The organism is Pseudomonas sp. EU05-FHT14B02 (assembly GCF_058791055.1).
The window spans coordinates 1-56,582 of sequence record NZ_JBYTDD010000018.1; the positions used below are offsets into that span (position 1 = coordinate 1).

General features: G+C 61.4%; 50 protein-coding genes. 25 read left to right on the forward strand and 25 right to left on the reverse strand.

Annotated elements, in window-relative coordinates; all coding sequences use genetic code 11:
* Nucleotides 1-88 precede the first annotated feature (88 nt).
* The 5 genes from AC3WTM_RS17205 to AC3WTM_RS17225 form a co-directional block, all read right to left on the reverse strand.
* Nucleotides 89-841 (reverse strand): bestrophin-like domain, encoded by a 753-nt coding sequence (locus AC3WTM_RS17205; protein WP_256586113.1) that lies wholly within the window; start codon nucleotides 839-841, stop codon nucleotides 89-91.
* Nucleotides 842-891: 50 nt separating this feature from the next.
* On the reverse strand, nucleotides 892-1,320 hold the full coding sequence (locus AC3WTM_RS17210; RefSeq protein ID WP_102672489.1) for a hypothetical protein: 429 nt from the start codon (nucleotides 1,318-1,320) through the stop codon (nucleotides 892-894).
* Between the two features lie 138 nt (nucleotides 1,321-1,458).
* Nucleotides 1,459-1,872, reverse strand: coding sequence for a VOC family protein (locus AC3WTM_RS17215; protein WP_102672488.1), 414 nt, complete (start codon nucleotides 1,870-1,872; stop codon nucleotides 1,459-1,461).
* A gap of 89 nt (nucleotides 1,873-1,961) precedes the next feature.
* Nucleotides 1,962-2,621, reverse strand: coding sequence for a TetR/AcrR family transcriptional regulator (locus AC3WTM_RS17220; protein ID WP_057715520.1), 660 nt, complete (start codon nucleotides 2,619-2,621; stop codon nucleotides 1,962-1,964).
* Entirely contained in the window at nucleotides 2,608-3,459 is an 852-nt protein-coding gene (locus tag AC3WTM_RS17225) for a 3-hydroxybutyryl-CoA dehydrogenase (protein WP_102672487.1), read from the reverse strand. Before AC3WTM_RS17225 ends, AC3WTM_RS17220 begins: the two co-directional genes overlap by 14 nt.
* 163 nt (nucleotides 3,460-3,622) lie before the next feature.
* Between AC3WTM_RS17225 and AC3WTM_RS17230 the strand changes: the two genes are divergently transcribed.
* A complete protein-coding gene (locus AC3WTM_RS17230) occupies nucleotides 3,623-4,675 on the forward strand; it encodes an AraC family transcriptional regulator (protein WP_102672486.1) in 1,053 nt (350 codons plus the stop codon).
* Between the two features lie 4 nt (nucleotides 4,676-4,679).
* Here AC3WTM_RS17230 and AC3WTM_RS17235 read toward each other — a convergent pair whose 3' ends face one another.
* Entirely contained in the window at nucleotides 4,680-5,681 is a 1,002-nt protein-coding gene (locus AC3WTM_RS17235; protein WP_102672485.1) for an NAD(P)H-quinone oxidoreductase, read from the reverse strand.
* A 1-nt stretch (nucleotide 5,682) separates the two neighbouring features.
* The gene (locus tag AC3WTM_RS17240; protein ID WP_102695622.1) at nucleotides 5,683-6,906 is read right to left on the reverse strand and encodes a YbfB/YjiJ family MFS transporter; all 1,224 of its coding nucleotides are present in this window, start codon (nucleotides 6,904-6,906) and stop codon (nucleotides 5,683-5,685) included.
* Nucleotides 6,907-7,018: 112 nt separating this feature from the next.
* On the opposite strand from AC3WTM_RS17240, the gene AC3WTM_RS17245 reads away from it, so the two are divergent.
* Entirely contained in the window at nucleotides 7,019-7,894 is an 876-nt protein-coding gene (locus AC3WTM_RS17245; RefSeq protein WP_102672483.1) for a LysR family transcriptional regulator, read from the forward strand.
* Nucleotides 7,895-7,992: 98 nt separating this feature from the next.
* Here AC3WTM_RS17245 and AC3WTM_RS17250 read toward each other — a convergent pair whose 3' ends face one another.
* A complete protein-coding gene (locus AC3WTM_RS17250; RefSeq protein WP_102672482.1) occupies nucleotides 7,993-8,715 on the reverse strand; it encodes a pirin family protein in 723 nt (240 codons plus the stop codon).
* Between the two features lie 328 nt (nucleotides 8,716-9,043).
* On the opposite strand from AC3WTM_RS17250, the gene AC3WTM_RS17255 reads away from it, so the two are divergent.
* Nucleotides 9,044-9,994: a GlxA family transcriptional regulator gene (locus AC3WTM_RS17255; protein WP_102672481.1), complete on the forward strand. Its 951-nt coding sequence runs from the start codon at nucleotides 9,044-9,046 to the stop codon at nucleotides 9,992-9,994.
* A 151-nt stretch (nucleotides 9,995-10,145) separates the two neighbouring features.
* Nucleotides 10,146-11,621, forward strand: coding sequence for an ATP-binding protein (locus AC3WTM_RS17260; protein ID WP_102672480.1), 1,476 nt, complete (start codon nucleotides 10,146-10,148; stop codon nucleotides 11,619-11,621).
* Here the strand turns inward: AC3WTM_RS17260 and AC3WTM_RS17265 are convergent.
* Nucleotides 11,586-14,390 carry an ATP-binding protein gene (locus AC3WTM_RS17265; RefSeq protein ID WP_102672479.1) on the reverse strand — a complete coding sequence of 935 codons (2,805 nt, stop codon included), beginning with the start codon at nucleotides 14,388-14,390 and terminating at the stop codon, nucleotides 11,586-11,588. The genes AC3WTM_RS17260 and AC3WTM_RS17265 overlap by 36 nt on opposite strands.
* 368 nt (nucleotides 14,391-14,758) lie before the next feature.
* Between AC3WTM_RS17265 and AC3WTM_RS17270 the strand changes: the two genes are divergently transcribed.
* Both AC3WTM_RS17270 and AC3WTM_RS17275 read left to right on the forward strand, forming a co-directional pair.
* Nucleotides 14,759-15,334: a flavodoxin family protein gene (locus AC3WTM_RS17270; protein WP_102672478.1), complete on the forward strand. Its 576-nt coding sequence runs from the start codon at nucleotides 14,759-14,761 to the stop codon at nucleotides 15,332-15,334.
* A gap of 34 nt (nucleotides 15,335-15,368) precedes the next feature.
* Complete coding sequence (locus tag AC3WTM_RS17275; protein ID WP_102672477.1) at nucleotides 15,369-16,193, forward strand: alpha/beta fold hydrolase; 825 nt, start codon at nucleotides 15,369-15,371, stop codon at nucleotides 16,191-16,193.
* 36 nt (nucleotides 16,194-16,229) lie between these two features.
* On the opposite strand, the gene AC3WTM_RS17280 is transcribed toward AC3WTM_RS17275, so the two are convergent.
* Nucleotides 16,230-16,679 carry a helix-turn-helix domain-containing protein gene (locus AC3WTM_RS17280; protein ID WP_102672476.1) on the reverse strand — a complete coding sequence of 150 codons (450 nt, stop codon included), beginning with the start codon at nucleotides 16,677-16,679 and terminating at the stop codon, nucleotides 16,230-16,232.
* A 262-nt stretch (nucleotides 16,680-16,941) separates the two neighbouring features.
* Between AC3WTM_RS17280 and AC3WTM_RS17285 the strand changes: the two genes are divergently transcribed.
* The 6 genes from AC3WTM_RS17285 (at nucleotide 16,942) to AC3WTM_RS17310 (ending at nucleotide 25,311) form a co-directional block, all read left to right on the forward strand.
* Nucleotides 16,942-17,931: an MBL fold metallo-hydrolase gene (locus AC3WTM_RS17285; RefSeq protein ID WP_102672475.1), complete on the forward strand. Its 990-nt coding sequence runs from the start codon at nucleotides 16,942-16,944 to the stop codon at nucleotides 17,929-17,931.
* Between the two features lie 47 nt (nucleotides 17,932-17,978).
* Nucleotides 17,979-18,896, forward strand: a complete 918-nt coding sequence (locus AC3WTM_RS17290; RefSeq protein ID WP_102672474.1) for a LysR family transcriptional regulator — start codon at nucleotides 17,979-17,981, stop codon at nucleotides 18,894-18,896.
* 352 nt (nucleotides 18,897-19,248) lie between these two features.
* On the forward strand, nucleotides 19,249-21,075 hold the full coding sequence (locus AC3WTM_RS17295; RefSeq protein ID WP_102672473.1) for a DUF1302 domain-containing protein: 1,827 nt from the start codon (nucleotides 19,249-19,251) through the stop codon (nucleotides 21,073-21,075).
* 11 nt (nucleotides 21,076-21,086) lie between these two features.
* Nucleotides 21,087-22,424 (forward strand): DUF1329 domain-containing protein, encoded by a 1,338-nt coding sequence (locus AC3WTM_RS17300; protein WP_102672472.1) that lies wholly within the window; start codon nucleotides 21,087-21,089, stop codon nucleotides 22,422-22,424.
* Nucleotides 22,425-22,579: 155 nt separating this feature from the next.
* Nucleotides 22,580-23,929, forward strand: a complete 1,350-nt coding sequence (locus AC3WTM_RS17305) for a DUF1254 domain-containing protein (protein WP_102672471.1) — start codon at nucleotides 22,580-22,582, stop codon at nucleotides 23,927-23,929.
* On the forward strand, nucleotides 23,926-25,311 hold the full coding sequence (locus AC3WTM_RS17310) for a DUF1254 domain-containing protein (RefSeq protein ID WP_102672470.1): 1,386 nt from the start codon (nucleotides 23,926-23,928) through the stop codon (nucleotides 25,309-25,311). The genes AC3WTM_RS17305 and AC3WTM_RS17310 overlap by 4 nt, the downstream gene beginning before the upstream one ends.
* 678 nt (nucleotides 25,312-25,989) lie before the next feature.
* On the opposite strand, the gene AC3WTM_RS17315 is transcribed toward AC3WTM_RS17310, so the two are convergent.
* A complete protein-coding gene (locus AC3WTM_RS17315; protein WP_102672468.1) occupies nucleotides 25,990-27,963 on the reverse strand; it encodes an alkyl/aryl-sulfatase in 1,974 nt (657 codons plus the stop codon).
* A 137-nt stretch (nucleotides 27,964-28,100) separates the two neighbouring features.
* On the opposite strand from AC3WTM_RS17315, the gene AC3WTM_RS17320 reads away from it, so the two are divergent.
* The 4 genes from AC3WTM_RS17320 to AC3WTM_RS17335 all read left to right on the forward strand — a co-directional run bounded on the left by AC3WTM_RS17320 (nucleotide 28,101) and on the right by AC3WTM_RS17335 (nucleotide 33,016).
* Entirely contained in the window at nucleotides 28,101-28,769 is a 669-nt protein-coding gene (locus AC3WTM_RS17320; protein WP_102672467.1) for an ABC transporter ATP-binding protein, read from the forward strand.
* Between the two features lies 1 nt (nucleotide 28,770).
* Nucleotides 28,771-31,242 (forward strand): ABC transporter permease, encoded by a 2,472-nt coding sequence (locus tag AC3WTM_RS17325; RefSeq protein ID WP_102672466.1) that lies wholly within the window; start codon nucleotides 28,771-28,773, stop codon nucleotides 31,240-31,242.
* On the forward strand, nucleotides 31,232-32,305 hold the full coding sequence (locus AC3WTM_RS17330) for a lipocalin-like domain-containing protein (RefSeq protein WP_102672465.1): 1,074 nt from the start codon (nucleotides 31,232-31,234) through the stop codon (nucleotides 32,303-32,305). Before AC3WTM_RS17325 ends, AC3WTM_RS17330 begins: the two co-directional genes overlap by 11 nt.
* 132 nt (nucleotides 32,306-32,437) lie before the next feature.
* On the forward strand, nucleotides 32,438-33,016 hold the full coding sequence (locus tag AC3WTM_RS17335; protein WP_102672464.1) for a hypothetical protein: 579 nt from the start codon (nucleotides 32,438-32,440) through the stop codon (nucleotides 33,014-33,016).
* 360 nt (nucleotides 33,017-33,376) lie between these two features.
* On the opposite strand, the gene hglS is transcribed toward AC3WTM_RS17335, so the two are convergent.
* From hglS to AC3WTM_RS17350, 3 genes are all read right to left on the reverse strand, one after another.
* A complete protein-coding gene (gene hglS, locus AC3WTM_RS17340) occupies nucleotides 33,377-34,771 on the reverse strand; it encodes a 2-oxoadipate dioxygenase/decarboxylase HglS (RefSeq protein WP_102672663.1) in 1,395 nt (464 codons plus the stop codon).
* A gap of 375 nt (nucleotides 34,772-35,146) precedes the next feature.
* Nucleotides 35,147-36,103 (reverse strand): alpha/beta fold hydrolase, encoded by a 957-nt coding sequence (locus tag AC3WTM_RS17345; RefSeq protein WP_102672662.1) that lies wholly within the window; start codon nucleotides 36,101-36,103, stop codon nucleotides 35,147-35,149.
* Nucleotides 36,104-36,124: 21 nt separating this feature from the next.
* A complete protein-coding gene (locus tag AC3WTM_RS17350) occupies nucleotides 36,125-37,579 on the reverse strand; it encodes a flavin-containing monooxygenase (RefSeq protein ID WP_102672661.1) in 1,455 nt (484 codons plus the stop codon).
* A gap of 198 nt (nucleotides 37,580-37,777) precedes the next feature.
* Between AC3WTM_RS17350 and AC3WTM_RS17355 the strand changes: the two genes are divergently transcribed.
* A complete protein-coding gene (locus AC3WTM_RS17355; protein WP_102672660.1) occupies nucleotides 37,778-38,851 on the forward strand; it encodes a diguanylate cyclase in 1,074 nt (357 codons plus the stop codon).
* Between the two features lie 63 nt (nucleotides 38,852-38,914).
* Here the strand turns inward: AC3WTM_RS17355 and AC3WTM_RS17360 are convergent, their stop codons facing one another.
* From AC3WTM_RS17360 to AC3WTM_RS17370, 3 genes are all read right to left on the reverse strand, one after another.
* Nucleotides 38,915-39,784 (reverse strand): isocitrate lyase/PEP mutase family protein, encoded by an 870-nt coding sequence (locus tag AC3WTM_RS17360; RefSeq protein ID WP_046043248.1) that lies wholly within the window; start codon nucleotides 39,782-39,784, stop codon nucleotides 38,915-38,917.
* 142 nt (nucleotides 39,785-39,926) lie between these two features.
* Nucleotides 39,927-40,961: an arginine N-succinyltransferase gene (gene astA / locus AC3WTM_RS17365; protein ID WP_102672659.1), complete on the reverse strand. Its 1,035-nt coding sequence runs from the start codon at nucleotides 40,959-40,961 to the stop codon at nucleotides 39,927-39,929.
* A gap of 49 nt (nucleotides 40,962-41,010) precedes the next feature.
* Complete coding sequence (locus AC3WTM_RS17370) at nucleotides 41,011-42,027, reverse strand: arginine N-succinyltransferase (RefSeq protein ID WP_102672658.1); 1,017 nt, start codon at nucleotides 42,025-42,027, stop codon at nucleotides 41,011-41,013.
* A 564-nt stretch (nucleotides 42,028-42,591) separates the two neighbouring features.
* Between AC3WTM_RS17370 and AC3WTM_RS17375 the strand changes: the two genes are divergently transcribed.
* Together AC3WTM_RS17375 and cobF are read left to right on the forward strand one after the other, a co-directional pair.
* Nucleotides 42,592-43,164: a histidine phosphatase family protein gene (locus AC3WTM_RS17375; protein ID WP_102672667.1), complete on the forward strand. Its 573-nt coding sequence runs from the start codon at nucleotides 42,592-42,594 to the stop codon at nucleotides 43,162-43,164.
* Nucleotides 43,164-43,919 (forward strand): precorrin-6A synthase (deacetylating), encoded by a 756-nt coding sequence (gene cobF, locus AC3WTM_RS17380; RefSeq protein ID WP_102672657.1) that lies wholly within the window; start codon nucleotides 43,164-43,166, stop codon nucleotides 43,917-43,919. Before AC3WTM_RS17375 ends, cobF begins: the two co-directional genes overlap by 1 nt.
* 63 nt (nucleotides 43,920-43,982) lie before the next feature.
* Here the strand turns inward: cobF and ftrA are convergent, their stop codons facing one another.
* Complete coding sequence (gene ftrA, locus AC3WTM_RS17385) at nucleotides 43,983-45,011, reverse strand: transcriptional regulator FtrA (RefSeq protein ID WP_102672656.1); 1,029 nt, start codon at nucleotides 45,009-45,011, stop codon at nucleotides 43,983-43,985.
* 101 nt (nucleotides 45,012-45,112) lie between these two features.
* Between ftrA and AC3WTM_RS17390 the strand changes: the two genes are divergently transcribed.
* The gene (locus AC3WTM_RS17390; RefSeq protein WP_102672655.1) at nucleotides 45,113-45,547 is read left to right on the forward strand and encodes a rhodanese-like domain-containing protein; all 435 of its coding nucleotides are present in this window, start codon (nucleotides 45,113-45,115) and stop codon (nucleotides 45,545-45,547) included.
* A 17-nt stretch (nucleotides 45,548-45,564) separates the two neighbouring features.
* Here AC3WTM_RS17390 and AC3WTM_RS17395 read toward each other — a convergent pair whose 3' ends face one another.
* On the reverse strand, nucleotides 45,565-46,206 hold the full coding sequence (locus tag AC3WTM_RS17395) for a type 1 glutamine amidotransferase (RefSeq protein ID WP_102672654.1): 642 nt from the start codon (nucleotides 46,204-46,206) through the stop codon (nucleotides 45,565-45,567).
* A 330-nt stretch (nucleotides 46,207-46,536) separates the two neighbouring features.
* On the opposite strand from AC3WTM_RS17395, the gene AC3WTM_RS17400 reads away from it, so the two are divergent.
* The 3 genes from AC3WTM_RS17400 (at nucleotide 46,537) to AC3WTM_RS17410 (ending at nucleotide 49,520) form a co-directional block, all read left to right on the forward strand.
* Nucleotides 46,537-47,316, forward strand: coding sequence for an ABC transporter substrate-binding protein (locus AC3WTM_RS17400; protein WP_102672653.1), 780 nt, complete (start codon nucleotides 46,537-46,539; stop codon nucleotides 47,314-47,316).
* Between the two features lie 192 nt (nucleotides 47,317-47,508).
* A complete protein-coding gene (locus AC3WTM_RS17405) occupies nucleotides 47,509-48,621 on the forward strand; it encodes a succinylglutamate desuccinylase/aspartoacylase family protein (RefSeq protein ID WP_102672652.1) in 1,113 nt (370 codons plus the stop codon).
* A 182-nt stretch (nucleotides 48,622-48,803) separates the two neighbouring features.
* Nucleotides 48,804-49,520 carry an alpha/beta hydrolase gene (locus AC3WTM_RS17410; protein ID WP_102672651.1) on the forward strand — a complete coding sequence of 239 codons (717 nt, stop codon included), beginning with the start codon at nucleotides 48,804-48,806 and terminating at the stop codon, nucleotides 49,518-49,520.
* Nucleotides 49,521-49,523: 3 nt separating this feature from the next.
* Here the strand turns inward: AC3WTM_RS17410 and AC3WTM_RS17415 are convergent, their stop codons facing one another.
* Nucleotides 49,524-50,090 carry a DcrB/PsbP domain-containing protein gene (locus AC3WTM_RS17415; RefSeq protein ID WP_102672650.1) on the reverse strand — a complete coding sequence of 189 codons (567 nt, stop codon included), beginning with the start codon at nucleotides 50,088-50,090 and terminating at the stop codon, nucleotides 49,524-49,526.
* Between the two features lie 138 nt (nucleotides 50,091-50,228).
* Nucleotides 50,229-51,023: a hypothetical protein gene (locus AC3WTM_RS17420; RefSeq protein ID WP_102672649.1), complete on the reverse strand. Its 795-nt coding sequence runs from the start codon at nucleotides 51,021-51,023 to the stop codon at nucleotides 50,229-50,231.
* 166 nt (nucleotides 51,024-51,189) lie between these two features.
* On the opposite strand from AC3WTM_RS17420, the gene AC3WTM_RS17425 reads away from it, so the two are divergent.
* Nucleotides 51,190-51,720, forward strand: coding sequence for a chalcone isomerase family protein (locus AC3WTM_RS17425; RefSeq protein WP_173677984.1), 531 nt, complete (start codon nucleotides 51,190-51,192; stop codon nucleotides 51,718-51,720).
* A 237-nt stretch (nucleotides 51,721-51,957) separates the two neighbouring features.
* Here the strand turns inward: AC3WTM_RS17425 and AC3WTM_RS17430 are convergent, their stop codons facing one another.
* Genes AC3WTM_RS17430 through AC3WTM_RS17440 form a run of 3 tightly spaced genes read right to left on the reverse strand, consistent with a single transcriptional unit; the run spans nucleotide 51,958 to nucleotide 54,551 of the window.
* A complete protein-coding gene (locus tag AC3WTM_RS17430) occupies nucleotides 51,958-53,139 on the reverse strand; it encodes an acetyl-CoA C-acetyltransferase (protein ID WP_102672648.1) in 1,182 nt (393 codons plus the stop codon).
* A gap of 11 nt (nucleotides 53,140-53,150) precedes the next feature.
* Complete coding sequence (locus tag AC3WTM_RS17435; RefSeq protein ID WP_008021761.1) at nucleotides 53,151-53,816, reverse strand: CoA transferase subunit B; 666 nt, start codon at nucleotides 53,814-53,816, stop codon at nucleotides 53,151-53,153.
* Nucleotides 53,817-53,852: 36 nt separating this feature from the next.
* Nucleotides 53,853-54,551, reverse strand: a complete 699-nt coding sequence (locus AC3WTM_RS17440; protein ID WP_008063052.1) for a CoA transferase subunit A — start codon at nucleotides 54,549-54,551, stop codon at nucleotides 53,853-53,855.
* Between the two features lie 175 nt (nucleotides 54,552-54,726).
* On the opposite strand from AC3WTM_RS17440, the gene AC3WTM_RS17445 reads away from it, so the two are divergent.
* A complete protein-coding gene (locus AC3WTM_RS17445; protein ID WP_102672647.1) occupies nucleotides 54,727-55,623 on the forward strand; it encodes a LysR family transcriptional regulator in 897 nt (298 codons plus the stop codon).
* Nucleotides 55,624-55,656: 33 nt separating this feature from the next.
* On the opposite strand, the gene AC3WTM_RS17450 is transcribed toward AC3WTM_RS17445, so the two are convergent.
* Nucleotides 55,657-56,499: an NAD-dependent protein deacetylase gene (locus tag AC3WTM_RS17450; RefSeq protein ID WP_102672646.1), complete on the reverse strand. Its 843-nt coding sequence runs from the start codon at nucleotides 56,497-56,499 to the stop codon at nucleotides 55,657-55,659.
* Between the last annotated feature and the right edge of the window lie 83 nt (nucleotides 56,500-56,582).

Below are 56,582 nucleotides of genomic sequence, written 5' to 3' on the forward strand. Positions count from 1 at the left end.
TGAGAGTAGGTCATCGTCAAGATTAAATTCCGAAACCCCTATCTGCGTATGCAGGTAGGGGTTTTGTTTTTGTCCGCAGGAAATGAAATTACTGCCCCAGGCGCTCCAGCGTGTGCTCCAAGGGGTCAAGCGACACACAGATAAAGCCATCAAGCGGTCGATTGAGTTCCTCTACGAGCAGGATGGTTGCCCCCGTCGACAGGGCACACATCAGCAATACGGCGACAATGGTGCCGTTGCAGGGTGCAAACAGGCCGAACGAACCAAAGATAATCCCCAACCACGTCACCAGTATCACCAGCATCACCGGTGGAATCGATTGATTGGCCTGCAGCAGGGTCAGCCAGCGGGCGGCAAACACGGTGTCCATGTCTTGCAATGCCTTGGCTTTGAGCGCGCGCTGATCATCGTTGCCGGGCGTCAGTGACTCGACCTGGCGTTGCAGGCCTTCGGAGCGACGGATCACTTCTGGGCTATCGAGTTTTTCAATCTGACGGTGATCGCGGGTCGCGAGCATCTGGGTGACCTCGGCGTAGTTGTGCCTGAGCTCGGTGCGGATGCCTTGGGTTTCGGGGCCGAAGCGGGCCAGCACGCGGTCGAATTGAACCACTTTCGCCGCCGCGCCCTCCAGTTCGGCATTAGCCGTATCGAAAGTGCCTTTGGCAGAGGAAACGAGCAGGCCGAGGACCAGCGCCGACATCGTTGCGATGAGGCCGGTGGCCAGCTTCACTACTGCCACGGAGTCATCGCTCAGATGATGGCTCGGTAACCGCTCCCTCACGTACGAGCCCATCAGTGCGCTGGCAGACAGGCAGGCGAAAACGATTAGGGCGATCACCACGTCATTCAAATTCAACCTCCGTTGACGCTATCTTCCAGGGGGGGAGATATCTACTGGTACTTGATCACGATACCTTTGAGCTTGCGTCCCTCGATGGTCCTTACGTCGCGTGCCCACAGCGGTCCGCTGGCATAGGCGCCCACCGCCTGAATGTGGTCATAGACGACCACCACGGCGTCGCCACCGAGTTTGGCGGATTCTTCCCGCAGCTTTTGTTCGACTTCGATAATCGGAGGGGCAGGGTCGATGCTGGCGTCGATCAACACTTCACCCAGGCGCACATGTGGACGCAGAGGCTCCGAGCGCAGCACGACAACCTGGTCCGGCGATGTCGGTGCCGGATGCTCTACACCGACATAGGCAGTGGTCTGTGCATCGACAGTGGCGCAACCATTGAGGGTCAGCAGGCTTGCGATCATTGCACCGGCCAGTAGCAGGAGCTTGCAACGGGTGGGCCAGGACGCGTCGTGGGCCGGCATAATGGTTATCCTCCTCAGCTTCGCTGCTATCCGTATGACTAGTTGACGGTAGCAGACAGGCCGGGAGTTGCCAGAAAGCCCAACTTTTTCAGGTCGGGCTTTTTTGTGCCTTCAATACTCTCGATCGACCAAGGCCTTTCACTGATCCTTTTCGCAATTGACCATCCACGACACACCAAAACGGTCGACCAGCATGCCGAAGCGCGCCGCCCAGAACGTGGTCTCCAGTGGCATTTGCACAGTGCCACCGTCCGCCAGCGCATTGAAGACCCGCTCGGCCTCGGCAATGCTGTCGACGTTGAGTGAAATCGAACAGGCGCTCATTTTATCCACGGGGCGATCCGGGGTGGTGTCCGACCCCATGATCGCCTGATCACCCACGATCAGGCGGGTATGGATGATCAGGTTGTGCAGGTCCTTGGGGAAATGCTCACCGGCCGGCGTTTCGCCGAAGGTCAACATGGCTTCGATCTGGCCTTGCAGACACTGCGCGTAGAACGTGAAGGCCGCTTTGCAGTCGCCGTTGAAGATAAGGTAGGGATTGATTTTCATGGTCGGCTCCAGGTGCTCGAGTACATACATCGGTTTGGACGCCGGTTTTTTCGGCGAATTCCGATTGTGTCGAGCCGACAAGCAAAGCGCTAAATCTTTGTCGAAGCTTGTGTTTCTTTAGATGTTTTTTCGATAGGACGCGCGAGGCTTATCGCCTCCGGCACACGCCGTGGCGCCAGTACACGTTCGATGGCGCCGCTGACCATACTCTCCAACAGTTCCTCACGTTCCTGCTCGTCCAGCACATGTGGCGTCAGCCAGCTGGGAGCACTGTTGAGCAGGGCGCCAATGGCATGCCCGGCGGCCAGCAGGCCTTGCTCGCTGAAACGGGACTTGGCGCCCAGCATTCTCAGCAACGTGCGTTCGTATTGCTCGCGCAATTGCCGGACCCGATCCTGTTGCTCTTCGTTCAGGCAACCGCTATCGCGCTCCACCAGGCGGAAATGCCAAGGCATCTCCCGATGCAGATTCAGATGGGCGCGGATCAGACTGTTGAGTTTGTCGCGCTTGCCCGGGGCCTTTTGCTGGATACGTCCCAGGGTGGCCAGCAGCTCCTCGTAAAACTCCTCGATCAGGTCGAGCAGCAGATGCTGTTTGCTGGGGTAATGGTGATACAGCGAGCCTGGGGAGAGCCCCAGGCACGTCGCGAGCTCACGCATGCCGACCTGGCCGAACCCCTTGCAGGCAAACAGCTCCAGGACCTTGTCCCGGTACTCGGCAAAGCGCGAGCAACGCTCAGGCATAGGCATGGAAGCCGCGCCCCGTTTTACGTCCCAGGTAACCGGCGGCGACCATTTCCTTGAGCAACGGTGCCGGACGATATTTGCTGTCGTTGAAACCGTCATAGAAGGCTTCAAGGATCGACAACAGGGTGTCCAGGCCAATCAGGTCCGCCAAGGCCAATGGGCCGATAGGCTGGTTGCAGCCCAGGCGCATGCCGGCGTCGATGTCTTCGGCGCTGGCCAGGCCTTCCTGGAACACCAGGATCGCTTCGTTGATCATCGGCACCAGGATCCGGTTGACCACAAAGCCCGGGCGGTTGCCGGCGGTAATTGCGGTTTTGCCGAGGGTGGTCGCCATGTCCAGCGCCAGTTGGTGGGTCGTGTCACTGGTTTGCAGGCCACGGATGACTTCGATCAGGCCCATCACCGGCACCGGGTTGAAGAAGTGCAGGCCGATGAAGCGTTCAGGCTGGCTGACACTGGCGGCGAGTTGGGTGATCGACAGCGACGAGGTATTGGAGGCAATGACGCATTCGCTGCTGACCTGCGCGGCGATCTGTTGCAGCACACGCAGTTTCAGCTCGAGATTTTCCGTCGCCGCTTCGATGACCAGCTGCGCGTTTTGCAGACTGCTGTAGTCGGTGCTGGTGCGGATTTTGTCGAGGGTGGCCTGTTTCTGCTGCGGCGTCAGGGTTTCCTTGGCGATCTGCCGGTCGAGGTTTTTGCCGACCGTTGCAACGGCTCTTTGCAAAGCGCTTTCGGAAATATCGAGCAAGGTCACGTTGAAACCGGCCATGGCGCAGACTTGTGCGATGCCGTTGCCCATGGTGCCGGCACCGATCACCCCGATGTTTTGCAGATTCATGTTCCCGTCCTTCGATCAAACCCTGCGATACCTTGGCCGCGACCGCGGCCGAAGGCGTACTATTGCCGCGAGTCTAGAGCCGGCAGGGCGGTTGTCCTATGCCAAAACTGTTCAACGGCGATGATGTTTTTTGCCATTCGGGTGATGAGAGAGAAGCGAACCAATGCGGGAAAAGGACTCGGTTGCCGCCTATTTCGTGCAGGCAATGATTCATGGGCTGAGGGATGATCCGCAGCGTGTGACGGCGGTGCTCGAACAGGCCGGCATTGATCCGGCGGTCATGAGCGAACCCACGGCGCGGGTGCCGGCCAATGCGTTTGCCGCGTTGTGGCTGATTCAGATCCGCGAACTCGATGACGAGTTTTTCGGGCTCGACTCCCATGGCATGCCGCCCGGCAGTTTCGCCCTGATTTGCCGCGCCTTGATTCAGGAGCCCGATCTGCACAAGGCCATGCGTCAATGCCTGGCCAACTTCGGCTTGTTCCTGCGCGACTTTCGCGGCTCGCTGGCCGTACGGGGCAAGCGTGCGGTCATCAGCCTCGAAACCCGTTCGATGGACAACGATGCCAGCCGGTTTGGTGAAGAAACCTTCCTGGTGTTGATGATCAGTCTGCTGTGCTGGCTGGGCGGGCGGCGCATTCCCATTGACCGTGCGGACTTCCGCCATTCGCGCCTGTCGCTGGGTGACGACCGCCTGCTTTGGGGCCCCAACCTGACCTTCGGTGCCGAGCGCACCGAAATCGAATTTGCCAGCCACTACTTGCGCCTGCCCGTGGTTCAGGACCTGGCGTCGCTGAAAGTGTTTCTGCGTACTGCGCCGCAATGGCTGGTGATCCGCTTCCGCAACCAGCATGGCTTGGCATCCCAGGTTCATCAGCGCTTGCGCGGCAGTCATTACAGTCAGTGGCCGACATTGCAGGCCTTTGCCCTGGAACAGCACCTGAGCCCCAGCACCTTCCGCCGCAAGCTGGAGCGTGAAGGCTGTTCCTACCAAGAGATCAAGGACGAAGTCCGCCGTGGCGTGGCCTTTGAGCAACTGCGTCAGAGCGACGCGAGCATCAGCGATATCGCTGAACAACTGGGTTTTCAGGAACCCAGCGCCTTCCATCGGGCGTTCAAGAAGTGGACCGGGGAAAGCCCCGGGCGCTATCGGGCCCGTTATCAGGGGGAGCAGGGCGCAGAGATCGCTACCCTTGAGGCTTCCTGCGAGCTCTGAGCCATCAACTGTCCACCCGCAGGACGATCTTGCCGATGTGATCGCCTGCCTCCATCCGGGCATGGGCCCGCGGCGCCTCCATGAGCGGGTAAACCCGGTCGATCATCGGCAGGCAGCGTCCGGCGCTCAGCACCGGCCAGACGTATTCGTGCAACTGGCAGGCGATGGCGGCTTTTTCTTCCCGGGTCCTCGAGCGCAACAGAGAGCCAGTGACGACGGCGCGTTTGGCCATGATCGCCAGCAAATCGACTTCCCTGGCATGGGCGCCACCGAGGAAACCGAGCATCACCAGGCGACCTTCCATGGCCAGGGCGGCCACATTGTTGTTGAGGTACGAGCCGCCCATGATGTCGAGAATCACGTTGACACCCTGGCCCGCGGTTTTGTCCGCGATGACCTGCACAAAGTTCTGGTCGCGATAGTTGATCGGCTCTGCACCCAATTTGCGGATCGCGGCACACTTTCCTTCACTGCCAGCAGTGGCGAACGCTTCGATGCCGAGTTCGCGGCACAGCATCAACGCAGTGGTGCCGATGCCGCTGGTACCGCCATGGATCAAGGCACGCTGACCCTGGCGGGCAGCGCCAAGGCCGAACAGGTTGGCCCATACCGTGAAAAATGTTTCCGGGAGGGCCGCCGCCTCTACCCAGTCCATGCCTTCGGGGATCGGCAGGGCCTGACTGGCCGGGACCACGCAGTATTGCGCGTACCCGCCGCCGTTGGTCAGGGCGCAAACCTTGTCGCCCGGCGCAAATTCGCTCACGCCCACGCCAATCGCCACCACTTCACCGGCCACTTCCAGCCCAGGGTTCGGGTTCATGCCGGGTTTCATCGGATACTGGCCGGCTCGTTGCAGCGCGTCGGGGCGATTGACCCCGGCGGCGTGAACGCGGATAAGAATCTCGCCGGCCCCTGCAACGGGCACAGGCACCTGGCGCGGTTGCAGAACTTCAGGGCCACCGGGTTCAGTGATTGCGATCAGGGTCATGGTCTGGGGGCGTGTCATTTCATATACCTGTATTGAGCGTTAACGATTCGGTCTTACGGCTGAGCAGTCGACTGCCCAGTTCCAGCAACAGCGCTAAAACGATGGCCCCGGCGGCTATCTCGAACATCAAGGCATGATGGCCGCCACTGGCGTTGAACAGCGCCGAGTAAGCGAACCCCGAGAGCGCCTGGAAAGTAGCGAACGACACGGTGGCACGATTCCAGGCAACCTGTTGCTGATGATGCCCGGGGATCAGCTCATGCACCCGCGCCAACGCCAGGGGTACGATGCCAGGCGGGAAGGAGCCGAGGATCACCGCCAGTAACGCTAGCGCCGCGAACGAACTGCTGATCGATAAAAGACCAACTGCCAGCGCTTGCAGCACCAGCACGATGCGTATGCCTGTTTTGGCGCCCAAATGGTCGGCCAGAAAGCCGTAGGTCACCGGCCCGACAATCGCGCCCAGGCCATACATCACCCAGATCAGCGCGCCAACATGTGCCCCGGCATTGAGCCCGCGGGCGACGTAATCCACCAGGAACACCATGGCCGGCACCAGCCCGGCCGCCATGAACGCGTATTGGGCGAACAGCAGGTAAACGTTCGGGTCGGTGGGGGTCAACGATGCATTCGATGGCGCTGTGGCGGCCGGGTGCGCAGATGCCGGCCAGCCAAACCAACTGGCAGCGGTGAGGATCAGGGCCAGCAAGCCCAGGCCGAACCAGGTTTGCTGCAAGCCGAGGCTCAACAGCGGCGGCACGATCGTCCCCGACCCGGCGATGCCCAAGCCGATGCCCAGGAATATCGCACCGCTGGCCAAGCCTTTGCGGGCCGCCGGGACCTGAGGCAATACGGTGGCCGCCACCAACACCATGATCGCGCCACCGGCAATCCCCGACAGCAGACGCCAGCCGAAGAACCAGCTCACCGACAACGGGAAGCCGCAGGCGAAAAACGCCAGGGTCACCGCCAGCATCATCAGGCGCAGGGTGCTCTTGTTCGAGGTCCGGCGCGCCAGCGGGTGGCCGATCAGTGCGCCGATCAGGTAACCCACCAGATTGGCGGCGCCTAGGTACACCACGTCGCTGGCGGAAAACCAGTGGGCCTGGATCAGCGAAGGAATCAGCGGCGTGTAGGCGAAACGCGCCAGGCCGATACTGACCAGACTGGCGCAGAGGCCGGCGAAGATCGGCAGCCAGATCGCGCCGGGCGCCGGGGTAAGGGGAGGCGATGAACTGTGCATGTGCATTGTCCTGTAAGGTCACTCAGGCTTTCAGCATATCGAGATTTTTCGAAGCATTAATGCAGCGATTACGCGCTATGCTGATGCGTAATTGCATCATCAGGAGCGCATTATGAATTGGGATGACGCCCGGGTATTTCTCGCGGTTTGCCGCGAATCCACGTTGCGCGGAGCGGCGCGGGTGTTGGGGGTCGACCAGGCCACGGTAGGCCGACGCATCACGGCACTGGAAAAATCATTGAGTGCGACCTTGTTCCTGCGCACTTCCGAAGGTTATGCGCTCACGGCTGTCGGCGAGGCTGCACTCAAGGCCGTGGAGAAAATGGAGCATTCGGCGCTGGAGCTGCAACGCCAGATCCAGGGCCTGGACGATCGCTTGACCGGCACGGTTCGCGTCAGCACCACCGATTCTCTGGCGATTGATTTTCTGATCCCGGCGATTGCCCGTCTGCATCGGCAACACCCGGATGTACGGGTGCAACTGGACGCCACCACGCAGATCCTCAGCCTGGCAAAACGCGAAGCGGACATCGCCGTACGCAACACCCGACCGGAAAACCCTGACCTGATCGCCCGGCGTATCGCCCGCTGGCCGGTGGGGTTGTTTGCCTCGCAAGCCTATGTCGATGCCCACGGCGTACCGGAGCCGGGCTCGGCGTTCTCCGGGCATGACCTGGTGGTGTATCAACCGTACTTGCAGGGCAACAAAGACATGACGCTGGTCTCGGAACCGGTGGGACGCGGGCGGATTGTCGCGAGCCTCAGTTCCAGTCTGCTGGTGCGTCGGTCGATTGCGGAGGGGATCGGGGTCGGAGAGATTCCGGTGTACATCGGGGAGAAGGAAGGGTTGGTCAGGCTGTGGCCGGAGCGTTCGCGGCCGATGCCCTATGACATCTGGCTGGTGACTCACGCGGACCTGCGGCATACAGCCAGGGTCCGGGCGGTGATCGATGAGATTGTCGCAGGGTTCGCCGGGACCGGCGAATAACCTGTAGGAGCGAGCCTGCTCGCGATGGCGGAGTGTCAGACGACATCACTGTTGAATGACACAACGCATCGCGAGCAGCTCGCTCCTACAGGGATCTGTCATGGCATTTCCGGCAGTTCCTGAGGGCGCAGGTCGAAGACCAATACTTCTGCATCCACGCCATTGCTCAAGGTCAGCACCTGTTCTTCGCGAACCCGCACACCGTCGCCTTCCTGCAACAACACACCGTTGAGTTCAACGTTGCCCCGGGCCACATGCACATAGGCGTAACGGTTGGCGGCGAGCTCCAGGGTGGCGCTTTCCTTGCCGTCGATCAGGCCGGCATACACCCGTGCATCCTGACGCACCTTCAGCGAACCCTTGGCGCCGTCCGGCGAGATGATCAATTGCAGGCGCCCGCGTTTCTTCTGGGTGCTGAAATGCTCTTGCTGATAGCGCGGTTTGGCGCCGCTGACGTCGGGCACGATCCATATCTGCAGAAAGTGCACCGGCCGGGTTTCGGAGTGGTTGAATTCACTGTGGGCCACGCCGCTGCCTGCGCTCATCAGTTGCACGTCGCCGGGTCGGATCACCGAACCGGTGCCCAGGGTGTCCTTGTGTTCCAGGGCACCTTCAAGCACATAGGAGAAAATCTCCATGTCGCGGTGCGGGTGCTGGCCGAAGCCTTTTCCGGCGGCGACGCGGTCGTCGTTGATCACCAGCAGGTCAGAAAAACCCTGCTCTTTCGGGTTGCGATAGCTGGCGAAGGAAAAGGTATGGAACGACTTCAACCAGCCGTGATTGGCCAGGCCACGATCCGAGGCTTTGCGAAGAGTCAGCATGATGAAATCTCCTTTGGGGACGTGAATTCGTCCGAGTGAGGAGAAGGTTAATGGTTACTGGCTTGTGCAATAAGTAGGTGGGAATTGAAATACTGTCTCTTTCAGGTTGACAGTATTCGGGCGCGAATCAGCAATTCTTTTCCGACCTTTGCGTCGTACTTGGCCATAATGCACAGCACCGAAACCTGTGGGAGCGAGCTTGCTCGCGATAGCAATTTTCCAGTCACCTCATCTGTTGAATGTGATACTGCCATCGCGAGCAAGCTCGCTCCCACAGGGGGCTGTGCTTGGCAGACCGACCTCCTATGAACTCAGTGAATTCCAATCCATGAAAACCGTGGCAATGGTGCTGTTTCCCGACTTTCTCCTGCTCGACATGGCCGGGCCCATGGAAGTGTTTTCCATCGCCAATCGTTATCTGAAACCCGAGGATCACTATGTGCTGTCGACCATCGGCACCGAGCCCGGCGCACTGAGGGCGTCCAACGGGGTGAGCGTGCACGCCGACCGGCACATCGATCAGGCCTGCGAGGGTTTTGATTTGCTGCTGGTGCCCGGTGGGCCCGGTGCCTACAACGAAAAGTATCCGCCATTGCTCGACTGGCTCAGGCACAACGTCAGCCGGTCCGCCGGTTATGGCTCGATTTGCACCGGGGCGTTCGTGTTGGGGCATGCGGGTTTGCTCGACGGCTATCGCGTCACCACCCACTGGCACTACACCGAGCGGCTAATCAAGGGCTTTCCGAAGGCGACCGTCGAGACCGATCAGATCTTCGTTCAGGACCGCAACCTGATCACTTCCGGTGGCGTCACCGCCGGGATCGACCTGGCCTTGTCGGTGGTCGCCCAGGACCATGGCAAAAAAGTCGCCCAGGACGTGGCCAAGGTATTGCTGGTGGTCATGAAACGCCAGGGTGGACAGGCGCAGTTCAGCCCGTTGATGGCGGCAGTGGCCCCTCACGAAACGGCGATTACCCGGGTGCAGAACCATGTGCTTGAACATCTCGATGAAACCTACAGCATCGAGCGCATGGCCGGTTTGGCCAACATGAGCCCGCGCCATTTCGCCAGGGTGTTCGCCCGGGAAGTGAACATGACGCCGATGGAGTTTCTGCAAAGCGCGCGTATCGATTGCGCCAGGAACCTGCTGGAAACCACCGAGTTGCCACTCAAGACCGTGGCCTTCAAAAGCGGCTTCGGCAGCGTGCGACACATGCGTTTTCTGTTCAGTGAAAAGCTCGGCCTGACCCCGACCCAATACCGCGAGCAGTTCAGCTAACGCGCATGTCCGTCGTGCGCACCGCAATGGCCGTGACGCTCCCCCCGCGGCAGTTGTACCGTCACCGAGGCCTGACAAGATACCGCTGAACTCATTGCAAGGACGGTGCGGAGCCTGGGCTGGAAGCCAGGCTTGCAGCAAGTGACAGCCCATGAACAGCCTCAGAGATATAAACAGCGAAGCGGTGCTGCAATTCGGGCCCTACGCTTTCCACCTCAGTCAGCGACTGGTGTTGGAGGGCGATCGACCGCTGCGCCTGGGCGGCCGCGCCCTTGACGTGTTGCAGGTGCTGGTCGAGCACGCAGGCTCGGTGGTCAGCAAGGAAGAGTTGATTGCTCAGGTCTGGCCGCGCTCCGTGGTCGAAGAGATCAACCTGCGGGTACACATTGCCGCCCTGCGCCGAGCCTTGGGCGACGGCCAGTGCTACATCGTCAACATTCCCCAGCGCGGCTACAGTTTTGTCGCCCCGGTACAGCATTCGCCGCAGCCCGTATCGTTCCCGAGCGAAACCGTAAAAAAGCCGCTGCACAACTTGCCGGCGCGGCTCACGCCGATCACCGGGCGCGATGCGGTTGTCGGCAGCCTGGTGCGGCAGTTGCCGGTGCGCCGATTCATGACTCTGGTCGGGCCTTGCGGGATCGGCAAGACCACCGTGGCGCTGCGCGTGGCCGAACTGTTGTTGCAGCACTATCGGCACGGCGTGTGGCTGGTGGACCTGGCGGCGATCGATGACCCGGCGCAAGTGACCGACCACCTCACACGAACCCTTGGGTTGGAGGTCGGCACCACGCTGGAGGCGCTGGCGCAGCGGCATGCCTTGTTGGTCCTGGACAACTGCGAACACCTGCTCGAACGCTGCCAGACGTTGATCGAAACACTGCTGGCTTCGCTGCCTCGTCTGTCGATCCTCGCCACCAGCCGCGAGCCGCTCCAGGCGGCGGGCGAAACTGTATTGCATCTGCCACCGCTGGCGGTTCCGACGATGTCAGCGTTGCGCAGTGTTGACGAGGTCATGGGCTATTCGGCGGTGCAGTTATTCGTCAGCCGTGCCCGGGCTCGTCAGCAAGGGTTCACCCTGCGCGAACAAGACCTCAAGACCGTACGGGAAATCTGCCGGCGCCTCGACGGCCTGCCTCTGGCGATTGAGTTGGCGGCGGCGCAAATCGATGCGCTGGCGCTGGTGGGGTTGCAAGCGCAACTCGATAACTGTTTTCAGTTGCTGTCCCAGGGCCGCCGCACGGCCGTGCCCCGGCACCAGACGCTCAAGGCCGCGCTGGACTGGAGCTACGAACGTTTGACTGCCGCGGAGCAAACCGTGTTGCAGCGCCTGGCGGTGTTCAAAATGGCCTTCACCCAGGACGCAGCGATCGGCGTGATCTGCTGCGACAGGCTGCCCGCCGCCGACCTGGTCAAGGTGATGGAAAGCCTGGCATTCAAGTCACTGCTGTCCCGGGAGCAGGGCGGCGGTGTGACCCGCTACCGCTTCCTCAACACCACCCGCACCTACGCGCTGGAAAAACTCGAACTCAGTGGTGAGCTGCGCGCCTTCGAAATTCGCTATGCCGATTACACCAGTCAAACGAGCCGGCCTTCAGGCGGGCAGGTGGCATTGCAACTCGTCGAGTAACCGGCGAACCGTCATCAAGTCGGGCGTGGCGAATCCTTCGGTGTAGCGCTGGTAGATCGGGGCCAGCAGGTCGTACGCCCTTTGGCTGTGGCCCTGACGCTGCCACAGTTGCGCCAGCGAGGTGGCGCTGCGCAGCTCCCAGGCCAGTGCGCCCTGGGTCTTTGCCAGGTTGAGTGCCTTGAGCAACACGGCTTCGGCCGTGGCGACGTTTACCGGGCAATCCGTTGCCAGCAACGTCCTGGCCCTGGCCCGCAGAATCTCCGCCGTGCTCCAGTTCGAAACACCATTTTGCGCACGGTCGAGCAGTTCATCGTCGACACAGGTTGAATCCAGCGTGACCATGATGTCCTTGATCAAACCGACGCTTTGGCGGCCGATTGGCTGTACATCGGTGCCGCCGATCACCCGCGCATAGTGTTGCGCCCAGTCATGGAACAGCAGCACCGAGTGTTTCTGTGCCTGTTGCAGCAGCAGGCGCAGGAGTTCGCGGGCGCTGCGGGTGTCGCCGTTGTAGTGGGCGATCAGGCAGCCGGCGAGCGCCAGGGTGTAGCAGATCGACGTGCCGTGGTTGATCTGCAGCGCGATGTCCAGCGCCTGCCGGGCGCTGCGCCAGGCTTGTTCCGGTTGGCCTTGCAGCCAGAGGATGCGCGCGTGGAGGGTCAGCGCCGCGACGCTCTGGTCGTACTGCACGCCGAAGCCATGGGTGAAACGGTTGAGATGACCGCTCTGGGCCATGCGTTGCAGCACCTGTTCGGCATGCTCTCCGGCCTGATGCTGGTCGCCGCTGAAATGCAGGGCGAGCACCCGCAATCGATGCATGCTCAGGGACATCAGGGCGTCGTCATGCAGCCCCAGTCGGTCGAACTGCCGGCTCTGCTCCAGGGCCATTTGATAATGGCCACAGCTGAGATTGACCGCCAGGTGCCCGGAAATCGCCCGCAACTGACCGGCCACATCGTTGAGTCGGCTGGCCAGGGTTCTGGCGCTGACAAAAGCGCCAATGGTTTCGGCGCTGGCGCCTTGAGCGTGGTAACAGGCACTGCCCAAAGCCAGCTTGAGGGCCATCTGCAAGCGCGGGCAGGGCTCGGCAGACTGTTCGAGCAGGGCCAGCGCCTTGCGCACATAACCGCCGTGTTCCTTGAGCAGTGACAGCTCCTGCCACAGGGGGGTGGACGCCGCGGCCAGGCGTATCGCCAGTGACTGCGGCCCTTGCCCGTGCAAACCCCAATCGAGGGCTGCGCGGATGTCCTCCAGGGCCCGGCCATAGCGTTCGAGCCACAGGCCGGTGGACGTTTTCTCCCAGTCGTCCTGCGCTTGTTGCATCAGCGCCAGGCAACGCTCGGCATGCCGCTCCCGCGTCCCGGGCAGGTCGGTGGTTTGCGCAAGTTTTTCCAGGGCATAGCTGCGGGTGGTATCGAGCAGTCGGTAGTAAACATCCTCGTCGCCCACCTCTACGTTCAACAAGGACTTGGCGACCAGTTGGGTGATCGAGCCGAACACCTCGCGGGGTTCGATGTGTTCGCCGACAATCACCGCCGCTGCGGACTCCAGGGTGAAACCGCCGCGAAACACACTCAGTCGGCGCAGGCAGGTCTTTTCGCAGGCGCTGAGTAGCTCGAAGCTCCAGTCCAGTGTCGCGCGCAGGGTCTGATGGCGTGCCGGGGGCATTTGGCAGGGCTGGGTCAACACCCGGAAGTTGCTTTGCAACTGCGTCAACAAGCCGGGCAATCCGAAGTTGCCCACTTGCGCCGCCGCCAGTTCGATGGCCAGTGGAATGCCATCCAGTCGGTGGCAGATGTCGATCAACAGCGGCAGCTCATCGTCCGTCAGTTCAAAGCTGTCATGGCTGGCCATGGCCCGCTCGACAAACAGTTGCAGGGCGGAAAAGGTCATGGCCTGGGCGCGGTCGAGGACGGCGATGGGCGGCGGGCAGTCGAGTGATTCCAGGCGCTGGACGAATTCGCCTTCGGCCCGCAGGCTTTCGCGGCTGGTGGCGAGAATATGCACGTGCGGCGCACTGCGCAGAATGGTTTCGCAGAGATGGGCGATGGCATCGACCAGGTGTTCGCAGTTGTCGATGACCAACAGCATTTGCCTGTCGTGCAGATAGTCGGCAAGGCCGCTCAGTGGGGCGTCGTCGTGCAGGGCCAGTTCGAGCAATGTCGCCAGATGACCGTCGATCATCAGTGGACAATTGATCGGGGCCAGGTCCAGCAGGCGAATGCCGTCCCGGTAGCGACCGATCATTTGTTCGGCGACCCGCAAGGCCACGGTGGTTTTGCCGATGCCGCCGGGACCGACGAGGGTGATGAAGCGCTGGCGTGGCAGTTGCACTACCAGATTGTCGACCAGGGTCTGCCGGCCGATCATTCGCATGCGGCGCACCGGCAGGTTATGCCGGCTCGGTGCGCAAGCCACGGGCGCTGGCGCTTGCTCGGCCTGCTTCAGTGAGTGCGGAGCGACAAAGCTGTACCCGCGCTGGGCCACGGTGACGATGTAGCGCTGGCCGGCCTGACCGTCGCCGAGTGCCTTGCGCAAGGCGGCCATGTGCACCCGCAGGTTGATGTCTTCGACCACGCTGTTGGGCCAGACCCGGGCGATCAGTTGTTGCTTGCTGACCACGTTGCCGGCGTGCTCAAGCAGGATCAACAGGATGTCCATGGCGCGCCGCCCCAGGCGCAAAGGCTGGTCGGCCTCCATCACCAGACGTTGTCCGGGGTAGACCCGGTAGGGGCCGAAATGCACAGCCTGTTCGGGGGAAAAGGTCAACGAGTCGCTCCTGCTGCATCCGTCTGGTACGCGGTTTTCGAGCATATTCCTCAAGTTTTTTAGCCAGCGCAATGCGCTGCTCGGGTGACTGTCGGGTGCGGGTGTTGACTCTAGCGTATCGGTCAAGGGGCGTCAGCCCGATGATCATTGGGCGCGACAGATGGACAGCGATAGCCGGGGCTTTTTGCGCGCCATGGAAAATTAACAACGTTTAACTCGTCCTGCGTCCGGTCTGCACTCAAAACTCTCTTCCCTGTAGGAGCGAGCTTGCTCGCGATGGTGTGTCAGCCACATGGGTGTCGACTGATACTCCATCGCGAGCAAGCTCGCTCCTACAAGGGATTTCAACCCCTCTCAAGGACAAACCAATGAGCAACGTGGTGGTGGTCTATCACAGTGGCTACGGGCACACCCGGGTCATGGCCGAAGCCGTGGCCGGTGGCGTGGAACGGCACCTGGGCAGCACCTGCCAGTTGATCCCGGTCGAAGAGGTGGACAAGCACTGGGAGCGGCTGCACAACGCCGACGCCATCATTTTCGGTGCGCCGACCTACATGGGCAGCGCCTCGGCGGCCTTCAAGGCATTCATGGAGTCCACGGCGGCGTTCTACCTGACCCAGCCCTGGCGCGACAAGCTCGCGGCGGGTTTCACCAATTCCGGCTGCCTGTGCGGCGACAAACTCAACACCTTGCTGCAAATGACAGTGTTCGCCGCCCAGCACTCGATGATCTGGGTCGGCCTCGACCTGCTGCCGGCACGCTCCAGCACCGGTGCATTCAATGGCCAACTCAATCGCCTGGGCAGCTCACTGGGCGCCATGGCTCAGTCGAATGTCGAGCAATCCCCCGACGATGCCCCTCCGCCCGAGGATCGCTGCACCGCCGCGCACCTGGGCGAGCGGGTGGCACGTCTTGCCAATCGCCTGCGCCACCGACCCGTTTGATTCACCCCCAACCCTCGTTAAGGAGGCATCACCCATGAGCACTTTCACTACCCGCGATGGCGTCGAGATTTACTACAAGGACTGGGGCACCGGTCAGCCGATTGTCTTCAGTCACGGTTGGCCGCTGAACGCCGACAGCTGGGAGTCGCAGATGATCTTCCTGGCCTCCAAGGGCTACCGGGTCATCGCCCACGACCGTCGCGGTCATGGGCGTTCCAGCCAGCCGTGGTCGGGCAATGACATGGACCATTACGCCGACGATCTGGCGCAGTTGATCGAACTGCTCGACCTGCAAAACGCTGTGCTGTTCGGTTTCTCCACCGGCGGTGGCGAGGTGGCGCGTTACATCGGTCGCCACGGCACCGGTCGCGTGGCCAAGGCCGGGCTGATTTCCGCGGTGCCACCGCTGATGCTCAAGACCGAAGCCAACCCTGGTGGTCTGCCGCTGGAAGTGTTCGATGGCATCCGTCAGGCCTCGCTGGCCGACCGTTCGCAGCTGTACATTGACCTCGCCAGCGGCCCGTTCTTTGGCTTCAACAAGCCTGACGCGAAACCGTCCCAGGGCATGATCGACTGGTTCTGGATGCAGGGCATGATGGCCGGCCACAAGAACGCCTATGACTGCATCAAGGCGTTCTCGGAAACCGACTTCACCGAAGACTTGCAGAAGTTCGACGTGCCGACGCTGGTGGTGCATGGGGACGCGGATCAGGTCGTGCCGTATGAAGCGGCGGGGGTCTCCTCCGCCAAACTGGTGAAGGGCTCGACCTTGAAGATTTACCCGGGCGCCCCTCACGGTTTGACGGACACCCATAAGGACCAGCTCAACGCTGACCTGTTGGCGTTCCTGAAAGGTTAAAAAGCCGGATCAAAGGATCGCAGGCTTCGCCAGCGCCTACAGGGTAACGTGCATACCCGAAGGCTGCGATCTTTTGCCGTTGACGGCGGTGCCGCGGACAAACTGACAGCGCCAGGCAAACGGATTGATGCCTTCGCTGCGGGTGAAGATGTGGCAGAAGTGCGCCTGATCGCAGAAGCCGCATTCGAGGCTGATCTGCGTGAGGCTGAGGTTGGTGTACTGGATCAATTGCTTGGCCAGGGCAATGCGCTGCTGGCGAATCCAGTCCTGTGGCGAGATGCCGGTGCTGCACTTGAACGCGCGGGAGAAGTGACTGCGCGACAGGGCGCAGGCCTGCGCCAGTTCAGTAACTTCCAGGCTGTCGCCCAGACGTTCGAGGATCAATTGTTTAACCAGTTTTTCGCGTTGCGGGCTGAGGCCGCCGGTGTGGGGCTTGCGAGATTCGCTGGCAAGTGCGCGGGCGGTGGTGTGCTGTGGGTAAGCCATGGCCATTGTCCGGTCGGGGAGGAAAAGCGCTGGCGCCCGGTGTGAGCGATCAGCACCGTTACTCTGGAAAAAAACAGTTCTGCGCTGAGGACTTCATTGTTGGAGTTGCCTTCAGTGGCTGACGAGTTAAACGTTGTTAATTCCATGCCCGAAGGTGTGAGCACAGCACATCGTTGCAAGTACAAGTAGCGGCGATTGGCACAAAATGCGCAGCATGGAGCGGGCCAAAACGGACCGCCGGTTGGCTTGAAAAGGTGAGCAGATGAAACGGACATGGCAGGGAACGCTGGGGACCATTGGCCTGGTTCTGATATCCGCCAGCGCGCTGGCCCAGGCGCCCGCGCAGGTGGGCACGCAAGCACCCGGTTACTTCCGGCTGGCGCTGGGGGATTACGAAGTGACGGCGCTGTTCGACGGCTACAACGACCTGTCGCCGAAGCTGTTGCAAGGCATGAGCCAGAGCCAGATCCGCGCACTGCTGGTCCGTCGTTCGATTGAAACCCCGGGTGTGCAGACCGCCTTCAACGCGTTTCTGGTCAACACCGGTAAACAACTTGTGCTGATTGATACCGGGGCAGGGCAGTGCATCGGTCCTACCGCCGGCCAGCTCCCGGCCAACCTGCAAGCGGCCGGCTACAAACCGGAGCAGGTGGACGTCATCCTGATCACTCACCTGCACCTGGATCACGTCTGCGGTCTGGTGGACGGCCAGCAGCAACCGGTGTTCGCCAACGCCACGGTGTACGCAGCCAAGGCCGAAGCCGACTATTGGCTCGACCCGCAGGCATTGGCCAAGGCACCGGAAGCGGCCAAGGGCTACTTCAAAATCGCCCGGGACTCCACCGCACCTTACGTTGCCGCCGGCCGTTTCAAGACCTTCACCCCCGGCCAGTCACCGCTGCCGGGTGTGGTCGAGGCGCAACTGGAAGCCGGGCACACGCCGGGCAGCACCACGTACCGTTTCACCTCCCAAGGGCAAAGCATCCTGTTCATGGGCGACCTGGTACACAACCTCGCCGTTCAGTTCCTGCACCCAGAGGTATCGATCGGTTTCGACGTCAACAGCCAGCAAGCGATCAACAGTCGCAACCAGGTGTTCAGTACCGCGGCCACCAGCAAGACCTGGGTGACGGCTGCGCACCTGCCGTTCCCCGGCATCGGTCATATCACCGCCCAAGGCAAGCATTTCGAGTGGGTGCCGGTGGAGTACGGGCCGTACAAACGAGCGGCGAACGTACCGTTGATCGAGTAAAGTCCACAGCTCTCGCACCTGGCCGAATACACAAGGAACCCGTGCCTATGAACCGTAACGATCTGCGTCGCGTCGACATGAACCTGCTGGTGATTTTCGAGGCCCTGATGTTCGAAAAGAACCTGACCCGAGTCGCGGAAAAACTGTTCATGGGCCAACCGGCGGTGAGCGCCGCGCTGGGGCGTTTGCGCGATCTGTTCGACGACCCGTTGCTGCTGCGCAATGGCCGCGGCATGGAACCGACGGCGCGCGCAATGGCGATTCTCAAGGAGTTGCAGCCAGCGATGGACACTATCTCCGGTGCGGTCAGCCGGGCCAAGGAATTCGATCCGGCGACCAGTTGCGATGTGTTTCGCATCGGGTTGTCGGACGATGCCGAGTTCGGTTTGTTTCCACCGTTGCTGCGTCAGTTGCAAGAGGAAGCACCGGGCATCGTCGTGGTTGTGCGGCGGGCCAATTACCTGTTGATGCCAGCGCTGTTGGCGTCGGGGGAAATTTCGGTGGGTGTGAGCTACACCACGGATCTGCCGGCCAATGCCAAGCGCAAAAAGCTGCGCGATATCCCCTGCAAAGTGCTGCGCGGCGACACCCGGCCGGGGACGCTGACCCTGGATGAGTATTGCGAGCGGCCCCATGCGATGGTGTCTTTTTCCGGCGATCTGAGTGGCAACATCGACCTGGATCTGGCGAAGGTCGGGCGTAGTCGTCGTGTGGTACTGGGGGTGCCGCAGTTCAGTGGGTTGCGGGCGTTGCTCGCCGGGACCGAGATGATTGCCACTGTGCCGGATTATGCGGCATGTGCATTGGTCGAGGGCTGTGGCTTGCGCGCTGAGGATCCACCGTTCGAAATTGAGGCGGCGCAGTTGTCGATGGCCTGGAGCGGGGTGCATGACAATGATCCGGCAGAGCGGTGGTTGCGGTCGCGGATCGGTCAGTTCATGTCTGTGGTTTTGGATGTTTCTTAGGTGTTGACCTTGGCGGGCTCTGGGCCGACCACGTTCTTGGTAGATTGAGTACGTATCCATTGCTGCGGTAACGGCGGCTGGCGGTTTCGCCCTTACGTACGGCCCCTCGCCTGGGCTCGGGGCTCCTGGGCTCCGGCATTCATCCGGTCGGCTTCGCTTCGACCTGCATGCAATGAGTTCGACTGCATCGAACGGCGCTGCGCGCCAATCCCCGGATGAATACTTCCACCCAGCCTGCCATATAGCCATCGCAACCACCTTGATGATTATTTTTTGTCGGCCATCGCTTGCGTGTCGCGGCCGATAGTTGGGCACCGTGTCCGGGCTGAGTAAACCTGACCGGAGCCTAATAATGATAAAAAAACGCTCGGCCACAGCCGGTGTCCGCCAACGGCTTCACCGGCTTGGCCACACGTGCCCGCAACCCCTTGCGCTGGCGATTCTTGCCGTACTGACGGGGCCAACCTACGCCACCACATTTGACCTCAATGAAGACTGGAGCCTGTCGACCAAGACCAGCCTGAGCCTGGGCAGCAGCTGGTCGACGCAAAACCCTGACAAGAGCCTGATGACCCGCGCCAATGCCTTGCAGGCCCAGGGTGTAAATGCCAATGGCTCCAGCGTCAGCGCCGACGACAACCGGCTGAACTTCAAGAAGGGCGACCCCATCTCGCAACTGTTCAAGGGGCTCACCGATATCAGTCTCGATGGCCAGGGCCAGGGCGCGTTCATTCGCTTCAAGTACTGGTACGACCATGCCTATGAAACCGGCAATGGCCGCTTCAAGGATTTCGACGATTCGGGCTGGGACGACCTGTCAAAATTCAAGGGATTCGAGGTGCTCGATGCCTACGTCTGGAAAGACTTCCAGGTGGCCGAACACCCGCTGAACGTAAAGGTCGGTAACCAGGTGTTGTCCTGGGGCGAAGCGCTGCTGATCCAGAACGGCATCAACGTGATCAACCCGTTGGACATCTCGGCGTTCAACCGTCCCGGCGTTGAAATCAAGGAGGGCCAGTTGCCGGTGGAGATGGTCTCCTTCAGCTTCGGCCTGACCGACACCACTAACCTCGAAGGTTTCTACCAGTACAACTGGCGCCCCAGCGTACTCGACGGTTGCGGCACCTTCTTCGCCAGCAGTGATGTGATCCAGCCGGGTTGCGGGCCGCTGTACCTGAGCCAGGTGCAGACCGATCAACTGATGCAGGCCGCTGGTTTGTTCGCCACGTCCCGGGGCAACGAATCGCCGTCCGACAACGGCCAGTTCGGCTTCGCCTTGCGCCAGATGATCCCGGCGCTCAACGATGCAGAAGCGGCGATCTACTACATCAACTATCACTCGCGGTTGCCGTATTTCACCATTAACGCCAGGAACACCGCCGTGCCCGGTACCTTCCCCGGTGGTATCCAGGGGCCGAGCTATGCGGCGGCCTTCCCGGAGAACATTCGCCTGTACGGCATCAGCCTCAACGGCGTCGAGCCTGTCACCGGGATTTCCCTGGCCGGTGAGTTGAGCTACCGGCCGAACATGCCGATCGCGATCAACGCGCCCGACGTCAACGTTGCGGTGATTTCCGGACCGGGGGGCAGTTCCTGGGTGCAGCTGCCACCCGGCTTCAGCACCACCAATGGCAGCCAGTTCGATGCGTGGGAGCGCAAGGGCGTCTGGCAGTTGACCGGTTCGGCCACCCAGGCCATCGACAACGTGCTGGGCGCCACGCGCCTGAGCCTGTTCGGTGAGGCCGGTGTCGTGCACATCGACGATCTGGGGGACGAGCGCCTGGGCCGTAACGCCGCGTTCGGCCGCAGCGCCCCGCGCAACGGCACGCTGTGCAACACGGTGGCTTCAGGTGTGACCAACCAATACTGCACCGACAAGGGGTTTGCCACCGATTGGTCGTGGGGGTATCGCCTGCGCGCCAGCCTCGAATACAGCGATGTGTTGCCAGGCATCAACCTGATTCCGGCCGTCAACTGGCGGCATGACGTCTCGGGCTATTCCTACGATCCGCAAGGGCCGTTCCAGGAAGGCCAGCAAGCGCTGGGGGTGAGCCTGACCGGCGTCTACATGAACGATTACAGCGTGGAACTGGCCTACAACACGTTCTTCGGTTCCAACGACTACAGCACCCTCGACGACCGCGATTTTGCATCCGTCAGCTTCAAGGCAGACTTCTAAGGAGAACCGTTATGCGTATGCAATTGTGCGTGCTGGCCCTGGCCTGCACCGTCGGCCTGGCCCAGGCCAAAGGCACCGATTCGGCGGCACTGGGCAAGACCCTGACCCCCATGGGCTCGGAAATGGCGGCCAATACCGACGGCAGCATTCCGGCCTGGACCGGTGGTCTGGCGAGCAACGCCGGCACCGTCGACAGCAAGGGCGGCTACAGCGATCCGTATGTCGCCGAGAAGCCGTTGTTCACCGTCACCGCGCAGAACCTGACGCAGTACCAGAAGTTTCTCAGCCCCGGGCAAATCGCGTTGTTCAAGCGTTTTCCCGACACCTACAAGATGAACATCTACCCGAGCCATCGCAGCGCCAACCTGCCCAAGGAGGTGCTGGCGGTCAGTCGTGAGAACGTCGCCAAGACCAGCATGGCCGACGGCGGCAACGGCTTGCACGACTATGCCAGGGGCATTCCGTTTCCGTTGCCCACCGAAGGCCTGGAGGTGATGTGGAACCACATGACCCGTTATCGCGGCGGCAGTTACGAGCGCATCAGCAGCGCCGCGCTGGTGCGTGAAAATGGCGCCACCAGCTACGTGCGCAACCAGTCCTTGATCAACTTTGCCGACACCGTGGGCGGGCTGGAACCGGGCTCGAACATCCTGTTCATGTTCAAGAGCCGGGTGCTGGAACCGGCGCGTCTATCCGGTGAGGCGGTGCTGGTGCACGAGCCGATCGACCAGGTCGCCGAGCCGCGTTCGGCCTGGCAATACCTGCCAGGGCAACGTCGCGTGCGCCGTGCGCCGATGATCGCCTACGACAACAGCGCCCGTTACAGCAACGGCCTGATCACCGCCGACAACATCGACGGCTACAACGGCGCGCCGGATCGTTTCGACTGGAAACTGGTGGGCAAGCAAGAGCTGTTCATCCCCTACAACAGCTACAAGATCGGCAGCCGCGACCTCAAGTACGACACCGTGATCAAGCCCAATCACGTCAATCAGGACCTGGCCCGCTACGAGAAGCATCGCGTGTGGGTGGTCGAAGCGACCCTCAAGCCCGGTGCCCGGCACATCTACGCCAAACGTCGCTTCTATGTGGACGAAGACAGCTGGCAGATCGCTCAGTCGGACCAGTACGACAGCCGCGGTGAACTGTGGCGCAGCGGTGAACTGCACGCGATCCAGCAGTACGACCACGGCTTCACCTACAACGTACTGGAAACCTCCTATGACCTGATCTCCGGACGCTACTACGCCGGCGGCCTGGCCAACGAAGAGACCGAGCCGATGCGCGTGGGCTTCGCCGCCAAGACCGACGACTACACCCCCTCGGACCTGCGGCGTTGGGCCAAATAAACCGGGAGGCACCGTAAATCCCTAGTGGGAGCGAGCTTGCTCGCGATGGCGGCGTGTCAGACGACATCAATGTTGGATGTTCCGGCTTCATTGCGAGCAAGCTCGCTCCCACAGGGATCAGTGTGTGTTGATATTTATCTACCAGGAAATCTGCCATGCGCTACTGGATATCCGCTCTGGCCCTGGGCGCGAGCCTGGGTACTGTTCACGCCGCAACCCTCGACCAACAGCAAGCCAAAGACCTGGCGCAGGAGGCCTACGTGTTCGCCTACGCCACCGTCGAACACGACAAAGTGCTCAGCGCCATCGCCGCGAAACTGCCGTTCAACCGTCTCTACAGCGAACCGCGCCTGCTCGGCCCGCAAGACAACAAAGTGGTGTCGCCCAACAACGACACCTTCTATTCCCGTGCCTTGCTGGACTTGCGCAGCGAACCTGTGGTGCTCGACGTACCGGCCGTGCAAGGTCGCTACTACAGTTTCCAGCTGGTGGACATGCGCACCGACAACCTCGACTACATCGGCACTCGTGCCACGGGTGACAAGGCGGGGCGCTACCTGATTGTGGGGCCAGACTGGAAAGGGCCCGCGCCATCGGGGTTCAGCGCGGTGATCCGCTCACCGAGCCGACTGGTCTTCCTGTTGGGACGGACCGAGGTCAAGGGCGAAGCGGATCAGAAAGATGCCGCGCAAGTGCTGAGGGGCTACGCCTTGCAACCGCTGTCCAAAGTCAATGGCAGCGCGCCCCCTGAACCCCTGGCACCGCTGCAACTGCCAGCGTACACGGACACCAGGCACGGGCCGGCGCAGGTGTTGTTCAGCACCTTCAACGCGCTGGCCCCCTTGCATCAATGGACCGCCGGCGAACAAAAGAAACTGGCCCGTTTCGCCGCCATCGGGGTGAAGCCGGGGGCCGGATTCCAGGCCCCGGCGGACTTGAACGAAGCCGTCGCGCAGGGCGCCGAAGCCGGTCGCGAACAGGTCCGCGCAGCCTCCAGCCGACTATCGGTGGAACAGCAGGGCTGGTTGCCGTCGCCGCCCAACGTCGGCAAGTTTGGTGACGATGACCTGACCCGTGCCGCAGTCGCCTGGCGCTACATCTACGCCAACGATGCGGTGGAAGCGCTGTACCCGATGGCGTTGCACGATGCAAAGGGGCAGGAACTCAATGGCCAACACGCTTATCGCCTGCATTTTCCCGCCGGGCAACTGCCGCCAGTGAATGCGTTCTGGTCACTGACCCTGTATGACGGCAAAACCCAGTTGCTGGTGGCCAACCCGATCCAGCGTTACGCCCTGGGCGACCGCAGCCCTGGTCTACAATACGATGCCGACGGCGGCTTGACCCTGATCCTGCAAGCCGATGCGCCCAAGGCTGCGCCGCAGGGCAACTGGCTGCCGACGCCGCAAGGTCCGTTCAACCTGCTGTTGCGCCTGTACCTGCCCAAGGGCGGGGCATTGGACGGGAGTTATCAGTTGCCGACGATTGCGAGGATCGAATCATGAACCTGATTTTCAGTCGCCGCCGGTTGCTGGGCGGCATGGGGGTATTGGGAGCAAGTCTGATGTTTCCACGCCAGCTGCTGGCCGGTGATTCCGATGACCCTCGGCAGATTGCCAAAGAAGCGTGGATTTACGCGTACCCCATGCTCATGCATTACCAGACCATGGAAAAACAGGCGCTCAACCCGACCGCGCCGGAGTACGTCGGCGGCTTCAACCGCTTTCGTCATTACAGCGAGTTGTTTACCCCGAACAACCGCGACATCGTCACGCCGAACAACGACACGCCGTACTCCTGGGCGTGGCTTGACCTGCGCAGCGAGCCGCAGGTGTTGAGTGTGCCGGCCGTGCCTGACGACCGCTATTACGTGCTTCAAATGGTCGACCAGTACACCCACAACTTTGCCTATGTCGGCGTGCTCAGCACCGGTCGCGATGCGGGGAATTACCTGATCGCCGGACCCCACTGGCAAGGCCCGACACCGGACGGCGTCAAGGCTGTGCTGCGCAGTGAAACCGAAATAGTCATGGTGCTTGGGAGAACGGGCCTGAAAAACGCCGGGGACCTGCCGGTAGTGCGTGCCCTGCAGCAGCAATACGGTTTGCGTTCGTTGCATGAATACATCGGCAGTGCGCCGCCTGTGCCTGCGCCAGCCATTGACTGGCGCCCCTGGAACAGCAAGACCGGGTTGGGGCTGGAGTTTATCCCGGCGCTGAACCAGGTCCTCAGCCTGTGCCCCACGCAACCGTCCGAACAAGCCTTGCACGCGCGCTTTGCACGGATCGGCATCGTGCCCGGCCAGAGTTTCGACCCGGCGACGTTGCCGCAAGCAACACGCCAGGCACTGCTCGCCGGGATTCAAGAGGCCCAGGCGCAACTGCAAACCGCGGTGAGCCAGGTACGCACCACCCTCGGGCTGTTCGGCACTCGCGAAGCGCTGAACGGCAATTACCTCAACCGCGCTGTCGCGGCGAATGTCGGCATCTACGGCAACAGCGTGGAAGAGGCCTTCTACACCGGCACTCGCCTGGATAATCAGGGGCAACCCTTGCAGGGTGGGCGAAGCTATCGCCTGCGTTTCGCAGCGGGTCAATTGCCGCCGGCCAGCGAGTTCTGGTCGCTGACGCTGTATGACTTGCCGGACCGGCAACTGGTGGCCAACCCGATCAATCGCTACTGCCTGAGCAGCCGGGATCAGTTGCAAGAAGATGCGGACGGCGGGTTGACGTTGATCCTGCAGAACGTCGCTCCGCCGGAGCAGAGCAACTGGTTGCCGACGCCTGCAAGCGGAGCGTTCACCCTGGTCCTGCGCCTGTATGGCCCCGGGCAGCAGGTGGTCAATCAACGCTGGCGAATGCCGGTGGTGGAAGTGGTGTCTGCCTGAACCGCATCGCGAGCAGGCTCGCTCCTACATTGGACCCGTGCCATTCACAAATGCTGTGAACAACCCGGCCCCCTGTGGGAGCGGGCTTGCCCGCGATGGCGGCGTGGCAGGCAGCATGGATTTTTGAGGGTGTACATATCCGTTGCTGCGGTCACGGCCACCTATGGTTCCGCTCTTACAGCGGGTCACTTGGAAAGCCCCAAGTAACCAAGGGCTCTTGCCCCTGACATTCGGTGCCTCGCCTAGGCTCGGCATGCCCTTGCTCCGGTCCTGCTCCGTGGGCCCGCCGCCATCGGCCATCCATGGCCGGCGGCGGCTAACCCGGCATCCATGCCGGGTTGCCCACTACGCAGAACCTCCACTCGGCCTCATGAGGGGGCGTGTACCGCAAAAGCGCCCGAGGCGGCCTACCGGCCGGCCTGTTTGTTGGATTCGTTTGTCTGTGATGTATCTGTTCGAATGGCAGGCCGCCATCGCGAGCAAGCCTCACAGGATAAATGCAGTACCTGTGGGAGCGGGCTTGCCCGCGAAGGGGCCGCATGATTCGACATCATCATCATTGACTGAAACACCGCTTTCGCGGGCAAGCCCGCTCCCACACTGAATCTGTCTCGTCCACAGATCCAGTGTAGGAGCGAGCCTGCTCGCGATGAAGACGCGGTTTCCCGCGTCATCCGGTCAAGGCGTGACGATATTGAACTGCGGCGCAAACGTATCGAGGCTGCTCATCAACTCCCCAAACTTCTTGCCATTGCCTTGCAACTTGATCAGACCTTTCTGGATTGCCGTCGGAATATCCAGCTGCTTGAGGCTGATCTGTTCCAGGGTGGCCTTGCTCATGGTCACGCTGGCATCTGCCTGAGCATTGAGCCCTGCACGGTGGGTCAGCACGCCATTGCGCAGGGTCAGGTTGAAGTCCTTGCTCAGGTCATCGAAGGTCCAGTTCAAGGTCAGGTCATGGCCTACGGCCTTTTCACTGTCCAGGCGCACCGCCAGGAAGTCGAAGAACATCTGCGGGCTCATCGCCCGCACCATGTCCACCGATACCGAAGTGCTCGCATGGGGTGGCACGCCGTTGCGCAGTTCCATGGCGCCGGTCAGGTACATGTTGCGCCAGGTGGCGTTTTCACTTTGATAGCCCATTTGCTCCAGGGCCTGGGCCTGGGTTTTGCGGGCGTCGCCGTTGTCCGGGTTGGCGAACAGCACCTGATTGCCCAGTTGCGCGGCCCAGCGGTATTCACCCTTGGCCATCGCCGCCTGCATTTTCTCAAGCACTGCCGCTTCGCCGCCCATGGCCTCGACCGAACGCTTGGCCGTTTCTACCGGCGGCAGCGGATTGAGGTTGGCCGGGTTACCGTCATAGAAACCCATGTAGCGCTGATACACCGCCCGGGTGTTGAAACTCAGTGAGCCGTAGTAGCCACGGGTGTACCACTTCTGGTCGAGGTCGCCGGGCAGTTTCTTGATCGAGTCGGCGATTTCCAGCGGCGTCAGGCCCTGGTTCAGCAGGTGCAGGGTGCGGTCATTGAGGAAGGCGTACATGTCGCGCTGGTCGGCGAGGAAGGTGCGGATGCGTTCGCCACCCCAGGTCGGCCAGTTGTGCTGGGCGAACAACACGTCGCTCTTGTCGCCGTAACGCGCCAGGCTGGCATCGAGGTACTGGGCCCAGGCCTTGGCGTCACGCACCTGCGCGCCGCGGGGAGTAAGGATGTTGTGCATCATTTGCGTGGCGTTTTCCGCCATGCACAAGGCGCGCAATTGCGGCAGGTACAGGTTCATCTCTGCCGGCGCCTCGGTGCCCGGGGTCAACTGGAACTCTACCTCGAGACCGGAGATGGTGCGGGTTTCCAGTTCCTTGTCGATCAGGTCGGTGGGCGGGATCAGGGTGACTGTGCCACCGCTCGGTGTGCTCTTGCCCAGGCCGGCGTCGACCTGGCCTTTTTCGCCACGGGGCAGCAGGCTACCGAACTGGAACTGTGCGCGGCGGCTCATGGCATTGCCGGCGTAGACGTTCTCGCTCATCACGTGTTCCATGAACCCGGTGGGGGCGAACACCTTGACCTTGCCGGCCTTTACGTCGGCCTCGTCAATGACCCCGCGCACGCCACCGAAGTGGTCGACGTGGGTGTGGCTGTAGATCACTGCCACCACCGGTTTGTGCGGACGGTTCTGGTAGTACAGGTCCAGTGCCGCCTTCGCGGTTTCGGCCATGGTCAGCGGGTCGATGATAATCAGCCCGTCGTCGCCTTCGATGATGGTCATGTTGGCCAGGTCGAGGCCGCGCACCTGATACAGCCGTGGGCTGACTTCGAACAATCCGGCATGGGCGCTGAGTTGGGCCAGGCGCCATAGGCTCGGGTTGACCGACTCCGGGGCCTGGTCTTTGGCGAGGAAGTCATAGGCCTGGATATCCCAGATGACCTTGCCCGAGGCGTCCTTGATCTGGCCCTTGAACGGCGCAATCAGACCCTTGGTGACCGACTCGTAGTCGGTGCGGTCGGTGAAGGGCAGTTGTTGCAGCACGGCGGCGTTACTGGCCGTGGTTTGCGGGCTCGCTGCGACCGGTCTATCGGCGGCGACCACCGATTGCGTCAGGCAGGCAGTGATCAGGCAAGCGAGCAGCCCACGAGGGCTCAAGGTGAAACGAGGCATGGCGTCTCCGTTTTTTATCGTTATGGTTAGACCAGCGTCGAGGGTAGGGCGGGGCTCGGGCGGGGCGATCATCAGCAACGGACAAAAAACATTCAGGGCCGCTATCCTTGATCCACGCCTATCCAGCAGGTTGACCCATGCTTGAAGTCCATGGTGTTTTCAAAAGCTACGCCACACCGCAGGGGCCGCTGCCGGTGCTGCAAGGCGTCGACCTGACGCTCAGGCCCGGCAGCAGCCTGGCGCTGATGGGCGAGTCGGGCAGTGGCAAAAGCACCTTGCTGCACCTGATCGCCGGGCTGGACAAGGTCGATCGCGGCAGTATCCGCAGTGGCGCGCATCGCCTGGAACAGATGAATGAACGGCAACTGGCGAACTGGCGCCGTACGGAAATCGGCCTGGTGTTCCAGCAGTTCAACTTGATCGGCAGCCTGCGGGTCGAAGACAACCTGGCGATTCAGGCGCGGCTGGCGGGGCGTCATGACCCACGCTGGCAGGCGCACCTGGTGCGACGCCTGGGCCTGGGCGAGCTGCTGCGGCGCTACCCCGAGCAACTGTCCGGTGGCCAGCAGCAACGGGTCGCGCTGGGCCGGGCGCTGGCGTCGCGTCCGCCATTGTTGCTGGCCGACGAGCCCACCGGCAGCCTCGATGAGACCACCGGCGCCGAGGTGTTGCAGTTGCTGCTGGAATTGCTCGACGACAGCCCCATCAGCCTGTTGATGGTCACCCACAGTCCCGGCGTTGCGGCACGGCTGGCGGAAAGAGCCCTGCTGTGCGGCGGTCGCCTGGCCGGCGCGGGCGAGCGCTGACATGCGCATCTTTGGCGAAACCCTGCGTGCACTGCTCAGCCACTGGCGGCAGCACCCGGTACAGTTTTTCAGTGTGTTGACCGGGTTGTGGCTGGCCACCAGCCTGTTGACCGGCGTCCAGGCGCTCAACAGCCAGGCCCGCGACAGCTATGCCCGCGCCAGTCAATTGATCGGTGGCGAACCTCAGGCCAGCCTCGGTGCGCCCAGTGGCGGCACGTTCCCCCAGCAGTGGTTTATCGATCTGCGGCGCGCGGGGTGGCCGGTATCACCGGTGCTGCAAGGCCGGGTCACGCTCAAGGGGCACGAAGAGCAGCGCTTGCAGTTGATGGGCATCGAGCCGGTGTCGCTGCCGGCGGGCGCAGCGGTGGCCGGGCAGGCCTTGGCGATTGAACAGGTGGTCGGCTTTTTCAGTCCGTCGGGCAGCACCTGGATATCGTCGCAGACCTTGCAGGCACTGGGTTTGCGCGAGGGTGACCGGCCACTGAACCTGGCGGGCGTGGCCCTGCCGCCACTGCATGTGCAGGCCGATATGGCGCCCGGCGTGCTGCTGGTGGACATCGGTTTTGCCCAGCAGATTCTGGGGTTGCCAGAGCAACTGTCGCGGCTGCTGTTACCGAAGGATTTCACCGCGCCGTTGCCGGACCCGTTCAAGGGCCAGTTGCAACTCAAGCGCGCCGGCGAAGAAAACAACCTGAGGCGCCTGACCGAAAGCTTTCACCTGAACCTCGATGCCCTGGGGGTGCTGTCGTTCGTGGTCGGCCTGTTTATCGTGCACGCCGCCATCGGGCTGGCACTGGAGCAACGGCGAAGCCTGCTCCGAACCCTGCGTGCCTGCGGTGTGAGTGCGCGAATGCTGATGGCCTGTCTTGCCGTCGAATTGGGTGGGTTGGCCCTGGTCGGTGGTGTGGCCGGTGTGGTCAGCGGCTACCTGCTGGCCGGCGTGCTGTTACCCGATGTCGCCGCCAGCCTGCGGGGCTTGTATGGCGCCGAAGTGGCGGGGCAGTTGAGCCTTGGTCTGTCGTGGTGGTTCAGCGGTATCGGTTTGAGTCTGATCGGGGCGTTGCTGGCCGGGGCCAACAGCCTGCTGCGGGCGGCGCGTCTGCCATTGCTGGCGCTGGCCGATCCGCAGGCCTGGCATCAAGCCCATGCGCGCTGGTTGCGACGCCAGGGTTGGGTGGCGGCCATGGCCGGGATGATCGCGTTGCTGGCGTTGATCTTCGGCGACAGCCTGATCAGTGGCTTCGTGTTGATGGCCGCGCTGTTGATCGGTGCCGCACTGGCCTTGCCGGTGGTGCTCAGCGCGCTGCTCAGTCTCGTTTCGCAGCGCAGTCGCTCGGTGCTCGGCCAATGGTTTATCGCCGATTGCCGCCAGCAACTGCCGACGTTGAGCCTGGCCTTGATGGCGCTGCTGTTGGCCATGGCGGCGAACATTGGTGCCGGCAGCATGACCGCAGGGTTTCGCCAGACCTTCAGCGACTGGCTCGAGCAACGGCTGACGGCCGAGCTTTACCTCAATCCACAGAACCCGGCCCAGGCTCGGGAGCTGCACAGCTGGCTCAACCAGCAGCCGCAACTGGCGGCCGTGCTGCCCAACTGGCAGGTTTCGATTCAATTGCAGGGCTGGCCGACGGACCTGTCCGGGATCATCGACCACCCGACCTACCGCCAGCACTGGCCGCTGCTCGAAGCCTTGGGCGACAACCCTTGGGAGCGACTGGCCAAGGACGATGCGGTGATGCTCAGCGAACAACTGGCCCGGCGTCTGCGAGTGCAACTGGGCGAACACCTGACGCTGGCGACGCCCACTGGCCCGTGGTCGCCACGGATCGTCGGGATCTACGCCGACTACGGCAATCCCAAGGGCCACATTCTGGTGAACATCCGCCATCTGTTGCGCGGTTGGCCGCAACTGACTCCGAACCGCTTCAACCTGCGCATCGAACCGGCGTCGATCCCGGCGTTCGTCATGGCATTGCAGGCGCGTTTTACCCTGGACGACAGCCGCATCGTCGATCAGGCGCGGCTCAAGGGCTGGTCCACGCAAGTCTTCGAACGCACCTTCGCCGCCACCGCCGCGCTCAATAGCCTGACGCTGTGCGTGGCGGGGGTGGCGCTGTTCATCAGCCTGTTGACCCAAAGCCAGAGCCGTCTCGGGCAACTTGCGCCGCTGTGGGCGTTGGGTGTGACGCGTCGGCATTTGATGTTGCTCAATCTCGGGCAAACCTGGCTGTTGGCGATACTGACCCTGGTGCTGGCGTTGCCGCTGGGCATCGCCCTGGCGTGGTGCCTGGACGCGGTGATCAACGTGCAGGCCTTTGGCTGGCGACTGCCGTTGCGAGTGTTTCCATTGCAACTGTTGCAATTGATGGGGCTGGCGCTGGTGGCGACGTTACTGGCCTCGGCCTGGCCGTTGTACCGTTTGTACCGCACGCAACCGGCGGACCTGCTGCGGACGTTTGCCCATGAAGATTAAAGTCGGCGTGTTGCTCCTGGGGCTGCTGGCGAGCGGTTGCGATCAACCGGCACCGGTCGAAAAGGGCTTTGCCGGGCTAGGCAATCAGGCCGCTGCGTTCACCCCGGTGGTTCCCGGCCGGATGTTCAGCTTCCCGGCGGATCATGGCTCGCACGACGGCTTTCGCATCGAATGGTGGTACGTCACGGCCAACCTGAAGGACGATCAGGGGCATGAGTTTGGCGCGCAATGGACCTTGTTCCGCAGTGCCTTGAAAGCCACCCCCGAGGTACTGGGCTGGCAGAGTCAGACGATCTGGCTGGGCCACGCGGCGGTGACATCGGCGACGGCGCATCACGCGGCCGAACGTTATGCCCGTGGCGGCGTCGGTCAAGCCGGTGTCAGCGTCGTGCCGTTCAACGCGTGGATCGACGACTGGCAATTGAGTAGCCAGGCGACTGCCGACGACCCGTTGGCCGACCTGCAGCTCAGTGCCAGCGACCGCCGTTTCAGCTACCAGCTGCGGTTGACTTCGACAGGTCCGCTGGTGCTTCAGGGTGACCGGGGCTTCAGCCAGAAATCCGAACAGGGTCAGGCCTCTTATTACTACAGCCAGCCGTTTTTCCAGGCCAGCGGCACCCTGGACATCGACGGCAAGACCTTTCAGGTCAGTGGCCCGGCCTGGCTCGACCGGGAATGGAGCAGCCAGCCCCTGACGAGCAACCAGACCGGTTGGGACTGGTTCTCCCTGCATCTGGACAGCGGCGAGCAGGTGATGCTGTATCGCATGCGGCAAAAGGACGGCAAACCTTACCTCACCGGCACCTGGATCGACGCCCGGGGTCAGACACAATTGCTGCACGCCCGCGACATCAGCCTCACGCCGCAAGACACCGCCCGGGTGGCCGGGCGTGAGATGCCCATTCGTTGGTCGATCAAAATCCCTGCCAGACACCTCGATATAACCATTGCCGCGCTCAATCCCCAAGCCTGGATGGACTTGCGCATTCCATATTGGGAAGGCCCGGTGCGCCTCAGTGGCAGCCATGCAGGGCAGGGTTATCTGGAAATGACCGGGTACTAGGCGCTCGTGTCAGGAAAATCACCGCTGCGGCGCGACCACTCGCTCAACAGCGTCTATGCTCACTCGCACACATGGCGTTGAGCCCGGTTTCAACGCCGTCTGTTGCCATCTATCACAGGAAATGTTCTGCCTATGAAACGCCACGCACTGAGCAAAGCCATCACCCTCGCAACCTTGCTGTCTGTCGCCAGTTTTGGCGCGGTTGCCGCCGAACTCCCGTTGTCCGAAGTTATGGTGGTTGACCAGGTCACCACCAAAGTCGTTTCGGTAGATACCGCGAACCGTTCCGTGGTCCTTAAAGGCCCGCAGGGTAATGAGTTCCCTGTGCAGTTGACCGACAAGGCGAAAAACCTCGACAACCTCAAGGCTGGCGATACGGTCGAGATCAGGGTTACCAGCGCCGTTGCAGCCTTCCTCGACACCGATGTCGACAAAGGCCTGCCCGGCACCGCCGAAGCCACCGGCGAAATGCGCACAGCGCCAGGTAGCCCCAACCCCGGCGGCGAAGCTTACCGTCAGGTGAAAGTGCAGCTGAAAATCACCAGCATTGACCTGAAGAAAAACCAGGTGACCTTCGAAAACCCGGAAGGCAAGTCCAAGACCGTCGACGTCAAACGACCTGAAGTCCAGGCCAAACTCAAGGACTTGAAAGTCGGACAAAGCGTCAACGTGGTTTATACCGACATATTGACGGTGACCAGCAAGCACTAATATTGAGTACTGGCGTTATACGGGCCGATTGTTTTTGTGCAAGTTTTGTATAGGAATAATCAGCTCGTAATGGTCGAACTGGTGAGTTTTAGATGTCGTGTTGCATAGTATTTAAATCGACATGTTGTTAAACATTGTGTCGATAAATTTCATTTTTGCGTACGGACATATTAATCCGCTTCTACTAAAATACGTTCCGTTCGCCCAGTGTCAGGGCTCTTTACCAGTGCATGGATTGCCGAGGCCATTGCACTGGGCGAACACTTTATTAGCGGTATAGAAAATTTCGGATATAAAAAACGGGCGACCAGTAGGTCGCCCGTTTTTATTGAGTTGTGACAAATCATTCAGTCATGTTTTTTATTGACTTGAAGCAACATCGGCCAACGCGGCGAAACACTGTTCGATCGAACGCCGCTGGCTCTCGGCGTACAGCCCCAGTTCATCGATCGTCGGCCGACCCAGGGCCTTTTCGAACGCTTGCTGATTGGAGTGCACACCGTAACGGGCCTGCGCCGCGTCCCCAAGGTTCGACTGGAAAATCCCCGCCGCGCTGACCGGCAGGAAGTCTTCGTACACCAGCGGTTCAACCCGCAGGTAACCGTCGCTGAGCAGATCTTCCAGGGGTGCGTTTTTCAGGTCGCCCGCCGCCAGGCCCTTTTCTGTCACGAAGTAGCGGAAGTAAGCCAGGCCCTGTTGGCGCATGCCTTCCCAGGTGTCAGGGAACTCGCTGAAATGCTGCGCCATCAGGGCGTTATAGCGCGCGGCGTTGGCTTCGTTGGGGAAGTCCTTGAGTTCGTCCCGCGCGGCATTGAGCAAACTGTCGTAGAGTGCGCGGCCTTTGGGCGTGAGGGCGGCGCCGCGCTGTTCGATCTCGCCGAACCGGGCACTGTGGCTGCCGCGAGCCTCGCTTTGATCGGTGAAGGCAATCGGCTCGTCGAGGGCCTTGAAGCTGGTCTGGCGCAGCAGGATCGGGCACTGGCGCCGGGGCGGGCCTTCGATCACCGCTTTGGGGGTGATGCCATGGGCCGGCATTTGCGCCTGGACGATGTCAATGTCCAGGGTCCGTGGTGTCAGGTGGTTGATGTGCGGGCCCTTGAACGCCACCACGTCGGCGATCAGACGATGCTGGGCGCTGAGCTGTTGATACTGATCGGCGGTGACGGTGGCGCTGTGGTGCCAGCGAAACGTTTCCAGGGCTTGCTCGACGAACTCCAGAGCTTCCTGTTCGGTCAGGCCACCCCGGGATTCGGCACGCTCGATGAGCGAGAGGGCCGCGGGGGTGAAGATCGAGCGCCGGTCGAGCATTGACTGGGCAAACGCTCGCAGCTCCAGGTCTTCGATCAATTCCAGGCGCAACAGCGAGGTGAACACCCGGAACGGGCTAACCTGCAATGACGCTTCGTGCACCGCGCGAAAAGCCGTGGAATGCACCGGCACGCCGGCCGGTGTCAGGTCGTAGTAACCCACCGGTTGCATGCCCATCACCGCGAACAGGCGGGCGAGGGTCGCCAGTTCATCGGCCGTACCGACACGGATCGCCCCATGTCGCTCCAGGTCCAGGCGTTCGATTTCGCCGGTGCTCTTGAGCTGTAGCAGGAGTTGCGGATCGCTTTCCAGCACGTGACGGTTAGTCTGTTCCACCAGTTCCATCAACGCGCCGTACAACGGCACTTCCTCGCGGTACATGTCGGACATCGCTTTGGAGAAGCGTTGGCGGATCAGGTCAGGGCTGACGAAATTCGGGTGGTTCATGAACAGGATTCCTGGCGCGGTGACGTAAAGGATGGACGAAAGATCGCAGCCTTCAGCGACGCCGACAAACGAAGTTTCTGACGAACTTCATTCTGCTAAGGACTGCTAGGGGGCGTTCTCAATTAGTTTCCCTACTGCGCCGGGTCTGCTGTTGTGCAGGGCAAGGCGCGAGAAGCGCAGTTTGGTCATTCCAAATCAGCTTCGAGCAACACAGCCCTGCACAACAGCAGACCCGGCCCTTCGGGTTGTGCCTTAAAGCTGGCCATGCTGCGTTGCAGGCCTTGGAAAGGGAACAACCATTCCCCGCGGCCTACGCCTTGCCTGGCCAGCTTTAAGGCGACAACGCGGTGGGGAAACTAATTGAGAACGCCCCCCCTAATGCAGTCGTTGATCCTGTGGGCTCTCCGAGCGCAGCGATGCCAAAAACTCGCGATACAGGCGCGCCGACCCGTATGGCGCTTCCACCATGGGCATGTGCCCGATGGCGTCCCAGATATGCACGCGCAGGTCGGCGATGCCCTTGCTCCAGACCGCCACGCTGCTGACGTCGATCAGTCGGTCCTTGCGCCCCCACAACAACAACGCCGGGGCGGTGATGTCGGGCAGGTGTGGTTCCATCGGCGGGCTGGCACGGAATTCGCGGAAGATCTCCTCCAGCTCTTCGCGGGACTGTTCATAGCGCTGGGCGACGGCATCGAGCACCAGCTTCGGTACCCAGGGGGGCGAAGCCATGGTCATGGCGTAGAAACGCCGGAATTCTTCGCGCGAATGGATCAGAAACGGGTTGTGGCCCTTGGCCAAATGCCGCTCAAGGTCACTAGGCTCGGGGGCGGTGACTCCGGCCGGATCGAACAGGGCCACGGACACAATGCGTTCCGGGTAGGTGGCCGCGAGCCACGCCGCCATGTAGCCGCCCATGGAATTGCCGATGACATGGACTTTCTCCACCCCACAAACGTCCAGCAGCTGGATCATGCGTTTGGCCTGCAGCGGGATGTCGTAGCCGCCGCCTGCCTTGAAGCCGGTTTCGCCATGGCCGGCGATGTCCGGGATGATCACCCGATGGCTGTCGACAAAGTGCCGGGCGAAACGCAGCCAGAGGTTTTTGTCGGCGCTGAAGCCATGGAGCATCAGCACACTGCTGGTGGCCTCGTACGGCCCGCCTTGCCAGGTCGAGACGGTCATTTCGGGGATGGGCACGACGATCTTGTGCAGCCGGTACAACTTGGCCTCGGCCGCCATGCTCAAGTCATAGAGCCAGTAGCCGATGGCCGGGTAGGTCAGCCAGCTCCAGGCAACGAACACTGCGAGAACGACGAACAACAAAAGCATCACGCGTCTCCCTCTATCTGCTCAGGACAAAATGTGATCGGCGGGTTTCAGCGCTCGGGTCAAGCGATGAAAGCTGAAACTGAATCCCGGAAACATGGCAATCACATGACCGCTCTTGCTTTGATACCAACTGTGGCAACCACCGGATTTCCACACGGTGCGTTCCATTTCCCGGTGGATCATTTCAGTGTAGGTACGTTCCGCCTCATGGCGAACTTCGATGCTGCGTAAACCTTGAGTCTTCAAGGTGCGAATGCAATCGAGGATGTAATTCATCTGGGATTCGATGATGAATAGCGCCGAGGTGTGACCGATCCCGGTGTTCGGTCCGGTGACAATGAACAGGTTGGGAAAATCGGGCAGGGCGGTGCCGAGGTAGGCCCGTGGGTACTGGGCCCAGACCTCCTTGAGACGGGTGCCTTTTTTGCCCGTTACCGGGTAGGAAATCACCCCGTCGGTGGCATCGTAGCCAGTGGACCAGACGATCAGGTCCAGGTCGATGTGCTGGCCGTCCAGTGTAACGATACCGGTCTCGTCGATGGACGCGATGCCTTGCTCGCGGCTGTGAAGCGTCACGTTGTCGCGCGCCAGTGCCGGGTACAGCGTGCTGGACAGAATCACCCGTTTGCAGCCGATGGTGTAGTCCGGCGTCAGTTGGCGCCGCAGTTCGGCATCCGGCACCTGGCGTTTGAGAAAACGCAGGGCCTGGCGCTGAACCATGTGCACCGCCGGTTTCGAATACTTGAAGGCAATCACCCGGGTTTCGAATTGCCAGTAGATCCCCCAGCGCAGCAGCTTGTAGGCCGGCTTGAACCCCAGCAGCCAGCGCTGTAAACGGCCAAAGCTGCGGTCAGCCCGGGGCAGGACCCAGTGGGGCGTGCGCTGGAATACATGCAAGTGCCCGACGTCCGGGGCGATGGCCGGAATGACCTGGGCCGCACTGGCGCCGCTGCCGACGATGGCCACGCGTTTTTGCCGGTAGTCGTAGTGATGATCCCAGTTGTTGGTGTGAAACGTTTTACCTTGAAAACGCTCCTGTCCGTCGAAACGCGGAACAACCGGTTGACTCAGCGGCCCGGTCGCGTTGATCAGGAACTGCGCGCAAAATGTGCCTTTGCTGGCGGTGTACACCGTCCAGCGTTTGTGGGTGTCGTCCCATTCGACGCGCTCGACATTGGCGCCCAGTTCCACTTTGTCCCGCAAGCCGAAGTGCTCCACCACGTGGCGAGTGTAACGGTGCAGTTCGGCCTGTTCGGCGAACATTTGCGTCCAGCGATACGGAGCAAAAGACAGAGAGTACAGCGGCGAGGGCACGTCGACTGCCGCACCGGGGTAGGTGTTCTGGCACCAGGTGCCGCCGAAGAAATCACGCCGCTCCAGCAGTCGAAAATCGTCGATGCCGGCCTTGAGCAAATTGATTGCTGCACATTGGCCGCCAAACCCGCTGCCGATGATCAATACTTGAAAGGTCTGCATGGGCCTCCTCTTATGCTAATTGATCAACCCCTTCTTTCATGTATAGCCGTTTATGGGGTGAGGCTTTTGCTTTTATGTGAGTCTGATGTCGCGATTTTCAGCCCGTTAGTCGGTGATGGCTATTTAATGTCGCCCTGATAGACTCCAGCGCATAGGCTCAGGCTGTAATCGCATTCCGTGGAGTGGCACAGAGGTCCTATGGCAAAAACGGGAGGAAAGGGATTTTCATTGGCCAGGAGGCTCTATACATCGCGGATCCTGGGGTTGGCCCTGGGGCTGGTGTGCGTGAGCGCGGCAATGTATCCACTCGATCCTGCACCTTGGGTCTGGGGCTTCATGTGGTTCAATGGCCTGGTCTGGCCGCACCTGGCTTACCAATGGGCGCGCAGGGCCAAGACGCCCTATCATGCCGAATACCGCAATCTGCTGATCGATGCCTTTCTCGGCGGCTTCTGGATTGCCGCGATGCAATTCAATCCCCTGCCCAGCGCGACCACCATTTCCATGATGGCCATGAACAACGTGGCCATAGGCGGCTTGCGCTTTCTGCTGGCCGGGACAGCCGCGCAAATCCTGGGCGTGAGCGTTGGCCTGCTGATTTTCGCCCCGACGTTCATTCCTGCCACCAGCGCGGTGCAGCTCTATGCCTGTTTGCCGTTGCTGTGCCTGTATCCGCTGGCGCTGGGCTGGATCTGCTTCCGCCAGGCCCATACTCTGGGCTGTCAGAAGCGTGAACTGCTGGCACTGAGCCGCACCGACAGCCTGACAGGCCTGCTGAACCATGGTGCCTGGAAGGACCAGCTCGAAGTCGAGTTCCAGCGTTGCAATAGCCAGCAAAAAGGCGGAGCGATCGCCCTGATCGACATCGACCATTTCAAAGCCATCAACGACACCTACGGCCATGTTGCCGGCGACATCGTCTTGCGTCAGTTGAGCAAAATGCTCAAGCAGAACCTGCGAGCGACCGATGTGGCTGGGCGCTACGGCGGCGACGAGTTCTGCGTGATCCTTCCGGACCTGCCCCTGAACCGCGCCGCCGCCATCATGGATACCCTGCGTGCTCGCTTCGCCATCTTGGGCTACGAGCAGAACCCGGCGCTGAAAGTCAGCCTGAGCATCGGCCTGGCGTCATTCAATCCGGCCCATGCCGACGCGATGCTTTGGCTCAATGATGCCGATCATGCGTTGTACGAAGCCAAGACCACCGGGCGTAATCGGGTGATCTGCTGCAGTAACGGGAAACCCCATCGCGAACTGCTCGACTCGGTGTGACCCTTCACCGCAAAACCTGTGGGAGCGAGCCTGCTCGCGATGGCGACGGGGCGGTTTAAACCGTCATTCCTTCACGCTCATGAACTCCTCCGCGAAGCGGATGTATTCCTCGGGTTGCGTATAGGTGTGCGTCAGCTCGGTGGCGCTCAGGTCCGACGTCTGGGTGAGGATCTGGCGTTGTTCGCGCAGGCTGTCGTAGGTCGCCTTGATCGCGGCGAAGTACGCGCCATGGCCGTCGATGGTCACGCGCACACCCAGTTCGGCCAGGCGTTTGTCATCGCGCAGCAGCGGGTTGCCATAGGTCACCAGCATCAGCGGCACACTCAGGTGCTCGGCGATCTGCTCCAGATGGTCGAAGTCCTTGATGCCCACCATGCAGATCCCGTCGGCGCCGGCGCTCTGGTATTGCCGGGTGCGGCTGATGATTTCCTGCACCGGCAGAATCCCGGCATGGGTGCGGGCGATGATTGCCATTTCCGAATCGCAGCGGGCTTCGAGCGCCGCGCGGATCTTGCCGACGCCTTCGGCGACCGTGATCAGGTCGGTGGATTTACGGCCGAACTGCGCGGGCAGCAGGGTGTCTTCGATGGTCAGCGCAGCCACGCCCGCACGTTCGAGTTCGACGATGGTGCGCATGACGTTGAGCGCGTTGCCGTAGCCGTGGTCGGCGTCGGCAATCACCGGCAACTGGGCGACACGGCCGATGCGGGTGGCCTGTTCAGCGAATTCGCTGAGGGTGATCAGGGCAAAGTCAGGGGCGCCCAGCACTTGCAGCGATGCGACCGACCCCCCGAGGATCCCGACTTCGAAGCCCAGATCGGCGGCGATGCGAGCCGACATCGGGTCGAAAACCGAGGCCGTGTGGTAGCAGGTGTTGGAGGCGAACAGTTGGCGAAAATTGCGGCGCAAATCTTGATGGGAAAGCCTGGACATATGAGTTCCACCAATGGAATGGAAGGGCTTGAGCAAAAGTGTCAACGCCGAAGGAATAAAAGGCTATCACGCGCGCAAGGGGAGAATGATGACGAATTTGCTGGGTCAGGCCGATTGACATCGCCGCGATGGAACTGATAGGTCACGCCGCCACGGCCTGTTGCCGTTGGTCAAGCAGCGGCACGGCGCGCACCGAGTCTCCGGGTTGCAGCTGCAGGCGCTTGGCGGTCAGGCGATCAACCACCAGACTGTGGCCTACCTGTCGGGCCGGGGCACAGGTAATGCGACAGTTTTCCAGGCGGCGGTTGTGAATCAGCCAGAGGGGCGCTTTATCGTCCGGTGAGCCGATGGCCAATGACAGCGGTCGGCTGTCGCGCACGGTGCGGATCCCGGAAACCGGGGCTTCGATGACCGGTCCGCCGTCGAAGATATCGATGTAACCCTGGTGGGCAAAGCCCTCGGCGCTGAGGATTTTCAGGGCCGGTTCGGTATTGGGGTGGGCCTTGCCGATCACCGCCTGGGCCTGTTCGGTAAGCAGGCAGGTGTACAGCGGCTGGCGCGGCATCAGTTCGGCGATGAACGATTTGTTGCCCAGCCCGGACAAGTGATCGGCGTGGCTGAAATCCATCTTGAAAAAGTGCCGGCCAAGGCTGTCCCAGAACGGCGAGCCGCCTCGTTCGTCGGCACTGCCGCGTAATTCGGCGATGAGCCGGTTGCCGAACAGCTGGGTAAACTCGGCCACAAACAACAAGCGCCCGAGGGAAAGCAAACGGCCGTTGCTGCCCTGACGCTGATCGGGGCGCAGGTACAACGAGCAGACTTCCGATTGCCCGGTCAATTCATTGCTCAGGAACAGGGTCTGGATCTGGCGCTGGATACCCAGGTCCGCCGAAGCGCTGACCGTCAGTCCGACCCGGTAGTTGTACCAGGGCTCGCGCAGACCAACGCCCCCCGTCAGGGCGCTGACGCCCACCACTTGCTGCTCGTCATCCTCGAGCACGAACAGGTAATCGGCATCGGCCCGGTCGACCTGTCCGGCGAAGGTGCGTTGGGCCCAGCGAATCCGATAGGCCAGGCGTTCTTCATCGGCCGGCAGGCTGGTAAGCCCCGGAATGGCCTGCCGCACCAGCGTGAACAAGGCGGGCAGGTCGGTGATCTGGACCGGGCGGACAATCATGGGGCGGTTCCTTGTGCGCGGGTGCTCGGGCGTTGAATCTGGCGGGTGTTCACAGGGCCACCAGCCTGACGGGGCTGCCCTCGGTCACCTTCAGCGCCGTGCACATGGCGGCGTCAAGGGTCACGGGTTGTCCGGGGAGGTAATCAAGATCGGCGACGATGGCTCGGTAATCCTTCAAGGACTCGTTGCTCACCAGAAAGCTGCCGCGGGTGTCGATCACCGGGCCAGGCTGCGTTATGCCGCACTGGCTGTGAGCGATGGAGCGAATACCCGAGGTGCGCGCATAGAGCGTCGGGCCTCCATCGAACAGATCGATGTAACTGTTGGTCTCGAAGCCTTCCCGTTCGAGGATATCGAAGGCTTCCTGGCCATCGGGGTGGATGCTGCCGATGCAGTCCTGTGCCGCCTGGGGCAGCATGGGCACGTAGATCGGATACTGCGGCATCAGCTCGGCGAGAAAGGTGCGGCTCTGCAGACCGCAAAGCCGTTCGGCCTCGGCGTAGGGCAAGTCGAAGAAATGCTTGCCCACGGCGTCCCAAAATGGCGAGTGGCCTTCGTCACTGCTGTAACCGACGATCTCGGTGATCACCGTTTCGGAAAAACGCCGGGCGTGGGCGGCGATAAACAACAGGCGCGCCCGCGACAGCAGTTCGGAATGCGCGCTGCGCACTCTCGCGGCATCGATATGGAAGCCCCGCAGCAAGGTGTGGCCACTGAGGTCGTGACACAACGACAGGGCCGGTACGCCGTGCTCGATGTTCAGTTCCCGCGAGGAACTGGTGAAGTGCCGGTTGCGCAGGCTGTAGAACGGCTCGTTGTAACCCGCCGTGGCGAGGATTTCCGAGCAGCCGGCCAGGTGCCGTGTCGTCAGGTCTTCGAGTACAAAGAAATAGTTTTCCGGGCCATGAGCCTGCACATCCTTTTCGAACGAGGCACAGGAATCGAGGATTTTTCCGCGCAACCGTTCGCTATCGTCGGGCAGGGACGTGACGCCCACGAGGCTTTCACGGGCCAGCCTCTGCAACTGGGGCAGGTCGGCCAACTCGACTGGACGCAAGACCAGCATGGAGACACTCCTGTATCAAACGATTCGGCGGCTTGAGCCGAACCTGACTATCACTGTCGGTTTTTCCACACATTAAATCGGTGGTCATCTGAACGTTGTCAGGCGCCACGATTTTTCTTATCGGATGTTTATTGGGATGGACCGCATTAAACGAGGAGCAGGCGGTTCGGTCGGAGGTGGTGCCTGGGCAGGCGCTTGGATCGGGTATTCGAGTAAAGGCATCCGGGCTCCTGCTGGATGGGTGTGGCACGTGTTTTAACAATCCGTTGAAAGGAGTATTTAATCATCGCGTACTGCCTGTCTAGTGAATTTTCGCGTGGTCTGCTCGTGCCCGGAAAAGGTGCGGAGTGCCTGTACTATGGGGCTACGCCGATGTCGTAAAATGTTGTAGGCGATTGCCTGCATTGTGGTCAGCCATGACAGAAAATCACGCAGGAAATGACTGAAGGAATCCGTTTCAAGCAGGAAAATTAAACACCACCCGGGCCAGCTTTCTTGCGGCACAATTGCGCGATGGCGGTCACCTGACGCCGTCGTTCCTTTCCATCCCTGGAGTGATTGCTGGTGCAGGCAACCCGTTTAACCCTGATTTGCCACGCTCGAACCGTCGCACAGAAATTGGCGCGCTTTCCTCTGGACGAGCCTCTGGAGATGGATTGGCAAGCGCTCAGGCTGTCCCGTCGCAATCAGTTCAAGGGCGCTCCATGCCTTGTCTGTGCTCCGGAGTTGCGCGCCCGGCAAACCGCTGAACTGTTCGCCAACGCGCCGCAGATTGTCGACGCCTTGAGGGACTGCGATTTCGGGCGCTGGAGTGGTGAGCGCATCGGCGATCTGCAAAAAACCGAAGCCCAGGCGCTCCAGCATTGGCTGGACGACCCGGCTTTGGCCCCCCACGGTGGTGAGTCGCTGGTGCAACTGGGCGAGCGGGTGGGCGCCTGGCTGACAACCTTGCAATCGACGCCGGGGCACATCGTTGCCGTTACTCATCCCTTTGTCATCCGCGCCGCGCTGACGCAAGTGTTGCAGGGGGGCGCGTCCAACCTGATCGACGTCGAACCCCTGTCGGCCGTCGAGTTGAGGTTCCATGACCGCTGGCGGCTGCGCTTTCCGGGCATCGATACCGAGGGCCTGCTGTGATGAAAAAACTCCTGGTCATCGGGATCGGTGCCGGCAACCCCGACTACATCACGATGCAGGCCGTGAAGGCGCTGAATCAGGTCGATGTTTTTTTTCTCATGGACAAGGGCCAGAGCAAAGACAAACTCATCGATCTGCGCCGCGAAATCTGCGAGCGCTACATCACCGGCCACGATTACCGTTTTGTCGAAGCCCACAGCCCCGAGCGTGAGCGCGGTGAGGTGGACTACAAGACCAGTGTCGACGACTTGAACCTGGCGAAACAACAGACCTTTGAACGGCTGATCAATGAAGAGTTATCCGACAGCCAGTGTGGTGGTTTTCTGGTGTGGGGCGACCCTGCGCTGTACGACAGCACCATCCGTATCCTTCGGTCGATCCAGGCCTCGGGCGCCTGTGGGTTCGAGTTCGAAGTGATTCCCGGGATTACCAGCGTCCAGGCATTGGCGGCACAACACAAGGTGCCGCTCAACCGGATTGGCCGCTCCGTTGAAATCACCACCGGCCGGCGCCTGGCGGCAGGGCAGGTGAGCGATGCCGACAGCCTGGTGGTGATGCTCGATGCCCAGGATGCTTTCCATCAGGTGGTGGATCAGGACACCGAGATTTACTGGGGGGCCTATCTGGGGACGCCGGATGAAATCCTGATCAGCGGCAAGCTCAAGGATGTTGCGGATGAAATCGAACGGGTGCGCAAGGCGGCGCGGTTGACCAATGGCTGGATCATGGATACCTATCTGCTGCGAAAACCCTGATCAGTCGTTGACCGGGCCGACGCCTTCGCGAACAAGCCCGGTCCCACAGTGGATTTTCAGTGTTCACACCATCGGTGTGGGAACGAGCCTGCTCGCGATGGAGCCTTGAAGGTCAACCGAAGGTAAAGTGGTAACCCCACGCCCAAACCGCTCCCGATATACCGAAGGCGGCACGCCAACCACCGTTCGAAACGCCACCCGGAAACTTTCCACCGAGCGATAACCACAGCGTTCGGCAATCTGCTCGGTGTTCTGGTCGCTGCTTTCCAGCAGTTCACGGGCCCGGCCCAGACGTTCGTGCTGCAACCAGGTTTTCGGTGACTGGCCGCTGGCTTCGGTGAAGCGGCGCAGGAAGGTGCGTTCACTCATCGCGGCCTCGCTGGCCAGGTCGCGCACCTCCAGCGGCTCGTGCAAACGCTCACGTGCCCACTGCATGACGCGGGAAAGATCGCTGCGCGGTGCAGGACTGACCGGCGTCGGAATGAATTGCGCCTGGCCACCGCTGCGTTGCGGCGACATGACCAGGCGTCGCGCCACGGAGTTGGCCACCTGGGTGCCGAAATCCCGCGCCACCAGGTGCAGACAGGCATCGATGCCTGCCGCGCTGCCGGCGGAGGTGATCAATTGGCCTGAATCGACATACAGCACGTCCGGGTCCACGAGGATGCCGGGAAACCGCTCGGCCAGTTCCGAGGTATAGCGCCAGTGCGTGGTCGCACCGTGCCCATCGAGCAACCCGGTGGCGGCGAGGACGAAAACACCGGAGCAGATCGACAGCAACCGCGCCCCCCGGGCATGGGCCTGGCGCAAAGCAGCGATCAGTTCTGCTGGCACCGTGGCGCTGCGGTCGCGCCAACCGGGAATGATGATGGTGCGGGCATCGGCGAGCAATTCCATGCCGCCATCGGCCAGTACCAGGATGCCGCCCATGGCCCGCATCGGACCTTGATCGACCGCGACGATACGATGCTCGTACCACGGGAAATCGAATTCAGGTCGTGGCAGGCCGAAGATCTCCACGGCAATGCCGAACTCGAACGTGCACAGGCCGTCGTAGGCCAGAATCGCGACCATTCCTGGGGTGGGCTGCATTTGGCGGAAAATTCCCGGTGAGTGTCTTGTGCGCCACTGTAGCCGCAAGTGGCTGGCGGATAAAGTCTTTCCACACCCACCACCTCTTTGGAGTACAGCCCATGACCAGCCTGGTTCGCGAAATTCCCGCCGCCCCATCGGCCATCGCCCTGATGCATTTCAGTAACCGTCTGACGTTCGAAACCGATTGTTCCGACGTCTACGGCAGCCAGCAGGCTGACGAAGTCGATTTCATTCTGGTGGATGTTCGGGGTCCGCTGGCGTTCGAACGCGGGCATGTACCGGGAGCGATCAATATTCCCCGGCGCTTGCTGAGCGCCGAGGCTTTGGCGGGTTATCCGAAACACAGTCTGTTTGTGGTCTATTGCGCCGGGCCTCACTGCAACGGCGCCAACAAGGCGGCGGTGAAGCTGGCGGCCCTGGGTTATCCGGTGAAGGAGATGATTGGCGGCGTGACCGGATGGCTGGATGAAGGGTTTGAGTTGAGCGTCGAGGTGCAACGGCCGGCGAATGCCGCGATCGGTTGCGAATGCTGATCTTCAAGCGCCATTGATCAGTGTGGCTTGGAGGCCGCCCACCACTCATCCAGTGTTGCCTGCAACCACGTAAACACGTCGGCGTAGGCAGCACCGTCCTGCGGCCCCCGTGGCAACGGTGACTCATCGCCAAAATGCGCATTGAGCAGGGTCACCGACTCGGCGTTCCACTCCGGATGAAACTGCAACCCCAGCCGCGCCGGCCCGGCGCGGTACATCTGCTGCACACAGTGCTCGCTGCTGGCCAACAGTTGCGCGGCAGGCGGCAGGTCGATGGCGTCTTCGTGCCACTCCAGCACTTTCAGCGTTTTCCCATCGATAAAGGTCACGGTGGTCCATCCGGTTTCGGTCCGGTCCATCCGCCGTACATTCCCGCCCAGGCTCAGCGCCAGCAACTGTGCCCCCAGGCATATGGCGAACACGGCCGCGTCCTGATCCAGCGTGCCTCTGAGCCATTGCCGTTCGGCTTCCAGCCAGGCCGGGCCGGCATTGGATTCATAAGGCCCGCCCAACAGGATCACGGGATCGGCGCTGACGGGCGGCAATTGGTCGAGGTCGGCGCGAAACACCTTCAGCGTCAGCCCTCGGGATTCGGCCCAGATGGCGATGGCGCCCGGACCTTCGGCGCAGTGGTGCTGGATCAGGTTCAACGTGGGCATCACGCTACTCTCGATGGGACGCAAGGGCGCTCAATGTGCCGCAAAACACCGGGCATCGCCAGCCGTCCCATTCTGTCGGATGGAGCCGGAAAGTCTGTAGGTCTGGTGTGAAATTGCGATATGTCTGACAGACTTTGCACCGTCATGGCGCGTTCACCTTCACGTCTCTCCACGGGCGCCACTTTTCTATAAATAATTGTCGCCTCGGCGTAATTTGCCCTCCTATAGCCGCTCTAGACTGCCGGCCACTTCGGTTCCCGCTCACGAAGCGATGACCGAGCGCTGCCAATCGAAGCTGCCAATAAAAGCCTCCGCACACAGGAGTTAAAAATGAAGAAGCTAGTGATGTTCGGTGCCCTGGCACTGTCGATGTTGTCCCTGACCGCCGTGGCCGAAGACGCCAAGCCGATTCGCATCGGTATCGAAGCCGGCTACCCGCCATTCTCGATGAAAACCCCTGACGGCAAACTCACCGGTTTCGACGTGGATATCGGCGATGCGCTGTGCGAGCAGATGAAAGTCAAGTGCACCTGGGTCGAGCAAGAGTTCGACGGCCTGATCCCTGCGCTGAAGGTCAAGAAAATCGACGCCATCCTGTCGTCCATGACCATCACTGACGACCGGAAGAAGAACGTCGATTTCACCATCAAGTACTACCACACCCCGGCGCGCTTCGTGATGAAGGAAGGCAGCGACGTCAAGGACCCGCTGACCGAACTCAAGGGCAAGAAAGTCGGTGTGCTGCGCGCCAGTACCCACGACCGCTTCGCCACTGAAGTGCTGCAACCGGCGGGGATTGTCCTGGTGCGCTACGGTTCCCAGCAGGAAGCCAACCTGGACATGGTCTCCGGCCGCATTGACGCGCTGCTGGCCGACTCGGTCAACCTGGACGACGGTTTCCTGAAAACCGACGCCGGTAAAGGTTTTGCCTTCGTTGGCCCTGAGTACAACGATCCGAAATACTTCGGCGGCGGCGCAGGCATTGCCGTGCGCAAGGGCGATAAGGAACTGGCGGACAAGTTCAACACCGCCATCACCGAAATCCGCGCCAACGGCAAGTACAAGCAAGTGCAGGACAAGTACTTCAAGTTTGACGTTTACGGCGAGTAAGCGAGCCGTTCAAGAAAGTGGTAGCCGTTGACGCGGCTGCCACTTTTTTTGTGCAATTTTTTCAGCGAAGAAGATACCTGTGGGAGCGAGCTTGCTCGCGATAGCGGTGGGTCAGGCAAAATGGCTTCGACTGAATGAACGCCATCGCGAACAAGCTCGCTCCCACAGGTTTCTCTGTTTTCAGGAGTTTATATGCAACGCATCGATCACAAACTGCCCTGGAGCCACTTGGGCAGCGAGCGTACCCTCAGCGTATTTCGTTATGGCGCGGGCACACGCAAGGTGTATATCCAGGCCAGCCTGCACGCCGACGAATTGCCGGGCATGCGCACGGCCTGGGAGTTGAAAAAACGCCTGGCCGAACTTGAACAACAGGGGCAATTGAAAGGTGTGATCGAACTGGTGCCGGTGGCCAATCCCATTGGCCTCGACCAGCACTTGCAAGGCAGCCATATGGGGCGTTTCGAGCTGGGCAGCGGCAAGAATTTCAACCGCTCGTTCGTCGAACTCAGTGCGCCGGTGGCCGCGTTGATCGGTGATCGTCTCGGCAGCGATGCCCAGGCCAACATTGCGTTGATTCGCCAGACCATGGGCCAGGTCCTCGACAGCTTGCCGGCAGCGGCATCGCAGCTGGAAGCCATGCACCGCCTGTTGCTGCGCCATGCCTGCGACGCCGACATCACCCTCGACCTGCATTGCGATTTCGATGCGGCGATCCACATCTACGCGTTGCCGCAGCACTGGCCGCAGTGGCAATCCCTGGCGGCGCGTTTGCAGGCCGGCGTGGCGTTGTTGTGTGAAGACTCCGGCGGCAGCTCGTTCGATGAATCCTGTTCTTCGCCATGGTTGCGTCTGGCCAGGGCGTTCCCGGCGGCAGCGATTCCACCGGCCAACCTGGCGACCACCCTGGAACTGGGCAGCATGGGAGACACCCGCGTCAATCAGGCCCAGGCCAATTGCGAGGCCATTCTCGGGTTCCTCGCCGAGCAGGGATTCATCTGCGGCACTTGGCCGGCGGCACCGGCAGAATGCTGTGAGGGCATGCCATTCGAAGGCACCCAATATCTGTTCGCCCCGCATCACGGCGTGGTCAGCTTCCTGCGCGAGGCTGGGGAGTGGGTGGAGAAAGGCGATGCACTGTTCGAGGTGGTCGACCCGTTGAACGACAAGGTCACCACCGTGCAGGCCGGCACCAGTGGTGTGCTGTTTGCCATCGACCGTGGGCGCTACACCCAGCCAGGCAGCTGGCAGGCGAAGGTCGCCGGGCGTGAGCCGATTCGGGTGGGCAAGTTGATCAACGACTGAGCCCGGAATTTTCTTTGTCTGTACTGGCCTCATCGCGAGCAGGCTCGCTCCCACAGGGTTTACGCGTTCCCTGTGGGAGCGGGCTTGCTCGCGAAGGCGGCATCGGCCACGCCTGAGATGTTCCTGTCTACTGCACAGTGTTAGGCTCTTGCGCGAATCCTGCATTCAGTGAAGGAAGACCCATGTTGAAGATTCTCGCGCTGCTCACGCTCCTGGTATCCACCGCTGTCCACGCTCAAGCCCCGCTGCAAACCGACTTGCCGCTCAAGTACCTGGAGCAGGCCAACGCCGATTCGAACCATCAACCCCTGGTGATTTTCCTCCACGGTTACGGCAGTAACGAGCAGGACCTGTTCGGCATCAAGGATGACTTGCCCGCGTCCTACACCTACCTGTCGGTACGGGCACCCTTGGTGATGGAGGCGGGCAGCTATCAGTGGTTTCGCAAGAAGGGCGAAGGGGCCTACAACGGCGAGACCGATGATCTGAAGTCCAGCGGCCAGTTGTTGCTGGATTTCGTCGCACAGGCCACGAAGAAATATCACACTGAACCCGAGAAGGTGTTCCTGGTCGGCTTCAGCCAAGGCGCGATCATGACCTACGAAACAGGCCTGCGGCATCCCGAGGCGCTAGGCGGGATCGCTGCGTTGAGCGGACGGATTCTGCCGGTGCTCAAGTCCGAGCTCCAACCGGATGAAAAACGCCAGTCATTGGCTATTTTCATCGGTCATGGCGAGCAGGACAAACGCCTTCCCTACAGCGACGGTACTGAAGCCAACAGCCTGCTGCAGAGCGTGTCACTCGAACCCGAGTTCCACGGCTACCCCGGTGTCGGTCACAGCATCAGCGCCGAAGAGATACAGGACTTGAGCGCCTGGTTGCAGCGTCTCAACCCCTGACATTCATTTACTGCTGACGATCTGCTTGACCAGGGTTTCGTGGGCCGCCATGTCGCCGGGGCGGGAAATCACCTGGATTACCGCCATGCGAGTGCCGGATGCGGCCATCAGCGTGGTGGTGAGGGTCATGCCACCGCCCTGCGTGGCGGTGCCGTCGATCTGGCGCAGGCCCAGGCCGGTTTTCTGGGTCAGGGCTTTCTCGCTGAGCTTGTTGTAGTCGGGCAGGGATTTATGTTGCGCCGCATCGAAATCGGCCACGGTGCCGTCGAGGAACCCGCCGTCGTTGTCCTTGACGCTGATACCGTTGGGTAGAGTGTTTTCAGCGGCGATCACCACGGTCTTGGTGGTTTCATTGCTGTAGAGGGTGCCGCTGGCACCGTCCGGGCTGGCCGGCAGCGGGTTGGCGACGAAACCCTTGGGCAGGTTGAAGGTGAACTTGCTGCCGAGCATGGATACTTTATGGGCGGGCGCATCGCTGGAAGTGGCCTTGGCGGCCTGTGCATTCAAAGCCCCAAGGCCGGTAGCGGCTGCCAGCAGCAGTACAAGGGCTTTTTTACTCAACAATGACATCGGAATCTCCAGGAATGTGCGCGCGGTGGGGCGCGATCATCCCATGGAGGTTGCGATGCATTCCAGCGTGCTCTACCCAGCGGTCACCTTGGCTGAACACCCACCTATGCTCAGGGCAGCTCGATGAGCCGATGCAGCTTAGCGTTTGATGGCTGCTCTTTGAGTGTCAGTCGCCGGGCCGGCTGGCCGCGCCAGCAGGCGTTTGGTCACGCCCAACATGGCCACCGATACCGCGACGCCCAGCACAAAGGCGTTCATTCCCATCGTCGGCAAGGCCAGGGCCAACACCAGGCAGAAGGCGGCGAACGAGTACATGCCGGTGGCAGTGGCGCGCAGCAGCGCGGCGGTAAAGGCCGGGCCACGGGTTTGCTGGGAGAACACCGCCATCACGCTGCCCAATACGGGGAACACTGCCAGCAGGCCGCTCCAGCGGTCACCGACGGTGCTGGCCAGCAGTGTCACCACCAGGGTGAGCAATGCACCGGCCGCCATGCGCAACAGGAGCTTGTCGGATTTCGGCGCCGGGGCACTGAGCACGGGTTGCACAGTGGGGAACAGGTAAGGTGCGGCGAGCAGGGCGGTAACGGCGGCGCACACCGAAAACACCAGGGATGCCGGGATCAACGACAGAACAACCGCCACCAGTGCCCAGACCGACAGCGAGATCAACAGCGCCAACGGCCATCCGGCCCGTTGTGCGACTTGGGCGTAGCTCACGCAAAACGCAATCATCGCGAACATGGCTGACAGCGCGGCGGTGGCCGATTGCGCAGCGAACACCTGGCCTTGTTCGAGGGCGAGGAACAACAGGATCGGCCCGACCACCACCGGCAACCCCGACAACCAACCGGCCACGCTCGGCCCCCAGCGTTTGCCAGCCAGGGAAATCAGCAGCAGGAAGCCTGGGATCACCAGCAGTTTGAGGATCAACACGCGCACGTCTCCGACCTTATGAGGTGGCAACGGTAACATTGCAGCGGGTAGATTGCTTTATGTGTATGTAGATTTTGTATACAAAAATAGAGATTTTCTGAAGTTCTACGAAAGGCTCTTTTGCACAAACGTTTATCAAGGCATCCCATGATGAGGACGGCTCAACTTGAAACGCCAACGTTCACCCTTGTGCCATGGTCTGTGGCTGTTTGTGCTGATGAGCTGCCAGGCCCTGGCCAATTGGCAGGACTCGCTGCCCGGTGCGCAAATCCTCGGCAGTGGTGAGTTTCGCAAGTACGGCTTCGATGTCTACAGCGCACGGCTCTGGAGTACTTCGCGACCCCTGGCGAAAGATCAGCCGTTCGCCCTGGAGCTGATCTACCAGCGCAGCATTTCCCGTGATGACCTGGTGAATGCCAGCGTCAGGGAAATCAAGCGACTCGCCGGCACTTCGGTCAGTGCCGAGCAACTGGCGTCCTGGCAGGTACAGATGCAACAGTCGTTCGTTGACGTACAGGCCGGCACGCGGCTGACCGGTGTCTATCTGCCGGGGCAGGGCGTACGGTTTTTTCTCGGTCAGCAGTTGCTGCGTGATGTGAAGGACCTGCAGTTCGCCAAGGCGTTTTTTGCCATCTGGCTCGATCCGCGTACCGGCAACCCCGAGTTGCGTCAGCAGTTGTTGGGCGTGGCCCCATAGACTTTGCATTTTGCCGGAGCTGGCCCGAGGTTTGTGGTGATCAGTTGGTTGATTCTGCAGTTTCCAGGGTGACAGAACCGGCCCCTTCGCGGGCTTGCTCGCGAAGAACAATGACGTGGTTTAACTGAAAAAACGCAGGCAAAAAAGAACCCGGTGCGACTTGCATCGCACCGGGTGTTTTTCCAGGCGGTCACGGATCTTCGTGGGTCCCCGCGCCGTCTGTTGAACGCTGTTGGCTTAAGCCCGTTCGAGCGCCAGTGCCACGCCCTGACCACCACCGATACACAGGGTGGCGAGACCTTTCCTGGCGTCACGCTTGAGCATTTCATGCAGCAGGGTCACCAGCACGCGGCAACCCGAGGCACCGATCGGGTGACCCAGGGCGATGGCGCCGCCGTTGACGTTGACCTTGTTCAAGTCCCATTCCAGGTCCTTGGCCACGGCCAGCGATTGCGCGGCGAAGGCTTCGTTGGCTTCGATCAGGTCAAGTTGGTCGATGGACCAGCCGGCCTTGTCCAGGCAGCGGCGAGTGGCCGATACCGGGCCGATGCCCATGATCGCCGGGTCGACGCCTGCGTTGGCGTAGGCGGCGATTTTCGCCAATACCGGCAGGCCGAGGGCCTTGGCTTTTTCGGCGCTCATCAGGATCACTGCGGCGGCACCGTCGTTCAGTGACGAAGCGTTACCGGCGGTCACCGAACCGTCCTTCTTGAAGGCGGCTTTGAGTTTGCCCAGGGATTCGGCGGTGGTGCCGGCCCGTGGCTGCTCGTCGGTGGCGAAGGACAGCGGATCGCCCTTGCGCTGCGGGATCAGGATCGGCGTGATTTCATCGACGAAGCGCCCGGCTTCGATGGCGGCCACGGCTTTCTGCTGCGAGGCGGCGGCGAACGCGTCCTGCTGCTCGCGGCTCAGGCTGTATTTCTCGGCCAGGTTCTCGGCGGTGATACCCATGTGGTAATCGTTGAACGCGTCCCACAAGCCATCGCTGATCATGGTGTCGACGATTTGCGCGTGGCCCATGCGCAGGCCGGTGCGGGCACCGGGCATGACGTAGTTGGCCAGGCTCATGTTTTCCTGGCCACCGGCGATGATCACCTCGGCATCGCCGCAGCGAATCGCCTGGGCACCCAGGTGCAAGGCCTTGAGACCGGAGCCGCAGACCTTGTTCAGGGTCATGGCCGGCACGGCGAAGGGCAAGCCGGCCTTGATGGCGGCCTGGCGCGCAGGGTTTTGCCCGGCGCCGGCAGTCAGCACCTGGCCCATGATCACTTCATCGACTTGCGCAGGATCCAGGCCGGTTTGTGCCAGCAGCTGGCGGATCACCGCAGCGCCCAGGTCGACGGCGGACACATTGGCCAGCGAACCCTGGAAACTGCCGATCGCGGTGCGCGTGGCGGCAACAATGACGACTTCTTGCATGGAATGATTCCTCACTGGGCAGCGAACTGCATTTCCGGCACGTGGTCCGGCACGATCAGTTTACCTGCGGTCTTGGCGACGATCTCTTCGACGCTGACGCCCGGCGCACGTTCTTTCAGGATGAACGCGCCGTTTTCGATTTCCAGGTAGGCCAGGTCGGTCAGTACACGCTTGATGCACCCGGCGCCGGTCAGCGGCAGGCTGCATTGGGACAGCAGCTTGGACTCACCATCCTTGGATGCGTGGGTCATGATGACGATGATGTTGTCTGCGCCAGCGACCAGGTCCATCGCGCCGCCCATGCCCTTGACCAGTTTGCCGGGGATCATCCACGAGGCGATGTTGCCTTGCACGTCCACTTCAAAGGCGCCCAGCACGGTCAGGTCGACATGACCACCACGGATCATTGCGAAGGACTCGGCCGAGGAAAAGATCGAAGCACCGATACGTGCGGTCACGGTTTGCTTGCCGGCGTTGATCATGTCGGCATCGATGGTGTCTTCAGTAGGAAAAGGACCCATGCCCAGCAAGCCGTTTTCCGACTGCAGCATGACTTCCATGCCTTCAGGGATGTAGTTGGCGACCAGGGTCGGAATGCCGATGCCCAGGTTCACGTAGAAGCCGTCCTGCATTTCGCGGGCGACGCGTTGAGCCATTTGTTCGCGGGAAAGTGCCATTGTCGTTATTCCTTCATTCGGTCCGGGGGCAGGGGATCACTTACGCACGGTGCGCTGTTCGATGCGCTTCTCGAACGTGCCGCAGATGATCCGGTCGACGTAGATGCCAGGGGTGTGGATCTGCGCCGGGTCCAGCTCGCCGGGTTCGACGATTTCTTCGACTTCGACCACGGTGATCTTGCCGGCGGTGGCGGCCAGCGGGTTGAAGTTCTGGGCGGTGTGGCGATAGATCACGTTACCGAAATGGTCGGCTTTCCAGCCTTTGACGATGGCGAAGTCGCCGGTGATGGATTCTTCCATCAGGTACTTGCGACCATGGAACTCGCGCACTTCCTTGCCGTCGGCGACAGGTGTGCCAACGCCAGTGGCGGTGAAGAACGCCGGGATGCCGGCGCCACCTGCGCGCATTTTTTCAGCGAGAGTGCCTTGCGGGGTCAGGATGACTTCGATTTCGCCCTTGAGCAGTTGCTCTTCGAACAGCTTGTTTTCGCCGACGTAGGACGCGACCACTTTGCTGATCTGGCGGTCGGTCAGCAGTACGCCAAGGCCGAAACCGTCGACGCCGCAGTTGTTGGAAACCACGGTGAGGTCGCGAGTGCCCTTGCGCTTGATCTCGTTGATCAGGTTCTCCGGAATCCCGCACAGGCCGAAGCCGCCGGCGATCACGGTCATGCCGTCTTCAAGACCTGCCAGAGCTTCCTCGTAGGAACTCACGCGCTTGTCGAAACCTGCCATATGCACCTCTTTTATTCTTTGTGGGCGGCTGGCTAGCCGAATGGGATGGAGTGTCTCGCTGCGAGATTCATTTGTTAAGTTGTTTTTTAGAGCGAATTGATTGATAAAGCTCAATAATGTGCAACCCAGTCTTTTGCAGCCTAGAACCTGTAGTTTACAACCGGAGCTTTGTCCCATGACCGTCAAGCAGATCCGCGCCTTTCTGGCCGTGGCCCAGAGCCTGAGTTTCGCCGTGGCCTGCGAGCGCCTGCACCTGTCGCAATCGGCCCTGAGCCTGACCATCAAGGCGCTGGAGGAGGGCCTGGGTGGGCGCTTGTTCACCCGCAACACGCGTAACGTGGCACTCACCGCCGAAGGTGAATCCCTGGTGCCGCTGGCGCGCCGGTTGATCGCCGACTGGGATAATGCCGAGGATGAACTGCGTCAACGCTTCACCCTGCAGCGCGGTCGCGTGACCCTGGCGGCGATGCCATCGTTCGCCGGCAACCTGCTGCCGCCGATCCTCAAGACCTTCCGCGCCCGTTATCCGAATGTCAACGTGACGGTCAATGACGTGATCAACGAGCAGGTGCTGGAAATGGTCCGTGACCGCCAGGTGGAGCTGGGAGTGGCCTTTGAACCGACCCAGAGTTCGTCGCTGCAATTCACTTCGTTGTACATCGACCGTTTCGTCGCGGTGGTGCCTCTGGATTCGGCACTGGCCGAACTCGATGACATCGACTGGCAGACCCTGCTCAAGGAGCCTTTCATTACCTTGCAGCGTCCGTCCACTGTGCGAGTCATGCTTGAAGAGCATCTGCAGGCCCGCGGGATGAAGCTGCCGGTGGAATTTGAAAGCCATCAACTGGCGACGGTCGGGCGCATGGTCGCCAGTGGCCTGGGCGTGAGCGCGGTGCCGGCCTTGTGCGCGGGACAGATGCGTGAACTGGGGGCGCGTTGCATCACCTTGCGCGACCCGGTGGTGGAGCGGGCGCTGGGGGTGTTGACGTTGCCGGGGGGCGAGTTGTCGGCGGCGGCGCAGGCGATGTTTGATGTGCTGAAAGCGGAAAACCTTGGGCAGCGATTTTCTTGAGTTGTATGGGGGACCTTGTGGGATCGGGCTTCGTCAGTTGCCAAGTAAATTCGCCAATATTGGCAACAACCGCTCGCACGACCCCTCGATCTTCAAGTCCAGAATCTCGTCCGCCCGGGTCTTGCCCAGGTTGATCGCAATCAACGGCTTGCCCTGATCCACCACCGCCCGGCACAAGCGAAACGCCGAATAAGCCATCAGCGACGAGCCGATCACCAACAGCCCGGCAGCCTGTTCGACGGCGGCCATCGCTTTCGCCGCCGTGGCCTGTGCGACGTTCTCGCCAAAAAACACTACATCCGGCTTCATCCGTTCCCCGGCGCAATGCGGGCAGTGCGGGACCTGGAAGCGTGCCTCGAAGGCCGGGTCGAGCAAGGTGTCGCCGTCCGGCGCTTGCACCGCGTCGACGCCTGCCAGGTAGGGGTTCTGTGTTTCCATCAAGTGCTGGATCGAATCGCGCTCGCTGTGCCGGCCGCAATCCAGGCACAACACCCGGTGCAGACTGCCGTGGAGTTCGATCACGTCACGGCTGCCGGCCTGGTCGTGCAGGGTGTCGACGTTCTGGGTGATCAACCCACTGATCTGCCGCGTGCCTTGCAAACGAGCCAGGGTGTCGTGGGCTTCGTTCGGCTGCGCCAGACGCACCCTCGGCCAGCCGAGCATCGCTCGCGCCCAGTAGCGTCGCCGGGACTCCGGGGCCGAGAGAAACTCCTGGTACATCATCGGCTGCCGGCCCCGTCGCACGCCCTGGCTGTCGCGATAATCCGGGATGCCCGAAGGCGTGCTGATACCGGCCCCGGTCAGCACGGCAAACGGCTGATCCGCCATGAGCTGATGGAGGCGATCGAGCTGTTCATGGATCAGATTGTCGAACATGCTGTGCAGGCCTGTAGGAGCGAGCTCGCTCGCGATGGTCGTCAACGATAACACTGTAAGCCTGACACCCCACGGCGTGATCG

Bases quoted from the DNA above. Each gene is read 5' to 3' on its own strand.
- AC3WTM_RS17220 (WP_057715520.1), bottom strand. From the start codon at position 2,621: ATGCCTATGCCTGAGCGTTGCTCGCGCTTTGCCGAGTACCGGGACAAG.
- AC3WTM_RS17450 (WP_102672646.1), bottom strand. From the start codon at position 56,499: ATGTTCGACAATCTGATCCATGAACAGCTCGATCGCCTCCATCAGCTC.
- AC3WTM_RS17355 (WP_102672660.1), top strand. From the start codon at position 37,778: ATGGCAAAAACGGGAGGAAAGGGATTTTCATTGGCCAGGAGGCTCTAT.
- AC3WTM_RS17295 (WP_102672473.1), top strand. From the start codon at position 19,249: ATGATAAAAAAACGCTCGGCCACAGCCGGTGTCCGCCAACGGCTTCAC.
- AC3WTM_RS17335 (WP_102672464.1), top strand. From the start codon at position 32,438: ATGAAACGCCACGCACTGAGCAAAGCCATCACCCTCGCAACCTTGCTG.
- AC3WTM_RS17325 (WP_102672466.1), top strand. From the start codon at position 28,771: ATGCGCATCTTTGGCGAAACCCTGCGTGCACTGCTCAGCCACTGGCGG.
- AC3WTM_RS17360 (WP_046043248.1), bottom strand. From the start codon at position 39,784: ATGTCCAGGCTTTCCCATCAAGATTTGCGCCGCAATTTTCGCCAACTG.
- AC3WTM_RS17330 (WP_102672465.1), top strand. From the start codon at position 31,232: ATGAAGATTAAAGTCGGCGTGTTGCTCCTGGGGCTGCTGGCGAGCGGT.
- AC3WTM_RS17225 (WP_102672487.1), bottom strand. From the start codon at position 3,459: ATGAATCTGCAAAACATCGGGGTGATCGGTGCCGGCACCATGGGCAAC.
- AC3WTM_RS17430 (WP_102672648.1), bottom strand. From the start codon at position 53,139: ATGCAAGAAGTCGTCATTGTTGCCGCCACGCGCACCGCGATCGGCAGT.
- AC3WTM_RS17260 (WP_102672480.1), top strand. From the start codon at position 10,146: ATGAACAGCCTCAGAGATATAAACAGCGAAGCGGTGCTGCAATTCGGG.
- AC3WTM_RS17395 (WP_102672654.1), bottom strand. From the start codon at position 46,206: ATGCCCACGTTGAACCTGATCCAGCACCACTGCGCCGAAGGTCCGGGC.
- AC3WTM_RS17210 (WP_102672489.1), bottom strand. From the start codon at position 1,320: ATGCCGGCCCACGACGCGTCCTGGCCCACCCGTTGCAAGCTCCTGCTA.
- AC3WTM_RS17415 (WP_102672650.1), bottom strand. From the start codon at position 50,090: ATGTCATTGTTGAGTAAAAAAGCCCTTGTACTGCTGCTGGCAGCCGCT.
- AC3WTM_RS17290 (WP_102672474.1), top strand. From the start codon at position 17,979: ATGAACCGTAACGATCTGCGTCGCGTCGACATGAACCTGCTGGTGATT.
- AC3WTM_RS17345 (WP_102672662.1), bottom strand. From the start codon at position 36,103: ATGCTTTTGTTGTTCGTCGTTCTCGCAGTGTTCGTTGCCTGGAGCTGG.
- AC3WTM_RS17250 (WP_102672482.1), bottom strand. From the start codon at position 8,715: ATGCTGACTCTTCGCAAAGCCTCGGATCGTGGCCTGGCCAATCACGGC.
- AC3WTM_RS17405 (WP_102672652.1), top strand. From the start codon at position 47,509: ATGCAACGCATCGATCACAAACTGCCCTGGAGCCACTTGGGCAGCGAG.
- AC3WTM_RS17240 (WP_102695622.1), bottom strand. From the start codon at position 6,906: ATGCACAGTTCATCGCCTCCCCTTACCCCGGCGCCCGGCGCGATCTGG.
- AC3WTM_RS17350 (WP_102672661.1), bottom strand. From the start codon at position 37,579: ATGCAGACCTTTCAAGTATTGATCATCGGCAGCGGGTTTGGCGGCCAA.
- AC3WTM_RS17215 (WP_102672488.1), bottom strand. From the start codon at position 1,872: ATGAAAATCAATCCCTACCTTATCTTCAACGGCGACTGCAAAGCGGCC.
- AC3WTM_RS17320 (WP_102672467.1), top strand. From the start codon at position 28,101: ATGCTTGAAGTCCATGGTGTTTTCAAAAGCTACGCCACACCGCAGGGG.
- AC3WTM_RS17270 (WP_102672478.1), top strand. From the start codon at position 14,759: ATGAGCAACGTGGTGGTGGTCTATCACAGTGGCTACGGGCACACCCGG.
- AC3WTM_RS17370 (WP_102672658.1), bottom strand. From the start codon at position 42,027: ATGCTGGTCTTGCGTCCAGTCGAGTTGGCCGACCTGCCCCAGTTGCAG.
- AC3WTM_RS17235 (WP_102672485.1), bottom strand. From the start codon at position 5,681: ATGACACGCCCCCAGACCATGACCCTGATCGCAATCACTGAACCCGGT.
- AC3WTM_RS17300 (WP_102672472.1), top strand. From the start codon at position 21,087: ATGCGTATGCAATTGTGCGTGCTGGCCCTGGCCTGCACCGTCGGCCTG.
- hglS (WP_102672663.1), bottom strand. From the start codon at position 34,771: ATGAACCACCCGAATTTCGTCAGCCCTGACCTGATCCGCCAACGCTTC.
- AC3WTM_RS17275 (WP_102672477.1), top strand. From the start codon at position 15,369: ATGAGCACTTTCACTACCCGCGATGGCGTCGAGATTTACTACAAGGAC.
- AC3WTM_RS17280 (WP_102672476.1), bottom strand. From the start codon at position 16,679: ATGGCTTACCCACAGCACACCACCGCCCGCGCACTTGCCAGCGAATCT.
- AC3WTM_RS17410 (WP_102672651.1), top strand. From the start codon at position 48,804: ATGTTGAAGATTCTCGCGCTGCTCACGCTCCTGGTATCCACCGCTGTC.
- AC3WTM_RS17445 (WP_102672647.1), top strand. From the start codon at position 54,727: ATGACCGTCAAGCAGATCCGCGCCTTTCTGGCCGTGGCCCAGAGCCTG.
- AC3WTM_RS17315 (WP_102672468.1), bottom strand. From the start codon at position 27,963: ATGCCTCGTTTCACCTTGAGCCCTCGTGGGCTGCTCGCTTGCCTGATC.
- AC3WTM_RS17255 (WP_102672481.1), top strand. From the start codon at position 9,044: ATGAAAACCGTGGCAATGGTGCTGTTTCCCGACTTTCTCCTGCTCGAC.
- AC3WTM_RS17440 (WP_008063052.1), bottom strand. From the start codon at position 54,551: ATGGCAGGTTTCGACAAGCGCGTGAGTTCCTACGAGGAAGCTCTGGCA.
- AC3WTM_RS17390 (WP_102672655.1), top strand. From the start codon at position 45,113: ATGACCAGCCTGGTTCGCGAAATTCCCGCCGCCCCATCGGCCATCGCC.
- astA (WP_102672659.1), bottom strand. From the start codon at position 40,961: ATGATTGTCCGCCCGGTCCAGATCACCGACCTGCCCGCCTTGTTCACG.
- cobF (WP_102672657.1), top strand. From the start codon at position 43,164: ATGAAAAAACTCCTGGTCATCGGGATCGGTGCCGGCAACCCCGACTAC.
- AC3WTM_RS17305 (WP_102672471.1), top strand. From the start codon at position 22,580: ATGCGCTACTGGATATCCGCTCTGGCCCTGGGCGCGAGCCTGGGTACT.
- AC3WTM_RS17285 (WP_102672475.1), top strand. From the start codon at position 16,942: ATGAAACGGACATGGCAGGGAACGCTGGGGACCATTGGCCTGGTTCTG.
- AC3WTM_RS17400 (WP_102672653.1), top strand. From the start codon at position 46,537: ATGAAGAAGCTAGTGATGTTCGGTGCCCTGGCACTGTCGATGTTGTCC.
- AC3WTM_RS17310 (WP_102672470.1), top strand. From the start codon at position 23,926: ATGAACCTGATTTTCAGTCGCCGCCGGTTGCTGGGCGGCATGGGGGTA.
- ftrA (WP_102672656.1), bottom strand. From the start codon at position 45,011: ATGCAGCCCACCCCAGGAATGGTCGCGATTCTGGCCTACGACGGCCTG.
- AC3WTM_RS17245 (WP_102672483.1), top strand. From the start codon at position 7,019: ATGAATTGGGATGACGCCCGGGTATTTCTCGCGGTTTGCCGCGAATCC.
- AC3WTM_RS17230 (WP_102672486.1), top strand. From the start codon at position 3,623: ATGCGGGAAAAGGACTCGGTTGCCGCCTATTTCGTGCAGGCAATGATT.
- AC3WTM_RS17435 (WP_008021761.1), bottom strand. From the start codon at position 53,816: ATGGCACTTTCCCGCGAACAAATGGCTCAACGCGTCGCCCGCGAAATG.